Source organism: Ruegeria sp. CDSA077, from assembly GCF_059612265.1.
Map to the genome: position 1 here is coordinate 951,772 of NZ_JBXWQG010000001.1, position 57,671 is coordinate 1,009,442.

At 56.5% G+C, this 57,671-nt stretch carries 50 protein-coding genes and 4 tRNA genes (2 of these 54 only partly in view); 26 read left to right on the top strand and 28 right to left on the bottom strand.

Annotated features, from left to right (window positions below; genetic code table 11):
• The 3 genes in view from AC2FLE_RS04810 to AC2FLE_RS04820 are tightly spaced (at most 3 nt apart) and all read right to left on the bottom strand, a layout consistent with a single transcriptional unit that may run on beyond the window.
• On the bottom strand, nt 1-483 hold the 5' portion of the coding sequence (locus AC2FLE_RS04810) for a GNAT family N-acetyltransferase (protein ID WP_496695540.1). Its footprint begins 21 nt before the window's first position; only the first 483 of its 504 coding nucleotides appear in the window; it begins with the start codon at nt 481-483; its stop codon lies off the left edge, out of view.
• Between the two features lie 3 nt (nt 484-486).
• Complete coding sequence (locus AC2FLE_RS04815) at nt 487-1,152, bottom strand: alpha/beta hydrolase (protein WP_142633653.1); 666 nt, start codon at nt 1,150-1,152, stop codon at nt 487-489.
• Nucleotides 1,149-1,781: a DNA-3-methyladenine glycosylase family protein gene (locus tag AC2FLE_RS04820; RefSeq protein WP_496695542.1), complete on the bottom strand. Its 633-nt coding sequence runs from the start codon at nt 1,779-1,781 to the stop codon at nt 1,149-1,151. The genes AC2FLE_RS04815 and AC2FLE_RS04820 overlap by 4 nt, the downstream gene beginning before the upstream one ends.
• A gap of 96 nt (nt 1,782-1,877) precedes the next feature.
• Between AC2FLE_RS04820 and AC2FLE_RS04825 the strand changes: the two genes are divergently transcribed.
• On the top strand, nt 1,878-3,104 hold the full coding sequence (locus tag AC2FLE_RS04825; RefSeq protein ID WP_496695543.1) for an MFS transporter: 1,227 nt from the start codon (nt 1,878-1,880) through the stop codon (nt 3,102-3,104).
• A gap of 3 nt (nt 3,105-3,107) precedes the next feature.
• Here the strand turns inward: AC2FLE_RS04825 and AC2FLE_RS04830 are convergent, their stop codons facing one another.
• From AC2FLE_RS04830 to AC2FLE_RS04845, 4 genes are all read right to left on the bottom strand, one after another.
• The gene (locus AC2FLE_RS04830; protein ID WP_496696092.1) at nt 3,108-3,884 is read right to left on the bottom strand and encodes a squalene/phytoene synthase family protein; all 777 of its coding nucleotides are present in this window, start codon (nt 3,882-3,884) and stop codon (nt 3,108-3,110) included.
• 2 nt (nt 3,885-3,886) lie between these two features.
• Nucleotides 3,887-5,518 (bottom strand): citramalate synthase, encoded by a 1,632-nt coding sequence (cimA, locus tag AC2FLE_RS04835; RefSeq protein WP_496695545.1) that lies wholly within the window; start codon nt 5,516-5,518, stop codon nt 3,887-3,889.
• Between the two features lie 78 nt (nt 5,519-5,596).
• Nucleotides 5,597-7,162, bottom strand: a complete 1,566-nt coding sequence (cysS, locus tag AC2FLE_RS04840) for a cysteine--tRNA ligase (RefSeq protein ID WP_496695547.1) — start codon at nt 7,160-7,162, stop codon at nt 5,597-5,599.
• A 318-nt stretch (nt 7,163-7,480) separates the two neighbouring features.
• Nucleotides 7,481-8,008, bottom strand: a complete 528-nt coding sequence (locus tag AC2FLE_RS04845) for an outer membrane protein (protein ID WP_282021221.1) — start codon at nt 8,006-8,008, stop codon at nt 7,481-7,483.
• A 394-nt stretch (nt 8,009-8,402) separates the two neighbouring features.
• On the opposite strand from AC2FLE_RS04845, the gene AC2FLE_RS04850 reads away from it, so the two are divergent.
• Nucleotides 8,403-9,947, top strand: coding sequence for a trimethylamine methyltransferase family protein (locus tag AC2FLE_RS04850; RefSeq protein WP_496695549.1), 1,545 nt, complete (start codon nt 8,403-8,405; stop codon nt 9,945-9,947).
• A gap of 53 nt (nt 9,948-10,000) precedes the next feature.
• On the opposite strand, the gene AC2FLE_RS04855 is transcribed toward AC2FLE_RS04850, so the two are convergent.
• Together AC2FLE_RS04855 and AC2FLE_RS04860 are read right to left on the bottom strand one after the other, a co-directional pair.
• Nucleotides 10,001-10,246, bottom strand: coding sequence for an EF-hand domain-containing protein (locus AC2FLE_RS04855; RefSeq protein ID WP_496695550.1), 246 nt, complete (start codon nt 10,244-10,246; stop codon nt 10,001-10,003).
• 538 nt (nt 10,247-10,784) lie between these two features.
• Nucleotides 10,785-14,405, bottom strand: a complete 3,621-nt coding sequence (locus tag AC2FLE_RS04860) for a vitamin B12-dependent ribonucleotide reductase (protein ID WP_496695552.1) — start codon at nt 14,403-14,405, stop codon at nt 10,785-10,787.
• A gap of 533 nt (nt 14,406-14,938) precedes the next feature.
• On the opposite strand from AC2FLE_RS04860, the gene AC2FLE_RS04865 reads away from it, so the two are divergent.
• Nucleotides 14,939-15,373, top strand: a complete 435-nt coding sequence (locus AC2FLE_RS04865; RefSeq protein ID WP_496695554.1) for a hypothetical protein — start codon at nt 14,939-14,941, stop codon at nt 15,371-15,373.
• 12 nt (nt 15,374-15,385) lie between these two features.
• Here AC2FLE_RS04865 and AC2FLE_RS04870 read toward each other — a convergent pair.
• The 4 genes from AC2FLE_RS04870 to pdxH form a co-directional block, all read right to left on the bottom strand.
• Nucleotides 15,386-15,462: transfer RNA gene (locus AC2FLE_RS04870), tRNA-Pro, on the bottom strand.
• A gap of 43 nt (nt 15,463-15,505) precedes the next feature.
• On the bottom strand, nt 15,506-15,973 hold the full coding sequence (locus AC2FLE_RS04875; protein ID WP_281972048.1) for a DUF192 domain-containing protein: 468 nt from the start codon (nt 15,971-15,973) through the stop codon (nt 15,506-15,508).
• A 6-nt stretch (nt 15,974-15,979) separates the two neighbouring features.
• Nucleotides 15,980-16,486 (bottom strand): cold-shock protein, encoded by a 507-nt coding sequence (locus AC2FLE_RS04880; RefSeq protein ID WP_282021219.1) that lies wholly within the window; start codon nt 16,484-16,486, stop codon nt 15,980-15,982.
• Nucleotides 16,487-16,628: 142 nt separating this feature from the next.
• Nucleotides 16,629-17,234, bottom strand: coding sequence for a pyridoxamine 5'-phosphate oxidase (pdxH, locus tag AC2FLE_RS04885; RefSeq protein ID WP_142633627.1), 606 nt, complete (start codon nt 17,232-17,234; stop codon nt 16,629-16,631).
• 135 nt (nt 17,235-17,369) lie between these two features.
• On the opposite strand from pdxH, the gene fabI reads away from it, so the two are divergent.
• The 5 genes from fabI to trpE all read left to right on the top strand — a co-directional run bounded on the left by fabI (nt 17,370) and on the right by trpE (nt 23,350).
• On the top strand, nt 17,370-18,176 hold the full coding sequence (gene fabI, locus AC2FLE_RS04890; RefSeq protein WP_142633624.1) for an enoyl-ACP reductase FabI: 807 nt from the start codon (nt 17,370-17,372) through the stop codon (nt 18,174-18,176).
• A 3-nt stretch (nt 18,177-18,179) separates the two neighbouring features.
• Nucleotides 18,180-18,689 carry a xanthine phosphoribosyltransferase gene (gene gpt, locus AC2FLE_RS04895; RefSeq protein WP_496688181.1) on the top strand — a complete coding sequence of 170 codons (510 nt, stop codon included), beginning with the start codon at nt 18,180-18,182 and terminating at the stop codon, nt 18,687-18,689.
• A 36-nt stretch (nt 18,690-18,725) separates the two neighbouring features.
• Nucleotides 18,726-19,901, top strand: a complete 1,176-nt coding sequence (locus AC2FLE_RS04900; protein WP_496695556.1) for an aminotransferase — start codon at nt 18,726-18,728, stop codon at nt 19,899-19,901.
• Between the two features lie 81 nt (nt 19,902-19,982).
• A complete protein-coding gene (locus tag AC2FLE_RS04905) occupies nt 19,983-21,824 on the top strand; it encodes a peptidylprolyl isomerase (protein WP_496691191.1) in 1,842 nt (613 codons plus the stop codon).
• A gap of 14 nt (nt 21,825-21,838) precedes the next feature.
• Nucleotides 21,839-23,350, top strand: coding sequence for an anthranilate synthase component I (trpE, locus tag AC2FLE_RS04910; RefSeq protein WP_496695557.1), 1,512 nt, complete (start codon nt 21,839-21,841; stop codon nt 23,348-23,350).
• A gap of 50 nt (nt 23,351-23,400) precedes the next feature.
• Here the strand turns inward: trpE and AC2FLE_RS04915 are convergent, their stop codons facing one another.
• On the bottom strand, nt 23,401-24,792 hold the full coding sequence (locus tag AC2FLE_RS04915; protein WP_496695559.1) for a divergent polysaccharide deacetylase family protein: 1,392 nt from the start codon (nt 24,790-24,792) through the stop codon (nt 23,401-23,403).
• Between the two features lie 193 nt (nt 24,793-24,985).
• Here AC2FLE_RS04915 and AC2FLE_RS04920 point away from each other — a divergent pair, with 193 nt between their 5' ends.
• The 6 genes from AC2FLE_RS04920 (at nt 24,986) to lexA (ending at nt 29,810) form a co-directional block, all read left to right on the top strand.
• On the top strand, nt 24,986-25,567 hold the full coding sequence (locus tag AC2FLE_RS04920; RefSeq protein ID WP_496696094.1) for an anthranilate synthase component II: 582 nt from the start codon (nt 24,986-24,988) through the stop codon (nt 25,565-25,567).
• Nucleotides 25,564-26,583: an anthranilate phosphoribosyltransferase gene (gene trpD, locus AC2FLE_RS04925; RefSeq protein WP_496695560.1), complete on the top strand. Its 1,020-nt coding sequence runs from the start codon at nt 25,564-25,566 to the stop codon at nt 26,581-26,583. The genes AC2FLE_RS04920 and trpD overlap by 4 nt, the downstream gene beginning before the upstream one ends.
• Nucleotides 26,580-27,392, top strand: a complete 813-nt coding sequence (gene trpC, locus AC2FLE_RS04930; RefSeq protein WP_496695562.1) for an indole-3-glycerol phosphate synthase TrpC — start codon at nt 26,580-26,582, stop codon at nt 27,390-27,392. Before trpD ends, trpC begins: the two co-directional genes overlap by 4 nt.
• Entirely contained in the window at nt 27,392-27,865 is a 474-nt protein-coding gene (gene moaC / locus AC2FLE_RS04935; protein ID WP_496695563.1) for a cyclic pyranopterin monophosphate synthase MoaC, read from the top strand. Before trpC ends, moaC begins: the two co-directional genes overlap by 1 nt.
• Entirely contained in the window at nt 27,862-29,034 is a 1,173-nt protein-coding gene (locus tag AC2FLE_RS04940; RefSeq protein WP_496695565.1) for a molybdopterin molybdotransferase MoeA, read from the top strand. The genes moaC and AC2FLE_RS04940 overlap by 4 nt, the downstream gene beginning before the upstream one ends.
• A 77-nt stretch (nt 29,035-29,111) precedes the next feature.
• Nucleotides 29,112-29,810, top strand: a complete 699-nt coding sequence (gene lexA, locus AC2FLE_RS04945) for a transcriptional repressor LexA (protein ID WP_282021212.1) — start codon at nt 29,112-29,114, stop codon at nt 29,808-29,810.
• A 3-nt stretch (nt 29,811-29,813) separates the two neighbouring features.
• Here the strand turns inward: lexA and AC2FLE_RS04950 are convergent, their stop codons facing one another.
• Complete coding sequence (locus tag AC2FLE_RS04950) at nt 29,814-31,829, bottom strand: ComEC/Rec2 family competence protein (protein WP_496695567.1); 2,016 nt, start codon at nt 31,827-31,829, stop codon at nt 29,814-29,816.
• Between the two features lie 78 nt (nt 31,830-31,907).
• Between AC2FLE_RS04950 and gltX the strand changes: the two genes are divergently transcribed.
• Nucleotides 31,908-33,308, top strand: a complete 1,401-nt coding sequence (gltX, locus tag AC2FLE_RS04955) for a glutamate--tRNA ligase (protein WP_496695569.1) — start codon at nt 31,908-31,910, stop codon at nt 33,306-33,308.
• A 121-nt stretch (nt 33,309-33,429) separates the two neighbouring features.
• Complete coding sequence (gene gltA, locus AC2FLE_RS04960; RefSeq protein ID WP_281972039.1) at nt 33,430-34,725, top strand: citrate synthase; 1,296 nt, start codon at nt 33,430-33,432, stop codon at nt 34,723-34,725.
• A 53-nt stretch (nt 34,726-34,778) separates the two neighbouring features.
• Here gltA and AC2FLE_RS04965 read toward each other — a convergent pair whose 3' ends face one another.
• Nucleotides 34,779-35,864, bottom strand: coding sequence for a PA0069 family radical SAM protein (locus AC2FLE_RS04965; RefSeq protein ID WP_496691186.1), 1,086 nt, complete (start codon nt 35,862-35,864; stop codon nt 34,779-34,781).
• A 280-nt stretch (nt 35,865-36,144) separates the two neighbouring features.
• Between AC2FLE_RS04965 and AC2FLE_RS04970 the strand changes: the two genes are divergently transcribed.
• Together AC2FLE_RS04970 and AC2FLE_RS04975 are read left to right on the top strand one after the other, a co-directional pair.
• Nucleotides 36,145-36,843, top strand: coding sequence for a corrinoid protein (locus AC2FLE_RS04970; RefSeq protein ID WP_271947279.1), 699 nt, complete (start codon nt 36,145-36,147; stop codon nt 36,841-36,843).
• A gap of 154 nt (nt 36,844-36,997) precedes the next feature.
• Nucleotides 36,998-37,660, top strand: coding sequence for a DUF1638 domain-containing protein (locus AC2FLE_RS04975; protein ID WP_142633590.1), 663 nt, complete (start codon nt 36,998-37,000; stop codon nt 37,658-37,660).
• On the opposite strand, the gene AC2FLE_RS04980 is transcribed toward AC2FLE_RS04975, so the two are convergent.
• Complete coding sequence (locus AC2FLE_RS04980) at nt 37,657-38,067, bottom strand: SufE family protein (RefSeq protein WP_496695572.1); 411 nt, start codon at nt 38,065-38,067, stop codon at nt 37,657-37,659. The genes AC2FLE_RS04975 and AC2FLE_RS04980 overlap by 4 nt on opposite strands.
• Nucleotides 38,068-38,206: 139 nt before the next feature.
• Between AC2FLE_RS04980 and AC2FLE_RS04985 the strand changes: the two genes are divergently transcribed.
• Nucleotides 38,207-38,731 (top strand): hypothetical protein, encoded by a 525-nt coding sequence (locus tag AC2FLE_RS04985; RefSeq protein ID WP_496695573.1) that lies wholly within the window; start codon nt 38,207-38,209, stop codon nt 38,729-38,731.
• A 6-nt stretch (nt 38,732-38,737) separates the two neighbouring features.
• Here AC2FLE_RS04985 and rnd read toward each other — a convergent pair whose 3' ends face one another.
• The 3 genes from rnd to purM form a co-directional block, all read right to left on the bottom strand.
• Nucleotides 38,738-39,895: a ribonuclease D gene (gene rnd, locus AC2FLE_RS04990; RefSeq protein ID WP_496695575.1), complete on the bottom strand. Its 1,158-nt coding sequence runs from the start codon at nt 39,893-39,895 to the stop codon at nt 38,738-38,740.
• 113 nt (nt 39,896-40,008) lie between these two features.
• A complete protein-coding gene (gene purN / locus AC2FLE_RS04995; protein ID WP_496695576.1) occupies nt 40,009-40,605 on the bottom strand; it encodes a phosphoribosylglycinamide formyltransferase in 597 nt (198 codons plus the stop codon).
• A complete protein-coding gene (gene purM, locus AC2FLE_RS05000; protein WP_496695578.1) occupies nt 40,602-41,648 on the bottom strand; it encodes a phosphoribosylformylglycinamidine cyclo-ligase in 1,047 nt (348 codons plus the stop codon). The genes purN and purM overlap by 4 nt, the downstream gene beginning before the upstream one ends.
• 107 nt (nt 41,649-41,755) lie before the next feature.
• Between purM and AC2FLE_RS05005 the strand changes: the two genes are divergently transcribed.
• Nucleotides 41,756-41,832 (top strand) — tRNA-Ile (locus AC2FLE_RS05005).
• A 245-nt stretch (nt 41,833-42,077) separates the two neighbouring features.
• On the opposite strand, the gene AC2FLE_RS05010 is transcribed toward AC2FLE_RS05005, so the two are convergent.
• The gene (locus AC2FLE_RS05010; RefSeq protein ID WP_496695580.1) at nt 42,078-43,397 is read right to left on the bottom strand and encodes an ATP-binding protein; all 1,320 of its coding nucleotides are present in this window, start codon (nt 43,395-43,397) and stop codon (nt 42,078-42,080) included.
• A gap of 44 nt (nt 43,398-43,441) precedes the next feature.
• Here AC2FLE_RS05010 and AC2FLE_RS05015 point away from each other — a divergent pair, with 44 nt between their 5' ends.
• The 4 genes from AC2FLE_RS05015 (at nt 43,442) to AC2FLE_RS05030 (ending at nt 46,494) form a co-directional block, all read left to right on the top strand.
• Nucleotides 43,442-44,356, top strand: coding sequence for an MBL fold metallo-hydrolase (locus tag AC2FLE_RS05015; RefSeq protein ID WP_496695581.1), 915 nt, complete (start codon nt 43,442-43,444; stop codon nt 44,354-44,356).
• A gap of 80 nt (nt 44,357-44,436) precedes the next feature.
• Nucleotides 44,437-44,511: transfer RNA gene (locus tag AC2FLE_RS05020), tRNA-Asn, on the top strand.
• A 127-nt stretch (nt 44,512-44,638) separates the two neighbouring features.
• Nucleotides 44,639-44,713, top strand: a tRNA-Asn gene (locus AC2FLE_RS05025).
• Nucleotides 44,714-45,030: 317 nt separating this feature from the next.
• Nucleotides 45,031-46,494 (top strand): flavin-containing monooxygenase, encoded by a 1,464-nt coding sequence (locus AC2FLE_RS05030; RefSeq protein ID WP_496695582.1) that lies wholly within the window; start codon nt 45,031-45,033, stop codon nt 46,492-46,494.
• 83 nt (nt 46,495-46,577) lie between these two features.
• Here AC2FLE_RS05030 and AC2FLE_RS05035 read toward each other — a convergent pair whose 3' ends face one another.
• From AC2FLE_RS05035 to zwf, 4 genes are all read right to left on the bottom strand, one after another.
• Nucleotides 46,578-48,197, bottom strand: coding sequence for a long-chain-fatty-acid--CoA ligase (locus AC2FLE_RS05035; RefSeq protein WP_496695583.1), 1,620 nt, complete (start codon nt 48,195-48,197; stop codon nt 46,578-46,580).
• Nucleotides 48,198-48,348: 151 nt separating this feature from the next.
• The gene (pgi, locus tag AC2FLE_RS05040; protein ID WP_496695584.1) at nt 48,349-49,962 is read right to left on the bottom strand and encodes a glucose-6-phosphate isomerase; all 1,614 of its coding nucleotides are present in this window, start codon (nt 49,960-49,962) and stop codon (nt 48,349-48,351) included.
• Between the two features lie 4 nt (nt 49,963-49,966).
• Complete coding sequence (pgl, locus tag AC2FLE_RS05045; protein WP_142633575.1) at nt 49,967-50,638, bottom strand: 6-phosphogluconolactonase; 672 nt, start codon at nt 50,636-50,638, stop codon at nt 49,967-49,969.
• Nucleotides 50,635-52,083, bottom strand: coding sequence for a glucose-6-phosphate dehydrogenase (gene zwf, locus AC2FLE_RS05050; protein ID WP_496691175.1), 1,449 nt, complete (start codon nt 52,081-52,083; stop codon nt 50,635-50,637). Before zwf ends, pgl begins: the two co-directional genes overlap by 4 nt.
• Nucleotides 52,084-52,246: 163 nt before the next feature.
• On the opposite strand from zwf, the gene AC2FLE_RS05055 reads away from it, so the two are divergent.
• Nucleotides 52,247-53,200 (top strand): radical SAM protein, encoded by a 954-nt coding sequence (locus tag AC2FLE_RS05055; protein WP_496695585.1) that lies wholly within the window; start codon nt 52,247-52,249, stop codon nt 53,198-53,200.
• Here AC2FLE_RS05055 and AC2FLE_RS05060 read toward each other — a convergent pair whose 3' ends face one another.
• Together AC2FLE_RS05060 and AC2FLE_RS05065 are read right to left on the bottom strand one after the other, a co-directional pair.
• On the bottom strand, nt 53,201-53,896 hold the full coding sequence (locus tag AC2FLE_RS05060) for a lipid-binding SYLF domain-containing protein (RefSeq protein WP_496695587.1): 696 nt from the start codon (nt 53,894-53,896) through the stop codon (nt 53,201-53,203). It abuts the gene before it with no gap.
• Nucleotides 53,897-53,999: 103 nt separating this feature from the next.
• The gene (locus AC2FLE_RS05065; protein WP_142633572.1) at nt 54,000-54,269 is read right to left on the bottom strand and encodes an usg protein; all 270 of its coding nucleotides are present in this window, start codon (nt 54,267-54,269) and stop codon (nt 54,000-54,002) included.
• Nucleotides 54,270-54,493: 224 nt separating this feature from the next.
• Here AC2FLE_RS05065 and gyrA point away from each other — a divergent pair, with 224 nt between their 5' ends.
• Complete coding sequence (gene gyrA / locus AC2FLE_RS05070) at nt 54,494-57,190, top strand: DNA gyrase subunit A (protein ID WP_496696095.1); 2,697 nt, start codon at nt 54,494-54,496, stop codon at nt 57,188-57,190.
• Nucleotides 57,191-57,241: 51 nt separating this feature from the next.
• Here the strand turns inward: gyrA and AC2FLE_RS05075 are convergent, their stop codons facing one another.
• Nucleotides 57,242-57,671 carry the 3' portion of a DsbA family protein gene (locus tag AC2FLE_RS05075; protein WP_496695588.1) on the bottom strand. Its footprint extends 818 nt past the window's final position, so only the last 430 of its 1,248 coding nucleotides appear in the window; the start codon falls outside the window, past its right edge — the gene reads right to left on this strand; the stop codon is at nt 57,242-57,244.

Below are 57,671 nucleotides of genomic sequence, written 5' to 3' on the forward strand. Positions count from 1 at the left end.
CAGTTCATACCGTTTGGAAATCCGGTCGACCGGCGTTCCATCCTTTAACGGGACACCATAAGCCACCGAGTAATCCCGAAACCCCATCTTGCCATAATATCCAAGACCAGGGGCATTGTCGGCGCGAATGGTTGCGTTGAGATATTTCAAGCCGAGCCTTGCCGCAAATTTGGACGTTTCTGCAAACAGGGCACGCCCTGCCCCTTTCAAATGCGGTTCACGGCGCGAGAATGTGGCGATATCCCCGCAATCGTCGGGAAGCCTGTCATTCACCCCTAGCCATTGAAACCCGGCGACCTCTCCGGCCTGATCCAGCGCCACGTGGCAGCATATCTTATCCTGCCCCTCCAGATAGCTCTGCGCAAACTGCGCTTCAGAGAAAGGGGTTTCATTCGCGGTCGTACCACCAATGGCGATGATCTGGTTGAGCAAATCGCAAGCTGCTGCGACATCCTCGGGCATCATGGGGCGGACCGCAATCATTGCTTAAAGGCTCAGCTTGTCACGCATGAAAGCCAGTGCGACGCTAAGACCATCCGGGGCAATACCGTGGCCGGTGCCCTTCATGACATGGGCATAGACCTCTTTGAACTCAGCTGCTTGCAGGGCCTCGGCGGCTTCGGGCAATGATTGTGGCGGCACGACGTCATCGGCGTCGCCATGTACCAGTAGGACCGGCATGCGGCTGACTGTTTCATCCGGCAACAGATCGGGTTCCAGAAGGCGTCCTGAAATGGCTACTATCCCGGCCACTGGGTCCTCGCGGCGCGGGGCGACATGGAGGCTCATCATCGTGCCTTGCGAAAATCCGAACAGAACCACCTGCTCGGGCAGAACGTCTTCGTCCACCATCAACGCATCGAGGAAAGCGTCGAAGTCATCCGCCGCCATTTCCATCCCGCGGCGCGATTCTTCTTCGGAAGAGCCATCAATCCACGGGATCGGGAACCACTGAAAGCCATTGGGCATACCCGGGATCTGCTCGGGCGCGTCAGGGGCAACGAACAGAGTGTCCGGTAGATGCTCGCCCAACACATCGGCCAGCCCCAGCAAGTCGGCCCCGTTGGCGCCATAGCCATGCACGAACACCACGACCGAGCGTGTATCGCCCGAAACCGGCTCTTTTCGGAGCGCATTCAAAACCCGTGTCATCTGATCCCTTCTCGTTCTTTTGCGACCCGGTAATAGGCCCACAACACCCGCGCTGCAACCGACCGCCAGGGTGACCACGCTTCGGCCATCTGGCGCAGTTCTTTATCCGTAGGGCGCTTGGGTAAATCATAGAGGATGCGCGCGGCCTCTTGCAGCGCAAGGTCGCCCGGCGCAATCACATCGGCACGGCCCAGAGAAAACATCGCGTAAATCTCGGCAGTCCAGACGCCTATGCCTGAAACTTCGGTCAGGATCGCCACAACATCCTCATCAGGTGCGTCGCGTAACGCTTTGTAATCAATACGAGCCTCCGCAAGCGCCCGGGCATATCTGATCTTTTGGCGGCTTAGGCCCACCGCGCGCAAATCCTCATCCTTGGCCCACATGATTTTGCGTGGGCCGGTCAACTTTGCATCCTGCAGGCGTTTCCAAATGGCATTGGCCGAGGCCACGCTGACCTGTTGGCTGACGATCGCGCTGAGCAGCTGGGCAAACCCGTCAGGGCGCCGGCGCAGCGGCAGAGGTCCGGTCTGGTCCATCGCAAAAGCCATGCGCGGACAGATATCCGCCAGCCATTTGGCCCCCTCGTCCACGCAATCGGGGGTTTCAATGATACGTCCGACGGACATGCGCGCTCCGGTAATTTGGTCAGCAGCACGTTAGGGTGCTTTGTCGCAGATGCAACCGTCTTGTATGACCCGGCTTTCATCGCTACGCATTGGCGCATGACAATGACACCCACGATCCCGGATAACAGTCAGGCCAAGCGTAATGTCGCTGTTCTGGTCGCAGCTCAGGCCATTCTGGGATCGCAGATGCCGATGATCTTTATTGTTGGCGGTCTGGCCGGGCAGTCGCTGGCCACCAATGCCTGTCTCGCAACCCTGCCCATCTCGCTGATCGTGCTGGGGTCAATGCTGGCGGCAACGCCGATTTCCGCCATAATGCAACGCTGGGGACGGCGCGCAGGGTTTCTGGTTGGGGCAACGGCAGGTGCCTGCGGGGGTCTGGTTGGGGCCTACGGTTTGTATCTGGCCTCGTTCCCGGTCTTTCTGGCGGGCAGTCTGCTGACCGGCATCTATATGAGCGCGCACGGATTCTATCGCTTTGCCGCCGCGGACACAGCCTCGGACGCGTTTCGCCCTAAGGCAATCTCATACGTCATGGCCGGCGGTCTGGCCGCCGCTCTCATCGGCCCCCAAATCGTTAAGCTGACCTCAACCGCCTATGTGATTCCATTCCTAGGCACCTATCTGGCGGTAATTGCGCTCAACATTCTGGGCTCGGTCTTGTTTTTCTTTCTGGACATCCCCACGCCTGCAAAAGCCGCTGAGGGGGCCCCGACCGGACGCACACGGCTTGAGATGCTAAAGACGCCGCGCATCGCCGTGGCCATCATCTGCGCAATGGTTTCTTATGCGTTGATGAATCTGGTCATGACATCCACTCCGCTGGCAGTGGTTGGTTGTGGCTACACAGCCAATGACGCGGCAGATGTGGTCTCTTTTCACGTTCTCGCCATGTACATCCCCAGTTTCTTCACCGGCCAGTTGATTGCCCGTTTCGGCGTCGAAAAGATCGTAGCTCTTGGTCTGGCAATCCTTGCCGGTGCTGGCGTTGTCGCCTTGCAAGGGGTTGAGCTCGAGAACTTCTTCATCGCTCTGATCTTGCTGGGCGTCGGTTGGAATTTTGGCTTTATTGGCGCGACCACCATGTTGGCGGCATCGCATGATATCAACGAGCGTGGCCGCATGCAGGGTCTGAACGACCTGCTGGTATTCGGTGGTGTAACACTGGCTTCGCTTGCTTCGGGTGGGTTGATGAACTGCTCTGGCGGCTCACCGGTTGAAGGCTGGACCGCGGTAAACCTTGCCATGGTTCCATTGTTGACTCTGGCTGGGGGCGCACTGCTTTGGTTGGTTCTGCGCCCGTCCGATCCCGAAACGGTCTGAGGTCTACCAGCGACCCCGGACCACCTTCCACATCAGTGAAACCCGGCGCCGAACCTCACCCTGCATCAAATTCCCTGCGGCCACGCGATCTGGCTGAGCAATCGCCTTGCGCAACACCCATTCAGATTGCCAACCCGCCAAAAGCGCCGGGCGCGCCTCTGGTGAAATCGCCAGACGCTGTCCCTGTGCGCGCCGTAACCGGTCCAGAGCCTTTTGCGCCAGATCGCGCACTGCATCGGGTGTTCCATCCAACAAAGGAATACGCCCGCGCGCCTCAAGATCCGGGATTGCGCGCAACCAGTTCGCCACACCAACGGCATAGCCAAAATCCCGCAACACAGGCTCGTCGGCCTCACCCAAAGATTGCGCCGACGCCACCATCAAACTGGCCGAGCTGTGATTTAGGTAGGCCTCGAAATGGGCCTCGTCCTCAAAAGGATCGCGATAGATATCCCAGCGCCTTACGGCCACGTATTCGTCCAGCATCGCCGCCAGATGTGGGGAAAGAACCTGCGATAACGGCGTCACGACCTCATGTCGACGCACAGCCGGACCTTCAGCAATTTCCTGCAATGCATCGCGCCACCATTGCAGGCGCATTTCGGCGATCATCACCTCTTGCGTGACCCAGGGCGCTCGGGCGACCTCGACATTCAGCGCATAGATCGGAAACAGAACCGAACGTGCGGCAACCGGCGCGGCCATCGCCGCCATGAACCGGTCCGGATCGGCGCGATGCACCAATGCAGCACAAGCCTTCAGATCGTCATTGAACTGCACCGTCACTCGGCCACCACCGCCCGAGGACGGCAATCCCGTACAAGCTTCCACTGGATCGCATCCAATAGGGCCTCAAACGACGCATCCACTATGTTCGCGCTGACCCCGACAGTTGACCAGCGCCGCCCCTGCCCGTCTTCGCTGTCGATGATGACCCGCGTCACGGCCTCGGTTCCGCCTTGGGTGATCCGCACCTTGAAATCGACCAGATGCATGTCGTCCAATATCCGCGAATACTGCCCCAGATCCTTGGCCAGAGCCTTGGCCAAAGCGTTCACTGGTCCTCGGTCGCTGCCATCTTCGTCCAGAGACTCACTGACCGACAGCTTCTTTTCCCCGTCGACCTTCACCACGACAACCGCCTCGGACAGGCTGACCATCTTGTCGTATTTATTCTTCCGCCGCTCAACCGTGACCTTATAGCGTTTGACCTCGAAAAAAGCGGGCAACTGACCCAGCTCATCGCGCGCCAACAGCTCAAAACTGGCCTGGGCGGTGTCATAAGAATAGCCTTCGGCCTCGCGCTGCTTGATCCGGTCAAGAATGCGCCCCAGCGCCGGATCACCACTTTCCACGCTCAGGCCGGCCTCAGTCAGGCGTTTACGCAGATTCGACTGCCCCGCCTGGTTCGACATCGGGATGATCCGTGCATTGCCGACAGTCGCCGGATCGACATGTTCGTACGTCGACGGATCCTTCAGGATCGCGCTGGCATGCAGCCCCGCCTTATGCGCAAAAGCAGACGCCCCCACATAGGCCGCCTGCTTGCTGGGAACCCGGTTCAGGATTTCGTCCAACATACGGCTGACCCGTGTCAGACCCGCCAAGGCCTCGACGCTGACCCCAATATCAAACTGCGACACATAAGGTTCTTTCAGCAGCAAAGTGGGGATCAAAGCAGTCAGGTTTGCATTCCCGCAGCGTTCGCCCAACCCGTTCAGGGTTCCCTGAACCTGACGCACGCCCGCATCCACAGCAGCGAGCGAGCACGCAACTGCGTTTTCCGTGTCATTATGGGTATGAATGCCCAAACGATCACCTGGCAAGCCTGCGGCAATCACCTCGGATACAACCCGCGACACTTCACCGGGCAATGCGCCCCCATTGGTGTCACACAGAACAACCCAGCGAGCTCCGGCCTCTAAAGCGGCCTTGCAGACCTCAACCGCATATCCGGGATTGTCCCTGTAGCCATCAAAGAAATGCTCGGCGTCAAAAAGCGCCTCACGCCCCTGCGCCACGATATGCGCAACCGAGGCGCGTACGTTCTCGACATTCTCCTCCAGAGTGATCCCCAGCGCCTGGGTCACGTGGTAATCATGCGACTTGCCCACAAGACACACTGCCTTCGTGCCTGCGTTCATCACCGCCGCAAGAACATCGTCATTCTCAGCTGACCGGCCCGCGCGTTTGGTCATCCCAAAAGCGGTCAACCGCGCCGCAGTTTTCGGCGCGGCATCAAAAAACGCATTGTCAGTCGGGTTCGCACCGGGCCAACCACCTTCGATGTAATCCACACCCAACTGGTCCAGAGCCTGCGCGATCTGCACCTTCTCAGCGGTCGAGAACTGCACGCCCTGCGTCTGCTGCCCATCGCGCAAGGTGGTGTCGTAGAGGTAGAGGCGTTCGGTCACAGCATGGCTCCTTCTTAGGCCGCACTTGCATCTAGGTTCGCCCCCATCCTTGGGTCGAAGGCAAACCATTGTTGTTTGTTAGAGTGTCGCGAGCAGTTCTTTGAACTTGTTTTCGCCCTCAACATGAGCAAGCTCTAATTGGAGGCGGGTTTGCGGTACAATATTGCTCTGGCTTTGCTCGATACTTTCATCATTTATTTTTCCGTCCGGGGTCCTAATGACAAGTACCGGCGTCCAAACATATCCAACTTTTGTGTCTTTCACTTCAAAACCTAGCCCCTTTAGAACACGGTCTCTTAGATCAGATCGCAACTCAAAAAGTCGGTTACCGGCCTCTTTGTTGCCCGCCTTCATCAAACTCATCGCTTCCGTTTTGATGTTCGTTAGCAACGTCTGCCATTGCTCGATTTCCCACTCATAGTCGGCTGCATCAAAACTATCCTCAACTTCTGCCCAAGCTCCCATCTCCTCGGTCAACAAGCCAAGTAAATGTCCACTTGCCAACAACGCACCAACCTCTCCATTCGCAGCCAAACGGTGCATTTCGGCCAAGGCGCCCGCCGTGTTTAAATCATCGCTCAACGCAGCGATGACTGCGGGTGCCGCGCTGGCTGTGGGCTCGGTGTGCTTTGTAAGCGTCCGCCACTTCCGCAAGGTCGCTTTGGCTTCGCGTGCCTTTTTCTCGGTCCAGTCCATCGGCTTGCGATAATGGGTCTGTAGGAACACAAAGCGAATTATCTCACCTGGCACTTTCTTTTCCAAAAGGTCGCGCACGGTGAAGAAATTGCCCAGCGATTTGGACATTTTCTTACCCTCGACCTGCAACATCTCATTGTGCAGCCAAACCCGTGCAAACTCGCCATGCGGGTGGGCGCATTTGCTCTGGGCGATCTCGTTTTCATGGTGCGGGAACATCAAATCGTTGCCACCACCGTGAATGTCAAAGCTCTCACCCAACAGCTCATAGCTCATGGCCGAGCATTCGATGTGCCAGCCCGGACGCCCCCGGCCCCATGGGCTGTCCCAACCTGGCAGCTCATCGGTCGAAGGCTTCCACAACACAAAATCCATCGGGTTCTTCTTATACGGCGCAACCTCGACCCGCGCTCCGGCGATCATGTCGTCGACGGACCGGCCCGACAGGGCACCGTATTTCTCTTTCCAACTGTCCACCGCGAACAGAACATGCCCTTCGGCCGCATAGGCGTGACCCTTGGCAATCAGATCCTCGATCATCGCGACCATCTGCGCGATGAATTCAGTGGCGCGCGGCATATGGTCGGGTTTGAGCGCACCAAGCTCACCCATGTCGCGCAGATACCAGCCGATGGTCTCGTCCGACCGTTCTTTCACCAACTCTTCCAACGTCCCCGCGGCCCCCGCCTTTTGGCGTTCCAGGGCGGTCGCGTTGATCTTGTCATCCACATCGGTGAAATTGCGCACATAGGTCACATGATCTGCGCCATAAACATACCGCAGCAAACGATAGAGCACATCAAACACGACCACGGGCCGCGCGTTACCCAGATGGGCACGGTCATAGACGGTAGGTCCACAGACATACATCCGCACATTGTCGGCGCTGATCGGAACGAAATCCTCTTTTGTCCGTGTCCGTGTGTTGTGCAGTTTGATCGTCTTCATCTGTCGGCTCCTAAGAACGGCATAGCGTCTCGCGTTGGCGCGGGCTTAGCAACTTGTCTCAGGGAAGAAAACGAAAGAAACCGGCCCGCTTGATAAATCAGCAGGTAATGCAGCAGATAATGATGCAGGTCATCCGGTTCATGGATCATCCTCTAGCACGGCTATCCCGCCGCGCCAAGCCTTACGTTCTATCATGACCAGGGAGTGATTGGCGAACGCCTTGAATTGGAACAGGAAATTGACGCCATGTTCCGCAAACACCTGACCTTCTTGGTCGTGAATTCGGCAGCTCAGATCATATTCAATCTGGAAATCTTGCTAAAACCGGAATGTCGTACGCAGGTTGAACACATTCGAATCCAGCCCCCCATTCGATCGGGTAACGTCATTGAAATTCTGGCGCAGCGCCTCACCGCTGATGACGAAATTATTGCCAATCGGATAAGCGACACCAATGCCATAAACCGCTGCGGTATCGTTTTCGACCGTGGAATCCACGCGCGCCGCACCGATAACTACATATCCCAACGCATTACCGAAATCGTATCCGCCGCGCAGTTTCAGCCGGGTCATGCTATCCAGACTGCCTTCGCCCTGACCAAGATTCAGCGACAGCCGGTTATACTCAAGCTCACCACCCAACACGAACTTGCCGAAATCAAAGTCATACCCGAGATGAGGACCAAAGGTGGTGTCGCTGCCGCTTGAACCATTCGGCCCGTCTGCATCAGCATAGCCAAAGCTGAATCCCGCATAGGCACCGCTCCAATCCTCGGCCAAAGCCGGTGAGAAGCCGGATGTCGCCAGAGCAACAATTAATGCGATATGCACCTTCCTACGATTCACCAAAAACCTTTCAGCAATGCTTTCGAGTATTCAGATCAATTTGCTACAAACTGGGCCGCATTCGTTAAAAAAGTGTTTAGCCTAGAGGCCCAATTCAAGTAAGCACAGGAATTATAGCAGACTTCGACCGCCTCGGGGAAAAATATCTTTAGGCAACAATCACTTGAGAATTTGCTTCGCTTTTCGGCATCAAGGTCGCAAATAGAACAGATAATGCCGTTCTGAATTGGAACACTGCGGCCACTGGATGAGGAACCAAATGCAGAACGAATTTTGGAAAATCCACCTGATCAGCCGCACAATCGGCGCGGATCGGGGACGTGCTGCCAGGGGGCGGCCGTCAGGCTTTTTGTAAGGCCTCTCAAAATACGTTTCTCACTATTGGATCCTAAACATGAACGACCAACCCCGTAACTCTTCCCGCAGTGGCGGACGTGCTGCGCGTCGTGCTGCCCGCGCATCTGCTCTGCCTGATCATCTGCGCCCTATCCGCCCGGGAATGGAGGGCGGACGCTACAAGCCACTGACTCAGCCACAAGTCGAACGCATTCACGAGGCCGCGCTGCAGGCGCTTGATACCATAGGTCTGGCGGATGCTCCGCAAAGCGGGATCGACTATCTGGTTGGCGCAGGCTGCACACTTGGCGACGACGGGCGCATCCGGTTTCCGCGCGCGCTGGTTGAAGACACCATTGCCAAAGCCAACCGCTCGGTCACATTGTTCAGCCGGGATGGTCAAACTGACCTGGAATTGTCGGGGGCAAAGGTTCACTATGGGACCGCCGGTGCCGCTGTCAGTATGGTTGAAGTCAACGGCCGCGAATACCGCGATTCGACTGTGCAGGATCTGCACGATGCCGCGCGGATTTGCCAACAGCTGGACAACATCCATTTTGTCCAACGCCCGATGGTTTGTCGCGATATTTCCGACAATCTCGAGATGGACCTGAACACGATTTACGCTTGTAGTTCTGGTACTTACAAGCATATCGGCACATCGTTCACCGATCCTAGTTATGTCGCGCCAGCGATGGAATTAATCCACATGATCGCAGGCGGTGAAGACAAGTGGCGCGAGCGGCCATTCATCTCGAACTCGAACTGCTTTGTCGTACCGCCCATGAAGTTTGCCACTGAAAGCTGTCAGGTGATGGAGGAATGCATCAAGGCAGGAATGCCTGTTCTTCTTCTTTCGGCCGGAATGGCAGGTGCAACTGCTCCGTCCACGATCGCGGGCGCCATTGCACAGGCCACTGCAGAATGCCTTGCCGGTTTGGTTTATGTAAATGCGGTAAAGCCCGGTGCTCCGGCGATTTTTGGAACCTGGCCCTTTGGGCTAGACCTTCGGACAGGCGCGATGTCGGTCGGCTCTGGTGAACAGGCCCTGCTCAGCGCGGGCTGCGCCCAGATGCACAAATTCTACGACCTCCCGGGCGGAGCTGCAGCGGGTGCCTCGGATTCGAAGCTTCCGGATATGCAGGCCGGTTGGGAACAGATGTGTTCCAATGTCATGGTCGGCTTGTCCGGTCTGAACATGGTCTATGAAGCCGCTGGAATGCATTCTTCGCTCTTGGGTTTTTGCTTTGAAAGCTTGATCTTAGGAGACGATCTTATCGGACAGGCACTGCGCTGCGTCCGCGGGATCGAAGTAACAGACGAGACATTGGCATTGGATCAGATGGCCGAGGTTTGCCTGGGTGGTCCCGGTCACTATCTGGGTACCGATGCCACACTTGGGCGCATGCAGGCCGATTATGTTTACCCCGCACATGGAGATCGAACGTCTCCGAAAGAATGGGTCGAGCTTGGCAAACCTGACTTGATCGAAAAAGCGACCGCGCGAAAACTGGAAATCCTGTCGACCTCTTCGCCAGCACAGTTCGATCCGGCATTGGATGCGCAGATTCGCAGTAAATTCAACATTCACCTACCCCGATAAACACTTAGAAAGGCGGCCAGAATTTTCGTCTGGCCGCCTTGAAAATTTGTTAATCAGCCGTTTGTAGATGGCAGCAACCCGGCTTCCTGCGCGATTGCAATTTCATCCTGATCCAGCGCGCCGTCGCCATTTGCATCCATTGCTGCAAATCCGTTTGCGTCAACGTCTGGCACGACGGCCTGAACTTCTTCAATTGTCAGAACGCCGTCCCCATTGGTATCCGCCGCAGACTGCGCGACAGCCAAAGTCGGCAGAGCAAGAGCAAGTGCGGAAAATGTGACCAAAGTATTCAGTTTCATTGTGATGCCTCCTGATAGAGTTTGTGTGTTTTGTGTCCGGACAAGCATCAAGAACACGCAATCACCACCAGTTGTCAGCCACTGAGTACCATCGCTTTGATTTCGCGCCAAACTCCGCGTGTTTGCCAGAGTCGCATCCGCGATCTGTCGCTGGGTAAAACTCCCCCAAACACAGTCGGCGGTTCTTGCCCGATGGGAAACAGGCAATATGGCGAGGCTCTGCCGAGTTAACGGCTTTAGAACAAAAAGAAAGGGGGCCGAAGCCCCCTGTCAGTTTCGCCATCCAGGCTCCATTCGTTGACCGCCCGGTGTTTTGTTTGCCTGCGGCCTGGACGTCGCATGGAACGAGCGCACCCGTTCCGTGAAAGAGTGGGAAAGAGCAAATATTCCGCCCCACCCTGTTCCCGGCCAACACGGGCATGTCGGCCGAGTGGACCAAGGCATCGAAGGTAAGTCTCTGCGCCTTGCTCCGTATTCGTCGGGGCCGGTAACTGTGGCAGCTTCCGACCCCTGCACCCCGGAATGCCGGGGCGCTTTACTAGCTACACCCGCTTGTTGAGCCGCAGGTGTTGCATTTCATGCAAGTGCCGTTGCGCACCAACGTGTAGTTTCCGCATTCACCGCAAGGATCGCCCTCATAGCCCTGCATCTTGGCTTTGGTGCGGGCATCCATTCCGGTTGCGGCGGCGGATTCAACCACCGGAGCTTCGAAAGTGGCTGCGGTTTCGGCCATGCCGTTAACCACGGTTTGTCCGCCATTGAGAACCATCAGTTCCTGCGGCATCCGTTTGCGCAGATACCCGGTCGAGCTGATTTGTTTCAGAACTTCCAAAGACTTGGATGCAGCGCTTTCGCTGATCTCGGACACATTCGAGACACCCTCTTCCTCACCCCGACCCAGATCGTCAAAGCTTGCGCCTTCTGGTTTCACATGAGCCAGATCAGTACGATCCAGATAGGACACGGCCAATTCGCGGAAGATGTAGTCCAGGATCGACGTCGCGTTCTTGATCGAGTCGTTGCCCTGCACCATCCCAGCGGGTTCGAACTTGGTAAAGGTAAAGGCATCCACAAACTCTTCCAGTGGTACGCCATATTGCAGGCCAACCGACACCGCGATGGCAAAGTTGTTCATCATCGCGCGGAAGCCAGCGCCTTCCTTGTGCATATCGATGAAGATCTCGCCCAGCTGTCCGTCTTCGAACTCACCGGTGCGCAGATAGACCTTGTGGCCGCCGACAATCGCCTTTTGGGTATAGCCCTTGCGGCGATGGGGCAGTTTTTCGCGATGGCTGCGGATCATTTCCTTGACCACAACCTTCTCGATCACCTTCTCGGCCAGAACGACGGCTTTTTCCTGCGGCGTTCCGGTTTCCAGCACCTCGGCTGCCTCTTCGTCGTCCTCGACCAGCGCGGCGGCCAGCGGCTGAGACAGTTTCGAGCCGTCGCGATACAGCGCGTTGGCCTTCACACCCAGCGACCAGGACAGCTCATAAGCTTTCTGGCAATCCTCGATGGTGGCGTCATTCGGCATGTTGATCGTCTTGCTGATCGCGCCTGAAATAAAGCTCTGAGCGGCAGCCATCATCGTGATGTGGCTATCAACACCCAGGAAACGCTTACCTTTCTTGCCGCACGGATTGGCGCAGTCGAAGATCGAATAATGCTCTTCCTTCAGATGCGGCGCGCCTTCCAGCGTCATGGTTCCGCAAACGTGGTCGTTGGCCGCGTCGATATCCGCTTTGGTAAAGCCCAGATGGCGCAGCAGATCGAAGGTCGGGTCATTCAGCTTGGTCGCAGGGATGCCTAGAACCCCGGTGCAGAAATCCTCGCCCAGAGTCCACTGGTTGAACACGAACCGGATGTCGAAGGCGCTTTCCAGCGCGGCATCCACTTTGGCCAGTTCATTGGGGCCAAAGCCGTGACCCGTCAGCGAGGTGTGGTTGATCCCCGGAGCGTTGCCGATGGTGCCATGACCAACCGCGTAGCTGACGATCTCTTCAATCTGAGCCGAGGAATACCCCTGCTTTTCCAGCGCTGCAGGCACCGAGCGGTTGATGATTTTGAAATACCCGCCACCGGCCAGTTTCTTGAACTTCACCAAAGCAAAGTCCGGCTCGATCCCAGTGGTGTCGCAATCCATCACCAGACCGATGGTTCCGGTTGGCGCAATCACAGTGGCCTGCGCATTGCGATAACCGTTCTGCTCACCCAGGCTCAGCGCTTCATCCCAAGCTGACATCGCCAGATCAACCAAACGTTTATCCGGGCAGTTGCCATGGTCCAGAGGTACAGGCTTCACTGCCAGTTTCTCATACCCTTCAGTCACACCCTGAGATGCGCGTCGGTGGTTGCGGATGACCCGAAGCATGTTATCGGCGTTGCGCTCATAGCCATTGAACGGACCCAATTCGCCGGCGATCTCGGCCGAGGTTGCATAGGCTACACCGGTCATGATCGCGGTCAGCGCGCCACAGATCGCGCGGCCTTCATCCGAGTCATAGCTATAGCCCATGTTCATCAGCAGACCGCCGATATTGGCATAGCCCAAACCCAAAGTGCGGAAGTCATAGGAAAGCTGCGCAATTTCCTTGGAGGGGAACTGCGCCATGGTCACCGAGATCTCCAGCGTAAGGGTCCACAAGCGCGAGGCATGCATATAGTCCACTGCCTGGAACTCATCATCCTTGAGGAAAGTCAGCAAGTTCATCGACGCCAGGTTACAGGCCGTGTCGTCAAGGAACATATATTCCGAACACGGGTTCGATCCGCGAATCTCCCCATCTTTGGGGCATGTATGCCACTCGTTGACTGTGTCGTGAAACTGGATGCCGGGATCGGCGCAGGCCCAGGCCGCGTGGCCAACCTTTTCCCACAGGTCGCGCGCCTTGACAGTCTTGGCGACTTTCCCGTTTGTGCGGTTGACCAGCTCCCAGTCCGCGTCCTTCTCGACAGCGGTCAGGAAGGCGTTGGTTACGCGAATCGAGTTGTTCGAGTTCTGGCCCGAAACCGAGCTGTAGGCTTCCGAATCCCAATCCGTATCGTAGGTCGGGAATTCGATGCTATCGTGACCCTGCTTGGCGTAATCCAGAACGCGTTTGATGTAAGTCTCAGGGATCGCAACATTTTTCGCCTCGCGAACCGCCTTTTTCAGGCTGTCATTTATCTTGGGATCATACGCGTCTTCCTGCGCGCCGTCCCAGCTGCGGATGGCCTCGAAAATGCCGTTCAGCATCTTCTCGTGCATCTTCGACCCGGCAACGATCGAGGCCACCTTCTGCTCTTCGATCACCTTCCATTCGATGAATTTCTCGATGTCTGGGTGATCTGCATCGACGATGACCATCTTTGCTGCTCGACGGGTCGTGCCGCCTGATTTGATCGCGCCAGCGGCGCGGTCGCCGATCTTGAGAAAGCCCATCAAACCCGAGGATTTACCGCCACCCGACAGTGCCTCGCCCTCGCCACGCAGGTGGCTAAAGTTGGTCCCGGTTCCGCTTCCGTATTTGAACAGGCGCGCCTCGCGGACCCACAGGTCCATAATGCCACCCTCGTTCACCAGATCATCATCTACGGACTGGATGAAACACGCATGCGGCTGCGGATGCTCATAGGCGGATTTCGATTTGGTCAGCTTGCCTGTCTTATAATCGACATAGTGGTGCCCCTGTGCCGGGCCATCGATTCCGTAAGCCCAGTGAAGGCCGGTATTGAACCATTGCGGGCTGTTCGGCGCAGCACGCTGAGTCGCCAGCATATAACGCATCTCGTCGAAATAGGCGCTCGCGTCATCCTCGGTCGAGAAATAGCCACCTTTCCAGCCCCAATAGGCCCAGGCGCCGGCAAGACGGTCAAACACCTGCTTGGACGAGATTTCGCCCCCAAATTCAGCGTCCTCAGCCGGAACAGAACGCCACAGGAATTCAGGGACATCCTTTTCCTTGACCTTCTTCAGCTTGGTCGGAACGCCTGCCTTGCGGAAATACTTCTGCGCGATGACGTCGCTTGCGACCTGGCTCCAGCTGGTAGGAACCTCGATATCGTCCAGGCGGAAAACGATGGTCCCATCCGGGTTTCGGATTTCTGACGTCGCAGAAGCGAACTTAAGCTCTGCATAAGCATCCTGTCCCGATTTGGTAAATTTTCTGTCAATCTTCATGTCCGCCGCCCTAGATTCAATCAACTTGTCCCTTGGCTTTTGATCCCAATAAACGGACCATCTGCCCTAACCGAAAATCTTGGGCGCAGGAAACCGGCCGCTGCCCGAAGCAACGTGACCCCGTTCCGACGGACGCACGTAAGTATGATGTGCTCTCCAGCCCTCGCCCTGTGCCACGTTCTGGATTTTCTACCAGATTTAGTGGCAGCACTTTCGGCCTATACAATCTGGCGTATTCACACATAGATCGTCAACGGCCTTTTTCCGCCATTTTTGGAATCTTTTATGTTGACCGATCCGCACAGACAAACTGGTGAAGGACAGTTTCCGATTCCTCCACAGAGTTATCCGCCATGGTTCGCCATCACCTAGCCAAGTCCGTAATACGATTAACCGTTCTTTCCGGCTTACTTATCGCGATTTGATAAACCAGCCTTAAGATGTCTAGGTTGAAATAGAATCAGCATCCGGCCGATTTCGACATTACTCAGAGGTGCGCGTAAAAGCACATCCAACAAAGGGCAGACCGATCAATGACCGCGTTTCGAATAATTTCCCTGTTTGCCCTGATCGTGGCCTGCACACCACAAGAAACGCCCGCCACATCGCGCAGCGCGCAGTTCTCGACCTTTCCCGACAAGTTGTTTGCTACGTTCGAGACATCTTGCAACGGCCCGGGTGAGGAATTTAGGAAAATCGGAAATCGTCAGTTCGAGTGTCAGGAACTCCTGCCTCCGAAGACCACAGCCTACCTGATTCTCAACTATGACGGCTATCCACAGAACCTACCCAAAAGTGTGACTCGGCTGACCGCCGAAAAAAATACAGGTGGCTATCTGGTTGAAGCGGATCTGTTTTTTAATGTGCCGCGCGAAACAGGGCCTGCTGCAAAAGTCCCTGTAGAAAGCAAAGAATTGGATAAAACCCTTAGCGCCATCTATCGAACGATGGGTGGGTCGCCATTTTAATTTTTGAAGAAGTGGTCGGGGCGGCAGGATTCGAACCTACGACCCCCTGTACCCAAAACAGGTGCGCTACCAGACTGCGCCACGCCCCGAACCGTGCGCCTTCCTAACCGTGCCGTTCTGATTTGAAAAGCCCTAACAGGGCCAAATTGCCGGACCATGTGAAAAAACTTTGTGCTGGATCTGTGTTCCGGGCGTGATCAGATAACGATCTGCGAGACCAGCGTTGATTTCCAACACCGCGAATACCGAATCGCCCCCTCCGATGGGGGTCAAATCACCGGGAATCGCGTTGTGATGAACTTTCGTTACCATACCCGTCTTATCTATGAAGATCAGGTCCAGAGGAATCAGCGTGTTCTTCATCCAGAACGCAACAGGTTGCGGCGGGTCGAATACAAACAGCATTCCTGAACGTACCGGAAGCGATTCTCGAAACATGAGTCCGCGCGATCGCTCCTGTGGCGACACGGCGAGTTCAATATCAAAGCCGATTTGGGACTTATCATTTTTCAGGCTAACACGATCTGTACGACAGGCGGCGTCTGCGCCACCGGCCCAAAGTAACAAGACAACAGTCAGAACCTTGAAAAGCCCTGCCATGACAGATCAGTCATCCATAGCTGCTTCCCAGGCCATAACCTGGGCCGCCATCCGACCACGCTGTCCGTCTATGACCCGCATGGCCAATGCTTCACCGGGTTGCAGATCCGCAAGCCCCGAACGGCGTAGAACCTCAATATGCAGGAACACATCCTCGCCACGCCCGAATACATTAGCGAAGCCAAACCCTTTGCCCTTGTCGAACCACTTAACCCGCGCAGCCACCAAAGGGGCCGCTGCAATCTCAACTGGATCAAGTTCAGCAAAATCCGCGAGCATCATCGTATCGGCGCGCGCTGGCGGATCGACGCTGATGACTTCGACAGCCTGCACACCGCGATCAGTGCGATGCGTCATAATTTCGATGCCCGCCCCGTCTGCAACCGAGCTTTGACCGAAATTACGCAAAACGTTTACGTGCAGCAGAATATCCGGCCCACCTTCATCCGATACGACAAAGCCGTATCCTTTGGCAGGGTCGAACCATTTAACGTGTCCTCGGACGCGGTACATGTTGTTCAGATCTTCTGGCACTGTGGTCCCACTGCGTTTTTTTTCACTTTATTAAGGGTCCGATGTGTATGGGATTGACGCGCAAATTCAAGGTGAAAAATCCCTTTGTTATCTGCGCATTGCAATTCGCGACACGTGAACGTCATGGATTCAACCTCTGAATCTGCCATTCGGAAGCAGCGTCATCCCGGCACCACCTGAACCTGTCATGCAGACGAAATGCGCCGTCTGCCCAGAATTCGATTTCCGTCGGCACAAGCCGGTAACCACCCCAAAATTTAGGGCGCGGAGGGTTAGGGCCAAGCCTTGCGGTCACTTTCGCCACATCCGCCATTAGCGCGGAACGGCTGCTAAGCGGCTGAGATTGCTTGGACGCCCATGCACCAAGCCGACTTTTCAATGACCTGGAGGCATAATACTCATCAGCCTTTGGTCCATCCTCGCGCGTGATTGTACCACGAACGCGGATTTGACGCCGCAAAGATTTCCAATGCATCACGAAGGCCGCCTTGCCAGCATTGTCCAACTCGCCTGCCTTGGCACTTTCGTAATTTGTGTAGAAAACGAAGGCGTCGGCTTCAATCTCTTTCAACAGCACCATTCGTACATTGGGCATACCATCTTCGCCCACGGTTGCCAGTGCAATCGCGTTAGGATCGTTGGGTTCACTCTTCACAGCTTCGCCCAGCCACCGCCCTGCTATTGCAAATGGGTCGGTTCCTGCGAAGATGCCATCACGTTCGCTCATTTCCATCCCCTGGAAACTATTGAGGGATACCCTAGGGCGAGTTCCCGCCACGGGCAAGAGTGCACGGCCTTGAAGCAGACCAGCCAATGGCATAAACCAACGCAACATAACGCGAAGACAGGCGGAGAACCGAACATGTCAAATCAGTTGATGGCCGGAAAGCGCGGCCTCATCATGGGACTGGCCAATGACAAATCAATCGCATGGGGAATCGCCCGCGCCTTGTCCGAGGCCGGGGCCGAGTTAGCATTCTCATATCAAGGGGATGCCTTGAAAAAGCGCGTTGACCCTCTGGCGGCACAGCTGGGCAGTGAAATCGTCCTGCCCTGCGATGTCAGCGATGAAGCCTCGATCGACGGATTGTTCGATGCGCTGTCCGAGAAATGGGGAAAGCTGGACTTTGTTGTGCACGCAATCGGTTTTTCAGACAAGAATGAGCTACGCGGGCGCTACGTTGATACATCGCGGGCGAATTTCAACCTCACGATGGACGTGTCGGTTTATTCCTTTACCGCCGTAATGCAGCGTGCCGAAAAGATGATGACCGAAGGCGGCAGCGCCATCACCCTGACCTATTACGGTGCCGAACAGGTGATGCCGCATTATAATGTCATGGGCGTTGCCAAAGCCGCGCTGGAAGCATCGGTCAAATATCTGGCCGAGGATTTAGGCAAGGACGGCATTCGTGTGAATGCGATCTCGGCCGGGCCGATCAAGACGCTGGCCGCCAGCGGTATCGGGGACTTCCGCTATATCATGAAGTGGAACGAATATAACTCACCCCTGCGCCGCAATGTGACCATCGACGATGTGGGCAACTCGGCGCTGTATCTGCTTTCCGATCTAAGCGGCGGTGTCACTGGTGAGAACCTGCATGTGGATTCGGGGTACCACATCGTCGGTATGAAAGCCGTTGATGCTCCAGACGTTGAGAAGGGTTGAATCATGAGTGCCAAGGACCGCCTGCCCCACGAAAAAGGCTTTCACATCAGCTGGGATCAGATTCACCGCGATTCCCGAGCGCTCGCTTGGCGGCTGGATGGGCAAGGTCCGGATGATGGAGCCTGGCGTGGCGTCGTTGCCATTACCCGTGGCGGCATGGCACCGGCGATGATTGTCAGCCGCGAGCTGGACATTCGCACAGTCGACACGATCAGCGTGCGCTCCTACCATCATCAGGATCAAGGCGAAGCCGAAGTGCTCAAAGCGCCCGACGCTGACCTTATGGGCGACGGCACCGGAATCCTGATCGTCGACGATCTGGTCGACAGTGGCAAAACTCTGGAACTGGTGCGGGCGATGTATCCCAAGGCGCATTTCGCGACTGTTTATGCCAAGCCGAAAGGCCGCCCGATGGTTGACACTTTCATCACCGAAGTCAGCCAGGACACCTGGATTTTCTTCCCGTGGGATATGGCTTTGCAATATGTCGAACCCTATCGGGGCACGGATTGATCCGGCCCAAGCGCAGCAACTGACTGGGGCGCTGAGATGACCCGGACACGCACCGCCGCCACCTTTCCGCCCCCAGTCATGGAGGCGCGCCGGTGGATCGAAGGCGTGACCTTCCCTGAAGAGCGGCCCTTGATAAACGTAAGTCAGGCGGCCCCCATCGATCCGCCTCCACTTGAGATGCGTCAGGCGATGGCGGCTTATGCGTCGACCGAGGATTCCGCTCATCTCTATGGCCCGGTTCTGGGCAACAGCGCCCTCAGGTCTGAGCTTGCCAGCCAGATTACGGTTCATTATGGCGCACCTGTCGCACAGGAACAGGTTGCCATTACTTCTGGCTGCAATCAGGCCTTCGCCGCTGCGATTTCCTCCATCACAGACCAAGGGGATGAGGTCATTCTGCCCACGCCGTGGTATTTCAACCATAAAATGTGGCTGGATATGACAGGTGTTAACGCCATTGATCTGAGAACTGATGATGGACTGTTGCCAGAGGTGAACGCGGCGCGGGATTTGATAACGGATAAGACCTGCGCCATTGCTCTGGTCACCCCGAACAATCCCGGCGGTGTCGAATATCCCGCCGAACTGCTAAGCGCATTCTTCGACCTGGCACGCGAAACCGGAATTAAGCTTTTGGTTGATGAGACCTACCGCGATTTCGACAGCCGCAGCGGCCCGCCCCATGATCTGTTCGCTCAGCCGGGCTGGGATGACACTCTGATTCATTTATATTCGTTTTCAAAGGCCTACCGTCTGACCGGTCACCGAGTAGGTGCTGTTGCGACCAGTCCGTCGCTGCTGTCTGAGATTGAGAAATTTCTGGATACCGTCGCGATCTGTCCAAACCAAATCGGTCAGTTTGGTGCGCTTTGGGGGATGCAAAACCTGTCGCAATGGCTGGCCGATGAACGAAAGGAAATCCTCGACCGTCGCGCTGTCATTACAAGACAACTTCCCAAACTGACCAGTAAAGGATGGCGGTTGCTTGGGTTGGGCGCCTATTTTGCCTATTTCGAACACCCGTTTGACATCTCTTCGGATGATTTAGCCCGTCGGCTGGTCACGGATGCCAGCATTCTGTTGCTGCCAGGCACGATGTTCATGCCCGATCACGACCCGGCCGGGAAACGACAAGTCCGCATCGCATTTGCCAATCTTGATCGCAACGGAATTACGGAATTGTTTGACCGCCTGCACGCTCTCTCCTTCTAAGCTTGCCCCCCGGCGGTGCGCGTCGTATTCAGGGCCGCAACCGACAGGGCAAATACTTGCCGAATAAAACAAGAGGGCACCATGGCCGCAGGCATGAAAAATCTATCAAAGACCTTTGTCTGGATCCTCATGGGTCTTTTGATGCTGGGCCTTGCAGGATTTGGCGCGACCAGCCTGACTGGAACTGTGCACACCGTGGCGCAGGTGGGCAACGAAGATATCTCGATTGACGATTACGTCCGCGAACTTCAGCGAGAAATCCGCGCGGTCGAAAGCCAGACCGGCCAGCCCCTGCAAATGTCACAGGCCCGCGATTTTGGCTTGGACCAGCTAGCTCTGTCGCGCCTCACCGCGCTGGCGGCTCTGGATAACGAAGTTGGTCTGCTAGGTATTTCGATCGGCGATGAAAATTTGCAGGAAGAAATCGTCTCGATCCCTGCGTTTCAGGGGCCTGATGGTTCTTTCGACCGTGAGGCATATCGCTTTCAGCTTGAACAGGTTGGCATGACGGACACCGAGTTTGAAACCGATCTGAGGAAAGAATCCGCACGGACCATCGTGCAGGATGCCGTGGTCAGCGGAGTAGAAATGCCCTCGATCCTGACTGAAGTTCTGACAGACTTTGTCGGTGCGCGCCGCAGCTTTACTGTTGCAACCGTTTCGCCCGAAGCTTTGGCAGAGCCGGTTGCAACCCCAACCGATGAACAAATCCAGGCCTATTACGACGAGAACCAGGACCAGTTTTCCCTGCCCCGCACCAAAAAGCTGACCTATACGATTCTGTCGCCCAATATGCTGCTGGATAGTGTCGAGGTGGACGAAGATTCAGTTCTCCGGCTTTTCGAACAGCGCGCAGACGAGTTTCAGCAACCCGAACGCCGCCTTGTTGAACGCCTTTCTTTTTCTGATGACGCCGCTGCGCAAGATGCCATGGCACAGATTGAAGTTGGCGGGACAACCTTCGAACAACTTGTCCGTGACCGTGAGCTTGAGCTGAGCGACGTGGATCTGGGCGACGTTACCCGCGACGACCTAGGCGATGCGGCCGAGGCCATTTTCGCGGCTGAACTGGACACTGTTGTTGGACCTCTGCCCTCGGTATTCGGCCCTGCCCTTTTCCGTATCAACGGCTCGCTGGCTGAGAACAACACTCCCTTCGAAGACGCCGCCCCAGCTCTGCGCGAAGAGTTGGCCGCAGACCGTGCGCGGCGCCAGATCGAGGCTCAGTCCGAAGACATCAATGACCTGCTTGCAGGCGGGGCAACACTTGAGGAGTTGGCAGCCGAGACCGGGATGGAGCTGGGACAGATCGACTGGACTCGCGCCAGTCAGGATGGCGTGGCCGCATATGACGGTTTCCGCAGTGCAGCCGAAGCCGTGCAAGACGGGGATTTTCCCGAGATTGCATTCCTTGAGGACGGTTCGATCTTTGCGCTGCGCCTGAACGAAACGCTGCCTCGTCGGCCTGAACCGCTGGAATCAGCGCGTGATCGCGTTGCGGCGGCCTGGACACAGGTTCAAACTGACAAAGCGTTGGAAGACCACGCGAATGCCATGTTGGAGCAGTTGCAGGAGAACGGGGATTTCACCACGACCGGCCTACCTCACCGCGTGGAAAACGCTCTGACACGAACTGCATTTCTAGAAGATGTACCCGCAGGTTTCATGCCGGAAGTGTTCGACATGGAACTAGGAAGCTATCGTGTCGTTCCCGGTGCCGGGGTCGCGTTGATCGTTCGACTTGACGAATTGTTGCCCCCTGCCGAGACCGATGAACGCCGTCAGGTTCAACAAGCGCTTGCCGCTCAGCTGAATCAGGCTCTGGCACAGAACATTTTCGATGCCTATGTTCGCGACGCCCAGGCCCGCGCCCGTCCTGTGGTGGATCAGCAAGCACTGAACGCCGTTCAGGCGAGCTATTAAATAAGAGACCGAGTATGGCCCTGACCCCCGAGTTTGACAGCTTCGCCCGTGCTTATGAGGCCGGCGAAAACCAGGTCGTTTACACCCGTCTGGCAGCCGATCTTGATACGCCTGTCTCCTTGATGCTGAAACTGACCGGCGCGCAAAAAGACGCCTTTATGCTCGAGTCGGTAACTGGCGGCGAGGTCCGCGGACGGTATTCGATCATCGGTATGAAACCCGACCTGATCTGGCGCTGTCGCGCTGAGACCTCGGAACTGAACCGCTCGGCCCGGTTCGACCCGGACGCTTTCACGGCGCAGGATGGCGATCCGATGGACAACCTTCGGACGCTTCTGACCGAAAGCCGGATCGAGCTGCCTGACGACCTTCCACAAGCTGCGGCGGGACTATTTGGCTATCTCGGTTATGACATGGTGCGCTTGGTCGAGCATCTGCCGAACATCAACCCCGACCCTCTGGGCCTGCCGGATGCCGTCATGCTGCGCCCTTCTGTCGTCGCGGTTCTGGATGGTGTGAAGGGCGAAGTCACGGTCGTTTCCCCCGCCTGGGTCAGCGATGGCCAGTCGGCCAAGGCTGCATATGCCCAGGCCGCCGAGCGCGTCATGGACGCAGTGCGCGATCTGGAGCGGGCGATGCCCGCTGAAACACGTGACCTTGGCGATGCGTACGAAGTCGCCCCGCCCGTCTCGAATTTTACCAAATCCGGCTATTTGGAGGCGGTCGAGAAAGCCAAGGAATACATCCGCGCTGGTGATATCTTTCAGGTAGTGCCAGCGCAGCGCTGGACGCAGGATTTCCCGCTGCCTCCATTTGCGCTGTACCGGTCGCTGCGGCGAACAAACCCTTCGCCCTTCATGTTCTATTTTAACTTTGGCGGGTTTCAGGTGATCGGTGCCAGCCCGGAAATCCTGGTGCGCGTGTTTGGCAATGAAGTCACCATACGACCCATCGCCGGGACGCGTCCACGTGGAGCGACCCCGGAAGAGGACAAAGCTTACGAAATTGAATTGCTGGCCGACAAGAAAGAACTGGCCGAACATCTGATGCTGTTGGATCTAGGCCGCAATGACACCGGGCGGGTTTCAAAGATCGGAACGGTGCGCCCGACCGAAGAGTTCATCATTGAACGGTACAGCCATGTTATGCACATCGTTTCAAACGTTGTGGGTGAGCTGGCCGAGGGTAAAGATGCGCTGGACGCCTTTTTTGCGGGAATGCCTGCGGGGACGGTCTCGGGCGCGCCCAAGGTACGAGCCATGGAAATCATTGATGAGCTTGAGCCGGAAAAACGCGGTGTCTACGGCGGCGGCGTCGGCTATTTCAGCGCCGGCGGAGACATGGACATGTGTATCGCCCTGCGAACAGCCATCGTTCAGGATCAAAAGCTATATATTCAGGCCGGTGGTGGCGTTGTGTATGACAGCGATCCAGAGGCTGAATTCATGGAAACCGTCCACAAGTCCAACGCCATCAGACGCGCTGCGGCTGACGCGGCCCGATTTACGCTGTCCGGCAAGAATTGATAAAGGCAGCCCGTCTGGGCTGCCTGTTTCGGGGAAGGAAGCGACCGGGCCTATTTTGCCCCTTGCATCATCACCGCCGAAATAGGCGCCATTGCTACGCGGCCTCCGCGATCTTCCAGACCCCAAAGCAGCAAGGCCGATATGGTATCCGGGCGCAACCGGCCCAACATGACAACGGTGCCCTCCTGCCCGGCCCGGAACGCAGCCTGGTCCAGAAAACGTCGCATGATTTTTGCATCCTGCCGCGCGCCGTCGATATCTCTGAAAATTACCGCAGACGGAATTCCATTACGGGAGGCCAACTTCTGAACCGTGTTGAGCCCGTTATCCTGAGTGATCAGTCCTCGACCCGTTCCACCGGCGATGGCGGCGACCTGATCCGCCAGTTTCCGGTTACCCTGGATGCCGGATCCATCACCTTCAAGAATTCCTACCGTTTCGGGCAACGCTTCAAGCCACACCGAAAGCGATACCTCAGCATCCTGTGCGCTGGCCGCCTTGGGCAGGTCAGCAGTGACCATCACTTCGAACCCGGCCGCCCGATGTCGAGCCATTTTCTCAGCTGCATCGGGGTCTGATGGGCGCACCGCAAACGTAAGCGGATATGGGAAATCCTGAAGCGCCTCGGCGCCATATGCACCCTCATCGTCAATCAGAATGATCGACATGAGGGGTTTGGAATCCGGATTGTCAAACTTCTCTGCGAAGGCCTCGATCGGTTTACCTACAGGAACCTCTTCCTGCGGATCTTGGGCTGCTTCATCATCTCGTTCAGTCAAAGGCACTACACGACGCCCGATAGTGGTATTTCCCGACGTGTTGTCCTCTGCGCCGATCTGCGGAACCGAGGCGATACGCGGTAGCGGCTGACTGGGCAGCGTGTCCTCGTCCCCTTCCACTGCGATTGGGTTATCCTCCGGATTCACCTCCAGCTCGATTGATTCCGAAGGCGAGACTTCGGGCAAGGGCTCGGCAAGAGCAACCTGATCAGCCGGTGGCTCAGGGGCATCTTCTGCGGCATCTGGGCTGAGGTCGGCAAGCGGCGCAGGCTGAACGGGGACAGGCATTCGCGGAACGACAGGGGCCTCACTCGAGATGCTTACGGAATCCGCCTCGCTCGGCGTCGGCGCTTCGACCGGAACGCTTACGTCATTCACTACCGGCTGGCTGTCCGGGGCGTTCTCAGCTTCGGATAAACCGGCCAGAGAATCCTCTTCTTCGACTTCATTCTCGGGCGTCTGCGCAGGGAGTTTGAGCAGATCGGCATCTGCACCCGCCTCAGCGACAACCTCGGAGCTCTCCGACGTCTGCACCGGTGCAGGTTCTGGTGCGACTGTCGCTATGGACGGCTTTTTCGACAGCGGCGCGTTGAGCGATAAGACTGCCCCCAGCACCACAACGACAACTGCGCCTGCGATCATTCCGCCGACAAATCCGCCCATAATATTTGCCTCTCGCCTTAGTCCTGCTGCCTTGCCCTTGCACCATCTGTTGTGGCACCTGCCTGCTGGACCGCCAAGTTCGGGATGCACCCTTGACGCTGCCCCACAAGCCTGAGCATGTATGTGCCAACACTATACCGTGGCCTTGGGTTGCATCGCCAGCCCGAAATGCCCAACACGAGACAAGAGCCAAATGCTGCTGCTGATCGACAACTACGACTCATTTACCTACAACCTGGTACATTATTTAGGCGAACTTGGCTCGGAAATGGTCATTCGAAGGAATGACGCGCTGGACGTGCAAGAAGCGATGGCCATGAACCCCGCTGGCATCCTGCTCAGCCCTGGCCCTTGCGACCCTGACCGGGCAGGCATTTGCCTTGCCCTGACCGAGGCAGCCGCCGAAACACGGACGCCTTTGTTGGGTGTCTGCCTTGGCCATCAGACCATAGGTCAGGTTTTCGGTGGAAGAGTCACGCGTTGCCATGAGATTGTGCATGGCAAAATGGGAACAATGCACCACACCGGTAAAGGTGTGTTCGCGGGCCTGCCCACGCCGTTTGAGGCGACGCGCTATCATTCGCTGATTGTGGATCGCGATACTCTGCCCGATTGCCTGGAGATTACGGCGGAATTGGAAGATGGCACCATAATGGGCCTCCAGCACCGCGAACTGCCCATTCATGGCGTACAGTTCCACCCGGAATCCATCGCTTCCGAGCACGGCCACGCGTTGCTCAAGAATTTCCTGTCCGAGATGAAAGTTCCCGCATGAGCGACGCCCTGAAACCGCTGATCGGAGTTGCCGCCGACCGCCCCCTGACACGCGCCGAAGCGGAAGAAGCCTTTGGGATCCTGTTTGACGGCGCCGCAACACCCAGCCAGATCGGCGGGCTTTTGATGGCTATGCGCACACGCGGTGAGACCGTCGATGAATATGCCGCCGCCGCTGCCGTGATGCGTGCAAAATGCAATGCAGTTCAGGCACCAGCTGGCGCGATGGATATCGTAGGCACCGGCGGTGACGGCAAGGGAACGCTGAATATCTCGACCGCGACCGCCTTTGTGGTTGCGGGTGCCGGTGTCACCGTGGCCAAACACGGCAACCGGAACCTGAGTTCTAAATCCGGAGCCGCAGATGCGCTAGGCCAGCTGGGTATCAACGTTATGGTCGGCCCGCAAACCGTTGAAAATGCACTGCAAGATGTCGGAATCGGATTCATGATGGCCCCCATGCATCACCCGGCGATTGCGCATGTCATGCCCACCCGGCAAGAGCTTGGGACACGGACGATCTTTAACATTCTCGGTCCGCTGACCAATCCGGCAGGCGTCAAGCGGCAGTTGACCGGAGCCTTTAGCCGAGAGTTGATCCGCCCGATGGCCGAAACGTTGGGCCTGCTTGGGTCCGAACGCGCATGGCTGGTGCACGGATCGGACGGCACAGACGAATTGACCATCACGGGTATCAGTTGGATTGCGGCCCTCGAAGACGGCACAATTAAAGAGGTCGAGCTTCACCCAGAAGATGCAGGGCTGCCGGTACATCCCTTCGAGGACATTCTGGGCGGATCCCCCGAGGAAAACGCAGTAGCCTTCCGAGCTCTTCTAGACGGTGAGGCCTCCGCCTATCGCGATGCGGTATTGTTGAATGCCGCAGCAGCCCTGGTCGTCGCAGAGGCCACTGCTGATCTGCGCGAAGGTGTCGCAAAAGCCGCTGAAAGTATCGACAGCGGAAAAGCCAAAGACAAGATCGCGGCCCTGGCCCGCATTACTCAGGAGGCCGCATGACCGAAACGGTTCTGGACAAAATCAAAGCTTACAAGCTCGAAGAGGTCGCTTCGGACAAGGCCAATAAGTCTATGGAAGCTGTTGAAAACGAAGCAAGATCAGCCTCTGAACCGCGCGGATTCGCATCGGCGTTGCAAATGGCTGTACGTAGCGGGTACGGGCTGATTGCAGAAGTCAAAAAAGCCAGCCCCTCCAAAGGTCTGATCCGCGCTGACTTTGATCCACCAGCACTTGCACAGGCTTACGAAGAAGGCGGCGCTGCCTGCCTTTCCGTGTTGACCGACACGCCCAGCTTTCAGGGTGCCAAAGAGTTTCTGGTTCAGGCACGCGCAGCCTGTTCTTTGCCGGTTCTACGCAAAGATTTCATGTACGATCCCTATCAGGTGACTGAAGCCCGCGCTCTTGGGGCGGATTGTATTCTGATCATCATGGCATCGGTTGATGACAGCCAGGCGGCTGAATTGGAACAGACCGCCTTTGACTGGGGCATGGACGTTCTGATAGAAGTTCATGATGAAGCCGAGCTGGAACGTGCAACGCAGCTCAAGAGCCCGTTGATTGGGATAAACAACCGTAATCTCAAGACCTTCGAGACCACTCTTGATACGACACGCCGCCTGTCAAAACTAGTTCCCGCTGACCGGACCATCGTTTGCGAAAGCGGGTTGAGCACTCCAGCAGACTTGGCCGATATCGCCCGTTACGGTGCGCGTTGTTTTCTAATTGGCGAAAGCCTGATGCGTCAGGATGACGTCGCAGCAGCGACACACGATCTGCTGTCGCGTCCGCTCAGCCCGGGTGTGATGTGATGCCGCTGTCTCACTTTGATGCCCAGGGTCAGGCTCATATGGTCGATGTGTCGAACAAGCCCATCACGGATCGTGTCGCCGTCGCAGCGGCTCATATCACGATGGCACAAGATACGTTCGACTTGATCGCAGAAGGTCGCGCCAAAAAAGGTGACGTCTTGGGGGTGGCACGTCTGGCCGGTATCATGGGGGCAAAGAAGACACCCGATCTGATCCCGCTATGTCACCCACTGCCAGTGACCAAAGTTACCGTAGACCTGACACTGGACCCAGAATTACCCGGCATACAGGTACAAGCAACCGTCAAGACATCTGGTCAAACCGGCGTGGAAATGGAGGCGCTGACAGCGGCCTCAACTGCCGCACTGACCATATACGACATGGCCAAAGCCGTCGATAAGGCAATGGAAATTGGCGGCATTCGCGTCTTGCTAAAAGATGGTGGTAAGTCAGGCCGTTACGAGGCGAAATGATAACCGTTGAAAGCGCCCGGGCGCAGCTATTCGATCTTGTAAACACCCTCCCCTCGGAGACGGCTCCCTTGATGGATGCGGCGGGTAGAGTACTGGCCGAGAATGTAGCAGCCACACGCGATCAGCCGCCATTCGCTTCGTCTTCTATGGATGGCTACGCGGTAAAGTCGACCGAGGTCGAGCTGCACGCCATGTTCAAAGTCATTGGCGAGGCTGCGGCCGGTCGGCGATTTGACGGTCAGGTTGGACCCGGACAGGCGGTTCGGATCTTCACTGGCGCCCCTATTCCTGAAGGTGCAGATTTTGTTGTCATTCAAGAGGATGTTGATCGCCGAGGTGACCTAATCACCATTTCTGATCTGCCGGGCCCTAAATCCAACATTCGTCCAAAAGGCGTCGATTTCGAAATTGGCGCCAAGATGTCGGCCCCACGCCGTTTGCGCCCCGAGGATCTGGCGCTTTTGGCGGCGATGAATATCCCCATGGTGCCGGTTGCACGTAAACCCGTGGTCGCGCTGATCGCAACCGGGGATGAATTGATCATGCCCGGCGAAACACCGGGACCGGATCAGATAATCGCCTCAAACACCTTTAGTATCAAAGCCTTGCTAGAGGATGTTGGAGCGCATGTGCGGGTTCTGCCCATCGCCTCTGACACGGTTTCGTCCCTCGAGACCGCCTTTGCCCTAGCAGCCGACGTTGATTTGGTGGTTACGATCGGCGGTGCCTCGGTTGGGGATTATGATCTTGTCTCTCAGGTCACCACCGCACTGGGGTTGGAGCGGAGTTTTTACAAAATCCGCATGCGCCCCGGCAAACCGCTGATGGCCGGTCGCTTGGGCGATAGCGTGATGGTTGGACTTCCGGGTAATCCGGTCAGCGCAATGGTTTGCAGCTATCTGTTTCTTGCCCCGATGATCCGTAAGATGCTGGGCCTGGAACAGGTTCTGACCCCGCTTCAAAGCGCCAATTTAACTGAGGCTATCCCAGCGAATGGGCCGCGCGAGCATTACATGCGCGCTATCGTGACTGGTGATGGAATTAAAGCCTGCCAAAACCAGGACAGTTCGCTGCTCAGCGTGCTTGCCGAAGCAAACGCGCTTTTGGTTCGGCAACCCAATGACCCGGCACGCCTGGCCGGAGACGAAGTGATGTTCCTTCCGATCTGAGTCCCTACAAGATCATTGACACAAAACGTGAACATGCGTAGAACAAAAGAAAACGCATGAGCGACGAGGTGTGAGCAATGCTGACCAAGAAGCAGTTGGATTTGTTGGAGTTCATCCATAAACGCGTTCAGGCGGATGGCGTCCCCCCAAGTTTCGATGAAATGAAAGCTGCGCTGGACCTGCGGTCCAAATCCGGCATCCATCGGTTGATCACAGCGCTTGAAGAACGCGGCTTTATCCGTCGTCTGGCCCATCGTGCCCGTGCCATCGAAATCGTCAAACTTCCTGAAAGCCTGGGAGGAGAGCCAACAGTCGCTTTCAAACCCCGTGTTATCGAAGGTGACAAGCCCGAAGGCAAACGCCCCGCGAATTTCGAACCAGTGACCGTAGACGCAATGGAATTGCCGGTCATGGGACGCATCGCAGCAGGTGTTCCGATCGAGGCGATCAGCCATGTCTCGCACCGCGTTGCCGTCCCCGGAAGCATGGTTTCCGGCAGAGGCGAGCACTACGCACTTGAAGTACGCGGCGATTCGATGATTGACGCTGGCATCAACGACGGCGATGTGGTCGTCATCCGCGAAACCTCTGCGGCTGATAATGGCGATATCGTTGTCGCGCTGGTCGAAGATCAGGAAGCAACGCTCAAACGGTTCTATCGGAGAGGTCAGGCGATAGCGCTTGAGGCTGCCAACCCGGCCTATGAAACGCGTGTACTGCCCGAAGATAAGGTCAAGGTTCAGGGCCGTTTGGTTGGGCTGATCCGAAGCTATTGATCTTTAGTTGTCTGGCGACCACAGCCTTTTGCCTATGACTTCGGCACTGGTCATTACGTTTCCGCTGGACAGTGCAATACTTCCTGTCTTGTTCAACAACTCGGGATCAATCACCATACAGGTGCCGGACAGCTGGACCGGAACAGCAGAGATGACGATTTGGTCATCTCCACATTCGCTGAATTCGCGCGCAGATCGTTTGCCAGTGAGGTGAATCAGCTCTTTGCCCTGCCAGAAATATCTTTGCGACAGATCTTTCCCATCGGGCCAGCGATTTGCGGCAGTTTTCTGGCTCGCGCCGTCTCCGTCGTTTTCAAGCCATACGGTTGCAATAAATTTGCTGCCCTTTTCCTTGCTCAGCGCGCGCCCCTGATCAGTCATCACACCAACTAACCCACCGGAGTCTGCGACCAAAACTTCCGGACGGTTACCCTGCCCCCAAAGCGCAATCGCCACCATGCAAGGTGCGACGCCGACCCACCTTGCCCCACCGCGCCACAAGGCGATCCAGAGCGCGCCCAATGCAAATATGGGCAAGACGTAGGACGGTGGACTGACCACATAACCTTGCGCACCTTCCAGTCCCGAGATCCAGTCTGAAACCGCCAGAATCCATTCCAACCCTGCCCCCATGACCGCCAGCCCAAACCACTCAAGCCCGAATGGCGCCAGGATTGCGGCAATAACGGCCGCAGGAACCACGACGGTTCCCATCACCGGGACCGACAGCATATTCGCAACCAGCCCATAGTGAGACAGTGAATTGAAATGCGCCGCCCCAATCGGTGCGGTGGCAAGCCCCGCTATGGCAGATGACATCAACACCCCGATAATGGGCCGTAGCCATTTTGGCCCGAAAGCAGAACCGAAACCGCGTAAGGCTCCGAAAACGGCCACCAGTGCCGTTGTTGCAGCAAAGGACATCTGAAAACCGGGACTTAACAGAGATTCTGGTCGCAACGACAGCACGATAAGGGCAGCGACGGCCACCGCGCGTAGCGAAATTGACCTTCTGTCGATCAAAATGGCCCCCAGCATTACGCTGACCATGATAAAGGCCCGCTCTGTTGCGACATTCCCGCCAGACAGCAATAGATAAACAACCGCCGCGACCAAGGCGCAAACCGCTGCAATCTTGCGGACCGGAAGTCTAAGAGCGAGCACCGGGACAGCAGACAGCGTGACCCTGCAAATTAGGTAAACAAAACCTGTCAACAACCCCATATGCAATCCGGATATCGCCAACAGATGAGCCAGATTAGATGCCCGTAGATTGTTCAGCGTTTCCTGACCCATTCCGCTGCGATCACCCGTCGTGACAGCCGCGGCGAAACCTCCGACCTCTCCAGGCAGCAATGCGCGCACATGTTCTGAGATCGCCATCCTCCACGCCGTGATGCGGAGATTGGTCCTGTCCGGCGGGGCAACCGACAACACCGGTACGCGCGTGTACCCGACCGCCCCTAAACGTTGAAACCATGCGTGGCGACGGAAATCGAAACCGCCGGGCTCTACCGGCCCTTGAGGCGGCGACAGATGACCTGTTGTCATGATCCTTTGCCCAGGAACCAGCGCGACATCCCCACCATGCAGGGAAAGTCGGACGCGCCGCGGTCGTCGATCCAAGGGCACGTCCCCTAATCGCACCCGATCGAGCGTCACCCGCAGCGCATCCGACGCAGAGCGGTCTATGGCGACAACACGTCCCTCGACCGGGCCATAGTACCGCCAAGATAGAACCGGCTCTGCCACCGTATGGGCACGTGCGCCGGCCAGGATGAACCCGGCAGCGATCAGTGCCCCCCCGATTGCCAACGGAGCCCAGCCAGACCGCGATTTGCGGGCCATCCCCATAGCCGCAACAATTACCGCGCTGAAACAGACGTAAATCTGCCACCCCGGCTCGAACCGGAGCGCGAAATACAGGCCGATGCCAATGGCCAAGCACACTGGTGACCACTGAAACAAACAGCCTGTCTGGTTCAGCAATGCGGTCTCGACCCGTGCCAGAACACGCATGGTTGCCCCCGTCCTTCGGGCTCGTTAGACAGGCGCCAAGTTAAGCCCGACACGGTTACCAAAAGGTTAATCCACACTATGTCCGATCAGGTCGTCACCCGTTTTGCACCTTCACCCACTGGTTTTCTTCACATCGGTGGCGCGCGCACTGCATTGTTCAACTGGCTCTTTGCTCGGGGACGTGGTGGCAAGTTCTTGTTGCGGATTGAAGACACGGACCGCGAACGCTCAACCCCAGAGGCTACTGCAGCAATTCTTCAGGGGATGTCCTGGTTGGGCCTGGACCATGATGGCGATGTGATCAGCCAATTCGAAGGCGCCCCGCGTCATGCTGAAGTGGCACATCAGCTGCTGGCGGACGGCAAAGCCTACAAATGTTTTTCGACCCAGGACGAGATCACAGCCTTTCGCGAACAGGCGCGTGCAGAGGGAAAATCGACGCTGTTCCAGAGCCCCTGGCGCGACGCTGACCCTTCGACCCAACCTGACGCCCCATATGCGATCCGCATAAAGGCACCTCGGGACGGGGTCACCGTGATCCGCGATCAGGTTCAGGGCGACGTGACAATCCGCAACGATCAGTTGGACGACATGATCCTGCTGCGCTCGGACGGAACACCGGTTTATATGCTGGCGGTTGTTGTGGATGATCACGACATGGGTGTGACCCATGTTATCCGGGGCGACGATCACCTGAACAATGCCGCACGCCAGATGATGATCTATGAAGCCATGGGTTGGGATGTTCCGGTCTGGGCACATATTCCGCTGATTCATGGTCCGGACGGCAAGAAACTATCCAAACGTCACGGAGCTTTGGGTGCCCAAGAATATCAGGCGATGGGGTACCCGGCCGCGGGTATGCGCAACTATCTAGCCCGTCTCGGCTGGAGCCACGGGGATGACGAATTCTTTACAGATGAGCAGGCGAAAGAGTGGTTCGATCTGACCGGAATCGGTAAAAGCCCTGCACGGTTCGATCTGAAAAAGCTCGAGAATCTATGTGGTCAGCATATTCCAATCACTGGCGATGCCGCATTGCGGCAGGAAATTCAGGGATACCTGGCGGCGGCGGGACTGCCCGCTCTCACCAATGCACAATCAGGTGATCTGGAACGTGCGATGTATTGCCTCAAGGATCGGGCACGCACTTTCCCGGAACTCCTTGAAAAAGCGCATTTTGTGCTGACGTCACGCCCGATTAAACCTGATGAGAAGGCTGCAAAGGCGCTGTCCTCTGTATCCGACGGTATACTGAGTGAATTGACGCCGCACGTGCAAAATGCTAGCTGGACCCGGAACGAACTGGAGAGTGCCCTGAACTCGTTTGCAGAAGCGAAAGGGCTAAAGTTTGGCAAGCTGGCAGGGCCATTGCGCGCTGCATTGGCTGGTCGGGCTGTAACGCCTTCGGTTTTTGATATGATGCTTGTGCTTGGGCGGGATGAAACCCTGGCACGGCTCTCCGACGCAGCGACATAACCAAAGGTTTCACATTTGGGTAACGCTGCTCCGCTAACACCCGGGCTGCGCCCCTGTGCGCAACCGTTGCCCGCCGAAACGGACGACGATCCGTTTCACGTATGAATGAGGAAGGGACATTATGACCGACAGCAATAAATCAGCCACTTTGACCGTACATGGTAAAACATACGAGTTGCCGGTTCATTCGCCTACCGTGGGACCTGATGTCATCGACATCCGCAAGCTGTACAGCGAAGCGGATGTGTTCACCTATGACCCCGGCTTCACCTCGACAGCCAGCTGCGACAGCACCATCACCTATATCGACGGCGAAAAAGGTGAACTGCTGCACCGTGGCTATCCGATCGACCAGTTGGCCGAAAAATCGCATTTCCTCGAAGTGTGCTACCTGCTGCTTTACGGAGAGCTGCCGGCGGCCAAGGAACTGGAAAAGTTTGAAACCACGATCACCCGCCACACCATGCTGCACGAACAGATGCAGTATTTCTATCGTGGCTTCCGCCGTGATGCGCATCCGATGGCGATCATGGTCGGTGTCGTGGGCGCGATGTCTGCGTTCTATCACGATTCGACCGATGTTTCGGACCCGCATCAGCGTGAGGTCGCATCCCATCGTCTGATCGCCAAGATGCCGACCATCGCTGCCTGGGCTTACAAGTATCACACCGGTCAGCCCTTCGTGTACCCGCGCAACGATCTGGATTATGCGTCAAACTTCCTGCGCATGTGCTTCAGCGTCCCTGCCGAGGAATATGAGGTGAACCCAATCCTCAGCCGCGCGATGGACCGCATCTTTACTCTGCACGCGGATCACGAACAGAATGCCTCTACTTCGACCGTGCGTCTGGCCTCGTCCTCGGGGGCGAATCCGTTTGCGTGCATTGCCGCTGGTATCGCGTGTCTTTGGGGCCCTGCCCATGGCGGCGCAAACCAGGCCTGCCTTGAAATGCTGGAAGAAATTGGCACGGTTGACCGTATCCCGGAATATATCGCCCGCGCCAAAGACAAGGCCGATCCGTTCCGCCTGATGGGCTTTGGTCACCGCGTCTATAAGAACTTTGACCCGCGCGCCAAGGTTATGAAGCAATCCGCCGACGAAGTGTTGGATCTGCTGGGGATTGAGGACAATCCCAAGCTGCAAGTCGCCAAGGCGTTGGAAAAACAGGCGTTGGAAGATCCGTATTTCTCCGAAAAGAAACTGTTCCCGAACGTGGACTTCTATTCAGGGATCATCCTCGAGGCGATGGGTTTCCCGACGTCGATGTTCACCCCAATTTTCGCACTGTCGCGCACCGTTGGCTGGGTCAGTCAGTGGAAAGAGATGATCGCAGATCCACAGAACAAAATCGGCCGCCCGCGCCAGCTCTATCTGGGCGAAACCAGTCGCGATTACGTGGACATCGAAAAACGCTGATTTCGATTCCCAACAAACCAAACAGCCCCGGACCAGAATCCGGGGCTGATTTGTTAGAACAGCGTCAACTGGTCCCCGGCTTGGGGCGGGATATCGAACAAATCGCACCGCAGCTTCGGGGTGCGCGTTGCAAGGCCTAGCCGCTTTACAGCCAGTGAAAACCGTTTAGCCACCATCTCGGCATATTCGCCCTCACCGCGCATTCGGTGGCCCCAACGCGGATCATAGTCCCGGCCCCCGTGCATTTGCCGAAGCTTGGACATGACTTTTTCGGCGCGCGTTGGCTCTTGCTCTTGCAGCCAGGTTTGCCAAAGTTCCGAAACTTCGCGCGGCAACCGCAGCATAATCCAGCTTGCTGCATCCGCCCCGGCATCCCTGCCCGCCTCTAGCAGGCTTTCCATCTCATGATCTGTCAAACCGGGAATTGAAGGAGAGGTCATGACCCGCACCGGAACCCCCGCTTCGGTCAGCCTGCGAATGATTTTCAGGCGCCGATTTGGCGCGGGTGCCCGTGGCTCCATTCGGCGCGATAAATCCGCATCCAACGTGGTCAGAGATATCCCGACCCGAACCAAACCCTGTTCCGCCATCTGTGCGAGCAGATCGAGATCACGTTCGATCAATGCCCCCTTGGTCACAATCGCAACCGGATGGCGAAACTCAGTAAGCACCGACAAACAAGACCTTGTGATTCCCAGGTTTTTTTCAACTGGCTGATAAGGGTCGGTATTGGTTCCAATCGCAATCGGCGCAACACTGTAACCTTTCGCAGAAAGCTCTTTGCGAAGAAGCTCGGCCGCATTGGGTCGGGCAATCAAGCGCGTCTCAAAATCCAGCCCCGGCGACAGACCCAGATAGGCGTGGCTGGGCCGTGCAAAGCAATAGATGCAGCCGTGCTCGCACCCCCGATAGGGGTTGATCGAACGATCAAATGGCAAGTCGGGGGAGCGGTTATAAGTGATTATGCTGCGTGCCGTCTCGTGCCTGACTTCAGTCCGCAACGGAGGAAGATCGTCATCATACCCCCAGCCGTCATCGCAGGGGATTGTATCAAACCGTTCGAATCTGCCTGCCGTATTTTCCGTGGCTGCTCGCCCCTTGGCAATGGCCGAAGGAAGGTTTGTTCTACTTTTGTTCATGTCATTTGGTATATGGAATATCGACCGGTCCGGCAAGCGGCACATTTACCTTGCTGAGACAGCATCAGAGCCCCAATCAGCCCCTGGACATTTGGTGCATTTGAACGAATTGCAGGATGTTCATGTGTAAAATGACGTCGAGATAACGACAAATTTGGCCTATAGGTCGGTCTCGGAACTGCCAAGGTCGCAATCGTCACAGTAGTATTACGGCGAAATGGCCAAAACGGAAAAAATGCCACCACGGGCGCAAGGCCCGAACAGCTCAGGGAAACGCCCCATGTCCGATGAAGAAGACATCGTCCTGTCCGAACTGAACGACGACGAACTGGTCGAACAGATGTTCGATGACCTTTACGACGGTCTGAAAGAAGAAATCGAAGAAGGTGTGAACATCCTGCTGGAGCGCGGATGGACACCTTATGACATCCTGACCAAGGCACTGGTCGGCGGCATGACGGTTGTGGGCCACGACTTCCGTGACGGCATTCTGTTCGTACCCGAGGTCTTGCTGGCCGCAAACGCAATGAAGGGCGGCATGTTTATCCTCAAGCCGCTGCTGGCCGAAACCGGCGCACCGCGCGTTGGTAAAATGGTGATCGGCACTGTTAAAGGCGACATTCACGACATTGGCAAAAACCTGGTGTCAATGATGATGGAAGGCGCCGGATTCGAGGTTGTTGATATCGGCATCAACAACCCCGTCGAAAACTATCTGGAAGCGCTTGATACCGAACAGCCCGATATCCTGGGCATGTCGGCCCTGCTGACGACGACCATGCCATATATGAAAGTCGTGATCGACACACTGATCGAACAGGGTCGGCGCGACGACTATATCGTTCTGGTTGGCGGCGCGCCCCTGAACGAAGAGTTCGGCAAGGCGATCGGTGCTGATGCCTATTGCCGTGACGCGGCCGTAGCTGTTGAGACGGCAAAGGATTTTGTCTCGCGCAAGCACAATCAGCTGGCGGGTTGATCGACATCTAAACCATTTCAGGGCCGTCCGGTTTTCGGGCGGCCTTTTTCATTTATTCACCCTACCCTGATCCGAAGCCGACATTATGTGTCGAATACGGGCTTGCCAGCCACCGAATAAGCCGATTTTCTAGATAACGAGAAAGAGGCGCGAAATGACTCAGGACCAACTTCCCGACGACGCCAGCCTGACAACACAGGGCTATTCAGACCATCACGGCGCAGGGCGAATTCTGTTATTGGCCTGCGGTGCGCTGGCGCGGGAAATCCTGGACCTAAAGCGTCGTAATGGCTGGGATCATATGGAACTGACCTGCCTGCCCGCCATCTTGCACGTCCACCCGGAACGGATCACGCAGGCGGTGGAAGAGGCCGTTGCCAAACACCGCGACCAATACGACAAAGTTTATGTCGTCTACGCAGATTGCGGCACCGGTGGCCTGTTGCAGAAAGCCTGCGAGGAGATGGGTGTGGAGATGATCAAAGGGCCCCACTGCTATTCTTTCTTCGAGGGGAACCAGGTCTTTGAAAATCGCGGCGAGGATGAAACTACAGCGTTCTACCTAACAGATTTTCTGGCACGTCAATTCGATGCCTTCGTCTGGAAGCCGCTGGGGCTGGATCGCCACCCCGAGCTTAGGGAAATGTATTTCGGCAACTACACGAAACTGGTTTATCAGGCACAGACTGATGATGCGGTTCTGACCGAACGGGCCAAGGAGTGCGCAGACCGAATGGGCCTGGCTTTCGAGCGCCGTTTTACCGGTTATGGTGATCTGCAATCCACGCTGAGCGACTGGGCCAGCCGCCCGCTTTAGGCGGCCTCTATCGCGACCTCGCGGATACGGTCGATCATCGCCCTCAAACCGTTAGATCGTTGCGCGGAAAGATGATCGTTTAACCCCAGCCGCGCCAGTTCGCCTCCTGCGTCAACCTGAGGGACTTCTTGAACCGGCAGGCCGTTATATAGGGATCGCAGGACCGCAATCAGGCCCCGCACGATCAGAGCATCACTGTCGCCGTCAAAATGAAAAGTCCCTCCGTCGACACTGGGATGCAGCCAGACCTGGCTGGCGCAACCATGGACTTTAGTTGCAGGCACCTTCAACACATCATCCAATGGCGCCATCGCTTTCCCCTGCTCGATTACATGGCGGTACCGGTCTTCCCAGTCCTCCAGGAATTCGAAATCTTCGACGATTTCTTCAAAAGCAGGTGTCGCCATCTCGGGGCTGTCCTCTCATTGGGTTCACATTTTTGAACTATGATCCTGACCAGCATCTGTCCAGCCCCCCACGTGGCTTTTCAAACCCGGAAAAGTGCGATAACTCATTGCCATATAGACTGCTCTGGGTGTTGTGACGATGAAGAAATCACTGTCTGTTCTTTTGGCTGCTGCCTTGACCCTGTCGGCTTGCAGCGCTTGGCGTGATTCTCGGGTCAACCCGACAAACTGGTTTGGGTCCAGTACTCCGGCACCCTCTGAAGTATCCGTGAATGATGCAAATGCGCTGGTTCCTCAACAAGCCGAAGGTGTTGGCATATTTTCAAAGCCGGAAGCCGTGGACATGAGCTTCCCGATCGCCAAAGTCGAAGAACTGCGGATCGATCCAATTCCCAATGGAGCTATCGTTTACACGACTGGGATTGCTGCAAGGCAGGGTGCCTATAATGCTCGGCTTGTTCGTGTTGAAAGCGAAGAGAATGCGAAAAATGGCATTCTCGAATTCACGTTCCGTGTCGACTACCCGTCATATGCGACAAGCCAGGGGACCGAACGGTCCCGAAGGGTATCCAATGCAATCAATATCAGCCGAGACGAGCTTGCAAACATTCGGCTGGTCCGCGTCAAAGGGGAACAAAATGCCCTGGAATCCCGCCGCAGATAATTCCTGCTAAAGCTCTACGACCGTGACGGTCTGCCCTTTAGCTGCCAGGGCGATTTTGCCATCGCACAGTTTCAGAGCATCTTCGCCGAATACCTCGAACCGCCAACCGGACATTGCAGGTAATTCCCGTTCACCGGCTGCGATCTGATCCAGTTCGGAACTGGTAGCAATCAGTTTGGCAGCCACGCCCGAGCTTTCCGTTTTTGATTTCAGCAGCACCCGCAATAGGTCGGCAAGCGCAGGATTTACCTTCAACTTGTCACGGCTGGTATCAATCTTGGGCAATTTTTCTGGTGGGCAATTAATACCCTTTTTGACAGCGGCCAGAATCCCATCCGCAATGACCCCTTTGCGGGCCTCGCGCAGCAGCAGGCGCGATCCACCCAAATCTGAGAAAGATTTCGGCTTGGTCGATGCCAGTTCGATCAGAGCGTCGTCTTTGAACACCCGGCTGCGCGGTACGTTGTTTTCCTGCGCATAGGCTTCGCGGAACTCGGCCAACTCGCGAACAACAGCCAAAAACTTGGCCGAGTTCGTCCGGGTTTTGATACGCTTCCACGCATTTTCGGGCTGGATCTCATAGGTGCCGGATTGCGTCAGCGTGCGCAGCTCTTCGGCGACCCAATGGCTGCGCTTGGTTTTCGTCAACTCGGCCGACAGATACTCATAGATTTTCCGCAGATGCGTTACATCTGCCAGGGCATACGTCTTTTGCGCCTCGGACAGTGGGCGGCGTGACCAGTCGGTGAATCGAGAGGTCTTGTCCACGCCTTCCTTACAAATCTTGCGCACCAGGGTTTCATAACCAACCTGCTCGCCGAATCCGCAGACCATGGCGGCGACCTGAGTGTCGAACAGAGGATTGGGGAACACACCCGCCTCAACCCAGAAAATCTCAAGATCCTGACGGGCTGCGTGAAAAACTTTGACCACGCTTTCATCGGCGAAGAGCTCGTACAAAGGCTCCAGAGTCATCCCTTCGGCCAAAGGATCGACCAAAACGGCGCTGTCTTCGTCGGGCGACGGGACCGCCAGTTGAAGCAGGCAAAGTTTTGAATAGTAGGTCCGTTCGCGCAGGAACTCGGTATCTACGGTTACGTAATCAAAGGCCGCAGCCGCTTTGCAGAAATCGGCCAGCTCTTGCGTCGTCGTGAGGGTTTTCATTCGTGGTGCTATTCTTGCTTTTGTTTTTAATCACCCGTCAGTCCTACACGTTTCCGGGCCGTCGGGCGAACCATAGGCCGAATGGCAACCGCGTGTAAATCACCCCGCGGGATTCACGGCAAAAGCACCGGCGTGCGGTCATTTCCGGCAAAGCGGCGCAATACGGCCGGATAAAGCCTGTGTTCGTAGGTCAGAACGCGCGCCGCCAAAGTCTCAGGAGTGTCTCCAGCCTCAATATTCAGGCGGGCTTGCCCCAAGATTGGGCCATCGTCCAGCGCTGCGGTCACTTCGTGAACCGAGCATCCATGCTCGATATCACCTGCTGCAATCGCACGGGCATGGGTGTTCAGACCCTTGTATTTTGGCAACAGTGACGGGTGGATGTTCAGCATCCGACCCTGAAAGCGCGAGACGAAATCACCGGTCAGCACCCGCATGAACCCAGCCAAACACACGATGTCCGGTTGTGCTTGCTCTAACGGTTTCAGCAGCTCGGCCTCAAAAGCCGCGCGGTCGCCCTTGAATGGCCGGTGATCTACGGCTGCCGTTGCAATTCCCCGATCAGCTGCCTTTTTCAGTCCCCCAGCCTCAGCATCGTTCGACAAGACCAAACAAGGTCTGGCCGGATGGTCACCGGTCATGCTGTCGACCAGAGAGACCATATTCGACCCCCCGCCCGAGAGCAGAATGGCGACGCGCTTATGGCTCACAGCAATTTGCCCGAATAGGCCACTCCTGCGGTGTCGGTTACGGTGCCAATCCGCGAAACCGTCTCACCAGCTTGGGCCAGCAGTGCCGACAGGTCGTCGGCCTGCTCTGCGCCGCAAACCACGATCATGCCGATGCCGCAGTTGAAAGTCTTGAGCATCTCGGATTCAGCAATACCGCCGGTTTCTGCCATCCAGCGGAATACGGGTGGCAAATCCCAGGAGTTCAAGTCGATCTGGGCACCCAGCCCTTCGGGCAGCACCCGTGGCAGGTTTTCGGTCAGGCCACCGCCGGTGATATGGGCGAGCGCATGCACCCCGCCTGTCCGGATCGCCTGTAGCGCAGGTTTCACGTAAAGGCGCGTCGGGGTCAGCAGTGCCTCGCCCAGCGATCCATCCCCAAAGGGCGATGCCGCATCCCAACCCAGGCCCGAGATCTCGACCAGCTTGCGCACTAGCGAATAGCCATTGGAATGCACCCCGTTTGAGGCCAGCCCAAGCAACACGTCACCCTGTTGAACATCTGCAGGAAGGTGTGCGCCGCGCTCCATCGCACCGACTGAAAACCCGGCCAAATCGAAATCACCATCGGGATACATGCCCGGCATCTCGGCAGTTTCGCCACCGATCAATGCGCAATCCGATTGAACGCAGCCTTCGGCAATGCCCTCAATAATCCGTGCGGCGGTCTCGGTATCCAGCTTGCCTGTGGCGAAATAGTCGAGGAAGAAAAGTGGCTCGGCACCCTGACAGATCAGATCGTTGACGCACATGGCCACAAGATCGATACCGACGCCATCGACCAGGCCTGTATCAATCGCGATCCGCAACTTGGTGCCAACACCGTCGGTGGCGCCGACAAGAATCGGATCCCGATAACCTGCATCCTTCAGGTCGAACAATGCGCCGAACCCGCCCAGCCCGCTCATCACGCCGGATCTGTTGGTCCGCTTGGCAGCAGGTTTTATCCGGTCGACCAGAGTATTCCCCGCATCAATATCAACGCCCGCATCCGCGTAGGTGATTCCGTTTTTGCTCGCTGTCATCGCCAACCTCTTTTGAATGGTTCCCGCGCGGGTTAGTCGATTGTTGGAGATGTTGCAACGGTCAGGCTTGACGCGGGCGTTCACCATGATAGGCAAAGCGCCTAGGCGGGCCTGTAGCTCAATTGGTTAGAGCAGAGCGCTCATAACGCTTTGGTTGGGGGTTCGAGTCCCTCCGGGCCTACCAAAATCCGCAAATTTCCATTTAAAAACAACGATCTATCAGCCCGAAAATCGAGAGAGATGCTCCACGACCTAACAATAGGTTGCGAGGCAAGTGCCCGACGATTTCAGGACATATCTTCGATTCCCGCTCGGGATATCCCGGTAACTTTTCAGGCGCTTGAATCAGTTTATCGGTCACTGAACATCCAACAATCCAAGATGAACTCACACCGGATTTGGCAGAGCAGAGGTCTGGTGCACGATGATCTAGCGACCGATGATAATATCGGCACACAGACCGCCCAGATGTTCGCTTTTGCCCAATCGAAGCACGCCGCCATGGGCTCGGGCGACATCTGCCACAATGGCCAACCCCAGACCAACACCGCTGCCTCGATTCTGGTTGCGCGCCGGATCCAATCGCGAGAAAGGTTTGACCGCTTCGGTGCGCTGCTCGGGCGGAATACCCGGACCATCATCTTCGACGCGGATACGCAGCGATTTGGAGGAGACCGACAGGCTGATTTCAGCGCGATTTCCGTACCTGACCGCATTCCCGATCAAGTTCTCTACCGCGCGACGAATAGACGTCGGGCGCAACATCGCGGTTCCTGCGCCATCAACCTTTACCAATTCGACCTTATGCCCTGCCCTGCACGCATCCTTGACGATCTGCCGAAGGAACCTCTCAGGGTCTACGGATTCCGGCGCCACCTCTGCCGCTCCTTTGGAAAAGTCCAAAAACGCGTCCAGCAATAGCTGCATTTCATCCACGTCCTGTTGCAATGGCGCTGCCTCACCTTCGGGCAACAAAGACAGCCCAAGCTTGAGACGCGTCAAAGGCGTTCGCAAATCGTGGCTGACACCGGACAGCATCATGGTGCGCTGCTCCATCTGACGCTCTATCCGGGCGCGCATATCCAGAAACGCACTGCCAGCCGCTCGCACCTCGATCGCGCCGCCTGGCGAATAAGGAACAACCCGCCCTCGTCCGAACGCCTGTGCAGCCTCGGCCAGACGGGTGATCGGTCGTAGCTGGTTGCGCATGTACAAAAACGAAATGGTTGTCATGATGATCGCAAAGAACAAGACGGTCACAATCAACTGATGCGGCGCGGTTGGGGACAATCGCCGACGGTCGAAAGTTAGCTGCAATACACCCAAATCCGTCTGCAGATACAATCGAGCCTCCTGCCCGCTTGGCAAGGCGACCGCTACAAGATCGGGAAGCAGGGCGCGCAACTCGGATTCGACTTGAGGTGCAATGAAATCATACCAGCGGCGATTCCCGATGACTGGCGTTTCGTTTATCCCGAGAAACCGCAGTTTCATATCAAGCGCGGCCAGATCGGGCCGAAGTTCGGCTACCGCCTGTTGCTGCGTTTCAGAATGTTCTATCACATCCGTAACCAGCGTAACCTCACGCGATGCGGCACGAGTCATTTGCGCAGTGACATCTTCTAGGTGCTTTTGCAAAAAGGCGACACTGATCACCAGCAGCATCACCACCACCGGCAAAATGAGAATCAAAGCCGCCCGTGCGTACAGGCTGCGCGGCATATAAAGTTTGAGCCATTGCGTCGTCATGGGTTAAACCTAACGGGCTGTTCAGACGAGAGAAAGAGTGCAGAATGCAAGCACCGGACGATTTCAATCCAATGCCAGGTCGAGATGACGAATTACAACCGGGCCTAAGGCGGATTCTCGCCCCCAACCCGTCTCCGATGACATATCGCGGCACCAATACATACTTGCTTGGCCAAACCGATCTTGCGGTGATTGACCCCGGCCCTGCCAATGCGGACCATCTGGGTGCAATCCTGAACGCGGTTAAACCCGGACAACGGATCAGCCACATCATTGTCACACATTCTCATCTGGACCACTCTCCGCTTGCTGCACCGCTGGCCGAACGAACGCAAGCAAAGATCATTGCTTTTGGAGGCCCCGAAGCAGGCCGCAGTGAGGTGATGTCCGAATTGGCTACTCAGGGGCTCGCAGGCGGAGGTGAAGGGATCGACACGGCGTTCCGCCCACATATCGAAGTCGAAGATGGTGATGTAATCGCCGCCGAAGGGTGGCAGTTGAATGTGATCCATACGCCTGGTCATCTTGGTAACCATATTGCGCTGGGTTGGGGGGATGTCTGCTTTACCGCCGATCATGTGATGGGTTGGGCCAGTTCATTGGTGTCACCACCTGATGGTGATCTGACCGATTTCATGGCGGCTTGCGAAAAGCTAGGACAACATAACTGGTCCGTATTCCATGCAGGGCATGGCGCACCGATTAACGACCCTGCCAAAAGGCTCGATTGGTTGATCACCCACCGGCGCGCCCGGGAAACACAGATTCTGTCCGCATTGGAAACCAGGCCAGGAACCGCCCGGGAATTGGCCGAGCGAATCTATACCGAAACCCCCGCTGCCCTGTTGCCCGCTGCCGAACGGAATGTATTCGCCCATCTCGTTGATCTTACGTGCCGATTTCTGGTTGCACCGCAGTCAAAATTATCTGTCGGCGCGATCTTCGCCAGAACCCCATAGATGCCGAGGTAAATTTTTTTCCAAAACCGCGCTTCCCCTCTGGACGGCGAAATTTCGGGTTGCTATATGGCGCGAACCGTTCCGGCGTAGCTCAGCGGTAGAGCAGTTGACTGTTAATCAATTGGTCGTAGGTTCGATCCCTACCGCCGGAGCCAATCTCCCCAAAACACACCGCAAATTATCATTGATGCCCGCTTTCGCTGTGCGCATGTTTTTTCGACGAAAAAACTCACGCCCCCCTCTGGACGCCGAAGAGTCGGGTTGCTATACGGCGCGAACCGTTCCGGCGTAGCTCAGCGGTAGAGCAGTTGACTGTTAATCAATTGGTCGTAGGTTCGATCCCTACCGCCGGAGCCAATCTTCCAAAATCTTTACGACTATAGAAACACCCTGCCTCAGGCCGTGCGCCATAACTCAGGGCAGATTATAAACGGTTTCAAAGGTTCATCTTCTAATTTTTCCATTCCCTTCAACTCAAAGTTGAGGGATAAGTTCCCAATTACATTTGCATTGAAGGACTTAGTCTGGGCCCAAGTTATTAGCAGGCTCAGGTGAACTTGAGATAAATTGAAAGAAGATATTATGCCGGTCACGCTTGTCCCAAAGTCAAACCAGGCAGATCAGAAACGCCACTGGCAAGTCGCGAAACGGACATACGAGCATAAGGAAGTATCATGAAGCAGGTGAACTGTTTGATCATAGGTGCTGGCTTTGGCGGCATTGGTATGGGCTACCAGCTCAGACAAGCGGGAATCGACAGCTTCGCAATACTCGACAAGGCCACTGAATTTGGGGGCACTTGGCAGCATAACACCTATCCCGGTGCGGAATGCGATGTGCCCTCGCATTTGTATTCTTACTCTTTCAGCAAAACGCCGAACTGGAGCCGAAAATGGTCGGGACAGAAAGAGATTCTGGATTACATCCGGGATTGTGCGGAAACATTCGGAGTGATCGCGCATTTACGCCTTGGCTGCGCCGTCACTTCAGCAAGCTTCGATCCGACAAGTGAAATGTGGACTGTAACGACCAAGGGCAATGGAGATGAAACCTATCTCTGCCGCCACGTGGTTTGCTCGGTTGGTCAGTTGCACTTTCCCAACCGTATTGGGATACCGGGGATGAAACTCTTCGGGCGAACCATATTCCATTCTGCCGAATGGCGCCATGATATCGACCTGAAGGACAAATCGGTTGCCGTGATTGGAAATGCAGCCAGCGCGCTGCAGTTCATCCCAGAGATCGCCAAACAGGCACGCAGTCTGACAGTTTATCAACGCACGGCAAATTGGGTCATGCCCAAAGGCAACAAGACCTATGGCGAGAGCTTCAAGTCGCTGATGCGTTCGATGCCTTTCCTTCAAAAACTTTATCGCTTCCGCCTTTGGGCCGAGAATGAATTCAAGATCTTTCCAGTCATGAAAGGATCGAAACTGCACGAGATGCTGATGCAGAACATACTGAACCGGCATCTGGAAAAGACGATATCGGACCCAAAACTCCGCGAGGAGCTTCGACCAAAATACCCGCCTGGCGCGCGTCGTCTTTTGGTCTCGGACAGCTACTATCAGACTTTAAACCAGGACAAGGTTGAGTTGGTGACGAACGGAATCGACTGTTTCACCAAAGATGGGATCAAGACCACAGACGGTACCGAACGCAACCATGATGTGGTCATTCTTGGCACTGGGTTCCAATCCAACCCCTTCCTGCAAGCTATTGATATCAAGGGACGTGATGGTATCTTGTTGCGCGATGTTTGGGATGAAGGTGGTGCGCGGGCCTATCTTGGCATCTCGGTTCCCAAATTCCCTAATCTGCACATTATTTACGGACCAAACACAAACCTTGGCCACACGACGGTACTGGCCATGATCGAAGCGCAAATCGGTTTTGTCATCCAACTTATCAAGGCGGCCGATCACGGCACGATCGAAGTAAAACCTGAGGCGGCATTGCGTTTCGCTGACGAGATGCAACAGCGTCTTGCCAAAAGTCAGTGGGCGCGGATCGAGCGCAGCTATTACAAAGATGGCGAGCGGATAACCACCAACTGGCCCGGCAGTTCATTCGAGTATTTCAGGCGCACGAGGAAACCCAAACTGGCAGATTTCAGGCGTGGAACTTCAGAAGGCTGAGGGGCTAGAGATCTACGTTCTCCGCGAAGTCAGGAACCCCGGCAAACAATCTCGCTTGTGTCTGCCAGGCCAGTGATTTTGCGCTAGGTACTCAGCAGACCTTTGAAGTCTTCCCTCAGGTTGCGTTTCAGGATCTTGCCAGTCGCGTTCAGTGGCAGCGCGTCCACAAAGACTACCCTGTCCGGGATCTGCCACTTGGCGATCTTACCACCAAAAAACGCCAGCAATTCTTCTTCGCTTGGGTTTGCCCCCTCGGCTTTCACCGCCACAAGAACGGGCCGTTCGTCCCATTTCGGATGCGGCACACCTACAACGGCTGCGCCTGCCAGCTTTGGATGTGCCACCGCGATATTCTCGAGCTCGACCGAACTGATCCATTCACCGCCGGATTTGATGATGTCCTTTGAGCGATCTCGGATCGTCATATACCCGTCCGGGTCCAGTGTCGCCACGTCGCCAGTGGCAAACCAACCGTCTTGCAACAGACCCTGATCCTGCATCATGAAATAGCTGTCCAATACCCAGTATCCGCGCACCATCAGGTCTCCCTGTGTTTCACCGTCGCGCGGAAGCTCATTGCCGAGATCATCAACGATTTTCAATTCGACCCCATAACAAGGACGGCCCTGACTTTCCCGAAGCCCATACTGCTCTTCTTTGGGCAGTTTTCCATGTTTCGCCAAGGGCTGGTTCGCGGTTCCCAGCGGGCTCATCTCGCTCATCCCCCAGGCGTGGACTGTATCGACACCATAGGTTTCGCGGAACGTCTCGATCATCGACGGCGGACATGCGGCCCCACCAATAACTGTGCGCTCAAGACTGGACAGTTGACTGCCCGACTTCTTGGCAGAGGCCAACAGACCCTGCCAGATCGTCGGCACGCCCATGGCCAGTGTCACCCCATAGCTGTCAATCAAATTGACCAATGCCTCGCCATGCAAATCTGGTCCCGGTAATACCATCCGAGACCCCGACATCGCGCAAGCGTACGGCGATCCCCAAGCGTTCACATGGAACATCGGTACAACTGGCAGTACCACATCCATCGCCGAATACCCGATCACGTCACGCGTGTTGGACCCAAAACTGTGCAAAACTGTCGAGCGATGGGAATAGAGCACCCCCTTGGGGTTTCCGGTTGTGCCCGAGGTGTAACAAAGGCTTGAGGCTGTGTTTTCGTCCAGTCTGGGCCATTGATAGCCGGAATCACCGGTTTCGATCAGCTCATCATAGAACTGTACCCCTGGAACCTGCACGATTGCGTCATCATTCCGCGGACCCATAAACACGAAATGCTGCACCTCTGTCAGGTGGTCCTTCAAAGCGGCGACAAGCGGGATGAATGTGGCGTCGAAAAACAGAACCCGGTCCTGCGCATGATTGATGATATAGGTCAGCTGCTCTGGAAACAGCCTGGGGTTTACGGTGTGGCACACGAATCCAGCACCCGAAGTGCCATAGTAAATTTCCAGATGGCGGCGGTTGTTCCATGCCAATGTCGCTATCCGAGCGTGCGGTTCCAGCCCAAGACCTAACAGTGCAGAACCCAATTTTCGCGCGTTTTCGGCGACTTGCGACCAGTTTGTTTCAGTTAAACTGCCGTCAGTTTCGACAGAATAAATCTCGGTTTGGCCATGATAGCGATCGGCATGCTCGATCAGTGACGAGATCAGCAACGGTTGCGTCATCATTTGTCCCAGCATGGACATCCTCCCTGTGTCGGGGCCGCTTTTTGCAGCACCTTCTTGTTTGCCACGCATCTTTGACTGTTGGCGCGGTCAAAAGAAATCCTGCCAAGCATTTAATTGTCTGACAATAGAAGAATGCGTCATGCAAGGGCTGCAAAGCTGGCTTTTATTCGGTTTCCCGGTGCAACATGGCATAGGCAACAAGGGCGGCGGTTGACCCGTCTTTGGTCTCGGTACCTTCTGCACCGTCCACGATTGGCCCCAGTGAAGTCGCCAGTTCCTTGCCCAGTTCAACGCCCCACTGGTCAAAAGAGTTGATCCCCAACAGGACCCCTTCGACGAATACGCGATGCTCGTACAGGGCAATGATCTGACCCAGAACAAAAGGCGTTAGCTTGGGGTACATCAGCGTGGTCGAGGGACGATTGCCAGCAAACACCCGATGTCGGGCCTGACGTTCGCATTCTTCACCCGTCAACCCTTTGTCGGCCATGCGCTGCCGCGCCTCGTCCAGCGATCGGCCGCGCATCAGCGCCTCGGACTGGGCTAGACAGTTGGCCAGCAGCAGCCGGTGATGGTGGGTCAGCTCGGGTTCATGTCCCTCGGCAGCGACCATGAATTCGCAAGGGATAACGTCTGTGCCCTGATGGATCAGCTGATAAAACGCATGCTGACCATTGGTACCAGGCTCACCCCAGACCACCGGACCCGAAGGAATGGTCAGCGCGCTGCCATCCATGGCAACGGATTTGCCATTCGACTCCATCTCGAGCTGCTGAAAATATGCGGGCAAGCGAAGGAGACGCTGATCGTATGGCAGCACGGCCCGGCTGGCATATCCCAGAACCTGCCGATGCCAGATACCGGTCAAAGCCAACATCACAGGCATATTCTCGGACCAATCGGCGGCGCAAAAATGTACGTCCATTGCCTGTCCACCGCGCAAAAACGCATCAAAGGCCGTCGAGCCTACGGCAATCATCACCGGCAGGCCCACAGGCCCCCAAACCGAATAACGCCCGCCGACCCAATCGGCGAAACCAAACACGCGCTGTTCGGGAATGCCAAAGGCCTGAGTCTTGTCCAAAGCACTGGAAACCGCTGCAAACTGTCGGGCCGGCTCCCCGCCGCCATCGACCATCCAGGCGCGCGCGGTGCGGGCATTGGTCATGGTTTCAATGGTCGTGAACGTCTTGGACGCGACAATCACAAGTGTCCGCGTCGGATCCAGCTGCCGTAGAACATCGGCAATATGTGCCCCGTCTACATTCGAGACATAGTGCAGCCGCGGCCCATCGTGATACGGAGCCAGCGCATGCGTGGCCATAACCGGTCCCAGATCAGACCCACCAATTCCGATATTCACCACATCGGTAAAGCTGCCCCCTGCCCCGGCCACGGCGCCACCGCGCACCTCTTCGGCAAAGACACGCATCCTTTGCAGCGTTTCCAGAACGCCAGGCATGACATCCAGACCATCCACGTCGACCGGACCGCCATCCAGATTCCGCAATGCCGTATGCAGAACCGAGCGTTCTTCGGTTTCATTGATTTTGGCACCCGCAAACATCGCGTCGCGCCTGTCGGCAAGCCCCGCCTCGTCGCATAGGCGGATCAGGGCCGCGCGAATATCCGTGTCAATCTGCGTCTTTGAATAGTCAAACAGCATATCGCCCGTCGAGGCCGAGAAAACATGTGCCCGATCCACGTCTTGTTCGAACAAGTCCAAAATGGAATGACTGCCATCTGACGCAAATGCCTTGAGAGTATCCAGGTTCATAACTCTACTCCGCCCAATGGACCGTCATGCCGCCCAACACAGCAGCAATCGGTGCCTCTTTGGGATGCAGGGACATGGCTCGGTCAAGCGCCTTGCGTTTGGTTTCCCCAAAAATCACCAGATGTTTGGACAATGCGCCGTCCAAGACCGGAGCCGTTAATGTAATCCGCGCCTCGGGCTGAACTTCTGGTCGGGCCACGGCCAAAGGTGGCGCATGCCCGTCCAATGCGGCGGCCAACCCGTCCATCCCCGGAAACAGCGAGGCGGTGTGCATATCTTCGCCCATACCCAGCATGAGAACCGAAAGAGGCAGCACGGGCGCAATCAAGCTCTCAATTTCGGGCAGCACCGATTCCGGATCTTTGCCATCCAGATACAGAGGCACATATTGCGCGACTGAGGCGCGATTGGTCAGCAAACGCTCTTGGATCAGCCGCGCATTTGCGCGATCGCTGTCGCTGGGCACGCACCGTTCATCCGTTGGCAGAATTCGGACCCGGTCCCAATCCAAATCAGCGGCACACAATCCGTCAAAGACCGGCCCGGGTGTGGTACCGCCCGGCACAGCAAAAGAGACCAGATCGTGATGCAGCAGCGCCGCCTCAAGATCTCCGGCGATAGCATTGGCCACGTCGATGGCTAGCATATCCCGGTCGGCGTATTCCTGAATTTTCATGGGTTTATCCCTTGCCAACGGCGACCGTCCCGTTTCATCAGCAGCTCGGCGTCGCCCGGCCCAGTGCTGCCGCTCTCATAAGGTTTCGGCACGTCGCCACGCGCCTGCCATCCTGCGATGATCGGGTCTGTCCAGGCCCAGGCGGCCTCGACCTCATCACCGCGCATGAACAGCGTCTGATTGCCTCGGATCACATCCATCACCAGACGTTCATAAGCGTCTGGCGGGTCCTGGTTCTCGGCGCCCAATGCCTCGGCAAAGCTCATATCCAGAGGCACGTCGACCAAACGCATACCTCCTTGCCCGGGCTCTTTGATCGTCACTTTCAGCGTGATGCCCTCATTTGGCTGCAGGCGGATCGACAGCGCATTCGCATGACGCCCGGCATCCGCTCCAAAGATCGAGTGCGGAGCGTCTTTGAACATCACGTTGATCACCGAAGACCGGGCCACAAGGCGCTTGCCTGTGCGCAAGTAGAACGGTGTTCCCGCCCATCGCCAGTTGCTGATATGCGCCCGCAGCGCCACATAGCTTTCCGTGGTCGAGCGCGGATTTCCAACCGCTTTGCGGTAACTTGAACTTTCGCCCTCAAACTGCCCCCGCACGATATGATGCGGCTTTACCGGGTCCAGAGCGCGAATGACCTTGAGCTTTTCATCACGCACCGCATCCGGGTCGAACTTGGCCGGAGGTTCCATGGCGATCAGGCACAAAAGCTGCATCAGGTGGTTCTGCATCATGTCGCGCATCGCGCCTGCGCGCTCGTAATACTCTTCACGGCCGTTAATTCCGACGGATTCGGCTACGGTGATCTGGATATGGTCGACATACTGGCTGTTCCAAAGTGGTTCGAACAACATGTTGCCGAACCGAACAGCCATCAGGTTTTGGACGGTTTCCTTGCCCAGATAGTGGTCGATTCGATAGATTTGACTTTCCCTGAAATGCGCGGCCAGCGTGGCATTCAAAGCCCGCGCACTTTCCAGATCATGGCCAAAGGGTTTCTCAACCACGATCCTCGTCTGCGGCGTGGTCAGATCATAAGCCTCGATCCGTTCCGCCAGAGGGCCAAACAACCGCGGCCCCACCGAAAAATAGAACGCCCGAACCCGATCCGGCTGAAGTTTCTGCGCAAGCTCGGCCCAGCCATGATCCGCAACAGCATCCAATGTCACATAATCAACCCGCTGCAAAAACGCGTTCAGCGCAGCGGTGTCCTGACTGTGTCGTCCGGCATGTGCCTCAAGCGAGTTGCGGACCAAATTGCGGAACTTGTCACGGTCGTAATCCGTTCGGGCCGCCCCGATTACTTGCGCGCCTTCAGCCCACTGGCCAGCACAAAACCGGCGAAACAGAGCGGGCAGGATTTTACCCTGCGCCAGATCGCCGGTTCCGCCAAAAATGACCAGATCAAAGGGGTCTACAGGTATGACGCGAGAAACCATGTGTTTTCCTTACCTTGCCCTATGCTCAATGTCCAATGTTAGCGCAACCATTATTGCGGATTTCCGCGACATCAATTCTCTGTCAGTTCACCCATGTCTCACTTTGCGAAACGGTCTGAAACCTCTAATTCAAGGTGACAACAGAAAAGAACCGGAAACCGGAATGAAAGACAACGCCCCTCAGATCGTCAATATCGGCAAGTTTCAAAACAAATTGGTGACAGCGGATGGCCAGACTCGTGCCTCGGTGGCGTTGACCAACCCCGAGACGCTCTGGTTCAATACCGGGACTCTGTGCAACATCGAATGTGTGAACTGCTATATCGAAAGCAGCCCGACCAATGATGCGTTGGTCTATATCTCGGCGGGTGAAGTGCGGGACTATCTGGACCAGATCGAAGACAGAAACTGGCCCGTGCGTGAGATTGGCTTTACCGGTGGTGAGCCGTTCATGAACCCCGACATGATCGAGATGGCACGCGCTGCGCTGGAACGCGGCTATGAGGTGTTGATACTGACCAACGCGATGCGGCCAATGATGCGCCAGAAGATGCGCGAGGGATTGACTGAACTTCAACGCGACTACGCTGGGAAACTGACGCTGCGGGTATCGCTCGACCATTATCGTGCCGACCTGCACGATAAGGAACGCGGCAAAGGCAGTTTTGACAAAACCGTGGAAGGTATGAAGTGGCTACGCGATGGCGGATTCCGGATGGCTGTTGCCGGCAGAACCGTATGGGGCGAGGACGATGAAAAAAGTCGTCAGGGATATGCTACGTTATTCAACCGCCACGGGTTTGGCATCGACGCGCATGACCCTGCGCGAACGGTCCTTTTCCCTGAAATGGACGAAACCGTCGAAGTGCCGGAAATTACCACCGCCTGCTGGGGTATCCTGGACAAATCACCCGCGACTGTGATGTGCGCCAGTGCCCGGATGGTGGTCAAACGCAAGGGCGCTGAAAAACCGGCCGTTCTGGCCTGCACGTTGCTGCCTTATGAGCCGGAGTTCGAGATGGGGCATACGCTGGCCGAGGCGGAAACGGACGTGCACCTTAACCATCCACATTGTGCCAAATTCTGCGTCCTGGGCGGGGCCAGCTGCTCGGGTTGATCAGTTCAGTTCCGGCGATTTCCAGAATTTTGTACCCGACGCGCCCGCTGCCACGCGCCACCCTGTCTTGGACAGTTCAAAAAAGGATCGACCGTCGGTGAATCGCACGGTTTCCGTCGTGTTTTCGTCGCCGTACATGGCACCGGTTTCGGCGGTCGCGTCATAGCCTTGAGTGATGAACTTATCCAGATCAGCAGCTGTTTCGAACATGATCACAAACTTGGATTCAAAGCCGCCGATGCCGATCGCGCCACCCACGCCGCCTGTTCCCATGTTCATATATGTGTGCTGGCCGGTATCCTTTGAAACCGCCACACCCCGCCCATACCCAGCCGAGACTGGAAACACCGTAACCTTGCGCGAGTCGAACACGGCATAGCCGGCACAGACCTCGTACAGTGATTGCGCTTCGGGATTTTCGGCCAGCAACTGATCCAGAATCTGCGTGGCCAATGTGTCCAGCTTGGCGCGCGTCTCTTCCGGAGTGGCCTCATTGCTTAGCAATTCGGTGGTCGAGTCGACCGTACCCTCAACAGCTTTCGCGCCTTTATCGATTGTCTCGCCAACGGTTTCGGCCCCTTGCCCGACAACGTCAGCCGCGTTTGCCGCACCTTTTTTGATCTTGTCCAAAACTCCCTCAGCGGCGACTGGCCCACCAAGCAAAACGGCGGCGACAAACAGCAACATTCTGGGCATGCGGCATTTCCTTAGCTGATCAATGGTTTGGACACGACCCTAGCCTAAGAAAATCAAATCGAACACGCCCTTTCGTTACACAGCCGATAATCTGTCAGGGCGGCTAATTCACCCGAAACTCGCCAACTTGATTGCGCCACTCTCCGGGCGCGATCATCTTACGGTGGGTGAATTTTACGGAATGTAAGGGGCCTTCGATCTCTCGCTGCCAGAAATCAATGAACTCGAACAGTTTCGGATGATCCGGCGCCAGATCGTATTCCTGCCAGATGAAGGTGTTCAGAACATGGATATAGTCGGGCATGTGGTAGAATAATTCCGCCGTTGTCAGCCCATAACCTTTAAGCATCAATTCCGTTTCGCTGCGCTCCATTTCGACCTCAATATTAATTGCAAGGTCCCCCTATTGTATCACGAAAACACCCTAATCCTTAGTTAACAATATGTTACCGTGATGTTACCGGAGTTTCTCACTTGCAAAATGGTTGCTTGCTTGCACCTTATGTGCCGGGTCTGATAAGGTGTATCCACAAGATATAGAGTCTGCATACAGAACGGGCAGTTTACGTGAGCGATACGCCAGAAGTTCCTGAAAATATGGATGAAAACCCACCAGAACGCCCCGTTTACGGTGGCCCGACGGTCTCCATCGAATCCGAAATGCGCACGTCCTATCTGGACTATGCGATGTCGGTCATTGTTAGCCGTGCGATTCCTGATCTGCGCGATGGGTTGAAACCGGTACATCGGCGCATCCTTTACGCGATGCACGAGACCGGAAACACCCATGACAAATCCTATCGCAAATCGGCCCGTCCGGTCGGCGACGTAATGGGTAAATACCACCCACATGGCGACAGCGCGATCTATGACGCGTTGGTGCGGATGGCTCAGGATTTCTCGATGTCGCTGCCGCTGCTGGACGGTCAGGGCAACTTTGGCTCGATGGACGGCGATAACCCGGCGGCCATGCGCTATACCGAAGTGCGGATGGACAAGCCCGCCGCCTCTCTGCTGGCGGATATCGAGAAAGACACCGTCGATTTTCAGGACAACTATGACGGTAAAGACAGAGAGCCGACAGTCCTGCCCGCACGGTTCCCGAACATGCTGGTCAACGGCGCTGGCGGCATTGCCGTGGGCATGGCGACCAATATCCCGCCGCACAATCTTGGTGAGGTGGTCGACGCCACCCTCGCCCTGATCGACGATCCCGATCTGACGTCCGAACAGCTGATCGAGTATGTTCCAGGCCCCGACTTCCCGACCGGCGGCGTAATGCTGGGCCGGTCCGGCGCGCGCAAAGCCTATCTGGAAGGGCGCGGCAGCGTCATAATTCGCTCCAAGACCCGCGTCGAGGAAATCCGCAAAGACCGCTATGCCATCGTGGTTGATGAGATTCCATATCAGGTGAACAAGGCTTCGATGATCGAAAAGATCGCCGAGGCCGTGCGTGAGAAGAGGATTGAAGGCGTCAGCCACGTTCAGGACGAATCCGACCGTAACGGCGTACGCGTTGTGGTCGAACTCAAACGTGATGCGACGCCCGAAGTTGTTTTGAACCAGCTTTTCCGTTTCTCGCCGATGCAGACCTCGTTTGGCTGCAACATGCTGGCGCTGAATGGTGGCCGGCCCGAGCAGTTGACCCTGCGCCGCTTTCTGACCAGCTTTATCGATTTCCGCGAAGACGTTGTTGCGCGCCGTACGGCTTACGACCTGCGCAAGGCCCGCGAACGCAGCCACATCCTGTGCGGTCTGGCCGTGGCTGTGTCGAATGTGGATGAGGTTGTCGCCACAATCCGGTCATCCGCTGACGCGGCGCAAGCGCGAGAAAAGCTGATGACCCGTCGCTGGCCCGCGGCTGAGATCGAAAGCTATCTGCGCCTGATCGACGACCCTCTGTCCAAGATGAACGACGACGGCACCTATAACTTGACCGAAGTTCAGGCCCGCGCGATCCTCGACCTGCGTCTGCAGCGATTGACCCAGATCGGTGTCAAAGAGGTTACGGACGAACTGGAAGAACTGGCGGGTAAGATCCAGGAATACCTGGATATTCTGTCCTCGCGAGAGCGCATCATGTCGATTATCGGGGATGAGCTGCGCAGCGTGCGTGAACAGTTTGCCGTGCCCCGTCGCACCGAGATCGTCGATTGGTCCGGCGACATGGAAGACGAGGACTTGATCGAGCGTGAGGATATGGTCGTGACCGTCACGTCGGGCGGCTACATCAAGCGTACTCCGCTGGCCGATTTCCGGGCGCAAAAACGTGGTGGCAAGGGCCTGTCGGGAATGCAGACCAAGGAAGAGGACGTCGTTACCAACCTCTTCGTGGCGAACACGCATACACAGTTGTTGTTCTTCACCACTGACGGGATGGTCTACAAGCTCAAAACCTGGCGTCTGCCGCAATCCGGGCGCACTGGCAAGGGCAAGGCCATTGTCAATATCCTGCCGATTCCGACCGGGGTGTCCATCGCGGCGATCATGCCCGTGGATGTGCCGGACGAAGAATGGGAAAACCTGCAGATCATCTTTGCCACCAGCGCAGGCGATGTGCGCCGGAACCGACTGTCGGATTTCACCAATGTCCGCCGCAACGGCAAGATTGCGATGAAATTGCCCGAAGGCATCGAACTGGTGAATGCACGCATCTGCTCAGAAGACGAAGATGTGATGCTGGTCACCAATTCGGGCCGCGCAATCCGGTTCCGCACCACTGATGTGCGCGTGTTCAACTCACGCGAATCCACCGGTGTTCGGGGTATAAGGCTGAGCGGTGGCGACCGTGTCGTCTCGATGTCGGTGATCCGCCACTTTGAAGCTGATCCGGATGAACGCGCCGCCTATCTTAAGATGCGCCGCGCAGTGGCAGGCATCGCCGATGACGGTGAGACGGATGAGGATGAAGCAACCCCCGGCACCATCACGCAAGAACGCTATGCCGAAATGTCCGCTGCCGAAAACATGATCCTGACGATTACCACTGGCGGTGCAGGCAAGCTGAGCTCCAGCCACGACTACCCGGTCCGCGGACGCGGCGGCATGGGTGTTGCGGCGATGGACAAGGCAATGCGCGGCGGAGCACTTGTGGCCTCGTTCCCGGTCGATATCGAAGATCAGATCATGCTGGCCACGTCCAAAGGTCAGTCGATCCGGGTCCCGATCGAAGGCATCTCGTTCCGCTCGCGGTCAGCAGGTGGCGTGAAGGTGTTCAACACCGGCAAAGGCGAAGAGGTTGTCAGCGTCGCCTGGATCGCCGATCAGGGTGACGAGGAAACCGAAGAAGAGTAAACACCATACTGGTGGGAACAGGGCGCCGCTCCATCGGGGTGGCGCCCTTTTTTATGCGCGCACCAGATCATCCACGAGCCAAAGACGGTCCTGCCCCCAAATGCTTTGTCCTGCAATGTGGAAACTGGGAACACCCCACAGGCCGGTCTCTTGCAGTCTTGCCTGATTGGCTTCAACCCGGTCGCTCCAGCCATGTGTGCCCAGGCAAGCGCGTGCCTCGTCCCAGTTCAACCCGGCTGCTGCAACGATACGCGCCAGGCCGTGATCCGTCTCTGGATCAACTCCTTCCGACCACACAGATCGCATGAAGACCGAGCAGAATGCAGCCATCTTCCCCTGGGATTCGGCATGATCCAGCAGGGAATATCCACGCTCCACACCCGCGCCCAACGGATCACAGATACGCCCGAACGGAATGCCCAACCTACGCGCCTCACGCGCGCAATCGCGTAGGATATAGCCCGATTTGACCGTGGGAACT

Coding starts and splice junctions, on each gene's coding strand:
- AC2FLE_RS04980 (WP_496695572.1), bottom strand. CDS start 38,067: ATGGCGACACCTGCTTTTGAAGAAATCGTCGAAGATTTCGAATTCCTG.
- AC2FLE_RS04965 (WP_496691186.1), bottom strand. CDS start 35,864: ATGAACAAAAGTAGAACAAACCTTCCTTCGGCCATTGCCAAGGGGCGA.
- AC2FLE_RS05010 (WP_496695580.1), bottom strand. CDS start 43,397: ATGACGACGCAATGGCTCAAACTTTATATGCCGCGCAGCCTGTACGCA.
- gyrA (WP_496696095.1), top strand. CDS start 54,494: ATGGATGAAAACCCACCAGAACGCCCCGTTTACGGTGGCCCGACGGTC.
- moaC (WP_496695563.1), top strand. CDS start 27,392: ATGCCGCTGTCTCACTTTGATGCCCAGGGTCAGGCTCATATGGTCGAT.
- AC2FLE_RS04875 (WP_281972048.1), bottom strand. CDS start 15,973: ATGGCAGGGCTTTTCAAGGTTCTGACTGTTGTCTTGTTACTTTGGGCC.
- pdxH (WP_142633627.1), bottom strand. CDS start 17,234: ATGAGCGAACGTGATGGCATCTTCGCAGGAACCGACCCATTTGCAATA.
- AC2FLE_RS04905 (WP_496691191.1), top strand. CDS start 19,983: ATGGCCGCAGGCATGAAAAATCTATCAAAGACCTTTGTCTGGATCCTC.
- AC2FLE_RS05030 (WP_496695582.1), top strand. CDS start 45,031: ATGAAGCAGGTGAACTGTTTGATCATAGGTGCTGGCTTTGGCGGCATT.
- AC2FLE_RS04970 (WP_271947279.1), top strand. CDS start 36,145: ATGTCCGATGAAGAAGACATCGTCCTGTCCGAACTGAACGACGACGAA.
- AC2FLE_RS04915 (WP_496695559.1), bottom strand. CDS start 24,792: ATGGGCGGATTTGTCGGCGGAATGATCGCAGGCGCAGTTGTCGTTGTG.
- AC2FLE_RS04860 (WP_496695552.1), bottom strand. CDS start 14,405: ATGAAGATTGACAGAAAATTTACCAAATCGGGACAGGATGCTTATGCA.
- AC2FLE_RS04815 (WP_142633653.1), bottom strand. CDS start 1,152: ATGACACGGGTTTTGAATGCGCTCCGAAAAGAGCCGGTTTCGGGCGAT.
- fabI (WP_142633624.1), top strand. CDS start 17,370: ATGTCAAATCAGTTGATGGCCGGAAAGCGCGGCCTCATCATGGGACTG.
- trpD (WP_496695560.1), top strand. CDS start 25,564: ATGAGCGACGCCCTGAAACCGCTGATCGGAGTTGCCGCCGACCGCCCC.
- pgi (WP_496695584.1), bottom strand. CDS start 49,962: ATGAACCTGGATACTCTCAAGGCATTTGCGTCAGATGGCAGTCATTCC.
- AC2FLE_RS04820 (WP_496695542.1), bottom strand. CDS start 1,781: ATGTCCGTCGGACGTATCATTGAAACCCCCGATTGCGTGGACGAGGGG.
- AC2FLE_RS04900 (WP_496695556.1), top strand. CDS start 18,726: ATGACCCGGACACGCACCGCCGCCACCTTTCCGCCCCCAGTCATGGAG.
- pgl (WP_142633575.1), bottom strand. CDS start 50,638: ATGAAAATTCAGGAATACGCCGACCGGGATATGCTAGCCATCGACGTG.
- AC2FLE_RS04880 (WP_282021219.1), bottom strand. CDS start 16,486: ATGTACCGCGTCCGAGGACACGTTAAATGGTTCGACCCTGCCAAAGGA.
- trpC (WP_496695562.1), top strand. CDS start 26,580: ATGACCGAAACGGTTCTGGACAAAATCAAAGCTTACAAGCTCGAAGAG.
- gltX (WP_496695569.1), top strand. CDS start 31,908: ATGTCCGATCAGGTCGTCACCCGTTTTGCACCTTCACCCACTGGTTTT.
- gltA (WP_281972039.1), top strand. CDS start 33,430: ATGACCGACAGCAATAAATCAGCCACTTTGACCGTACATGGTAAAACA.
- AC2FLE_RS04950 (WP_496695567.1), bottom strand. CDS start 31,829: ATGCGTGTTCTGGCACGGGTCGAGACCGCATTGCTGAACCAGACAGGC.
- AC2FLE_RS05015 (WP_496695581.1), top strand. CDS start 43,442: ATGCAAGCACCGGACGATTTCAATCCAATGCCAGGTCGAGATGACGAA.
- AC2FLE_RS04850 (WP_496695549.1), top strand. CDS start 8,403: ATGAACGACCAACCCCGTAACTCTTCCCGCAGTGGCGGACGTGCTGCG.
- AC2FLE_RS04985 (WP_496695573.1), top strand. CDS start 38,207: ATGAAGAAATCACTGTCTGTTCTTTTGGCTGCTGCCTTGACCCTGTCG.
- AC2FLE_RS04940 (WP_496695565.1), top strand. CDS start 27,862: ATGATAACCGTTGAAAGCGCCCGGGCGCAGCTATTCGATCTTGTAAAC.
- trpE (WP_496695557.1), top strand. CDS start 21,839: ATGGCCCTGACCCCCGAGTTTGACAGCTTCGCCCGTGCTTATGAGGCC.
- AC2FLE_RS04975 (WP_142633590.1), top strand. CDS start 36,998: ATGACTCAGGACCAACTTCCCGACGACGCCAGCCTGACAACACAGGGC.
- AC2FLE_RS05055 (WP_496695585.1), top strand. CDS start 52,247: ATGAAAGACAACGCCCCTCAGATCGTCAATATCGGCAAGTTTCAAAAC.
- gpt (WP_496688181.1), top strand. CDS start 18,180: ATGAGTGCCAAGGACCGCCTGCCCCACGAAAAAGGCTTTCACATCAGC.
- purM (WP_496695578.1), bottom strand. CDS start 41,648: ATGACAGCGAGCAAAAACGGAATCACCTACGCGGATGCGGGCGTTGAT.
- zwf (WP_496691175.1), bottom strand. CDS start 52,083: ATGGTTTCTCGCGTCATACCTGTAGACCCCTTTGATCTGGTCATTTTT.
- cysS (WP_496695547.1), bottom strand. CDS start 7,162: ATGAAGACGATCAAACTGCACAACACACGGACACGGACAAAAGAGGAT.
- AC2FLE_RS04855 (WP_496695550.1), bottom strand. CDS start 10,246: ATGAAACTGAATACTTTGGTCACATTTTCCGCACTTGCTCTTGCTCTG.
- AC2FLE_RS04825 (WP_496695543.1), top strand. CDS start 1,878: ATGACAATGACACCCACGATCCCGGATAACAGTCAGGCCAAGCGTAAT.
- AC2FLE_RS05060 (WP_496695587.1), bottom strand. CDS start 53,896: ATGCCCAGAATGTTGCTGTTTGTCGCCGCCGTTTTGCTTGGTGGGCCA.
- AC2FLE_RS05035 (WP_496695583.1), bottom strand. CDS start 48,197: ATGCTGGGACAAATGATGACGCAACCGTTGCTGATCTCGTCACTGATC.
- AC2FLE_RS04920 (WP_496696094.1), top strand. CDS start 24,986: ATGCTGCTGCTGATCGACAACTACGACTCATTTACCTACAACCTGGTA.
- lexA (WP_282021212.1), top strand. CDS start 29,112: ATGCTGACCAAGAAGCAGTTGGATTTGTTGGAGTTCATCCATAAACGC.
- AC2FLE_RS04865 (WP_496695554.1), top strand. CDS start 14,939: ATGACCGCGTTTCGAATAATTTCCCTGTTTGCCCTGATCGTGGCCTGC.
- rnd (WP_496695575.1), bottom strand. CDS start 39,895: ATGAAAACCCTCACGACGACGCAAGAGCTGGCCGATTTCTGCAAAGCG.
- AC2FLE_RS05065 (WP_142633572.1), bottom strand. CDS start 54,269: ATGGAGCGCAGCGAAACGGAATTGATGCTTAAAGGTTATGGGCTGACA.